The sequence below is a fragment of the Lactobacillus delbrueckii subsp. bulgaricus genome (genome assembly GCF_046938665.1).
In the GTDB taxonomy this organism is placed as follows: Bacteria; Bacillota; Bacilli; order Lactobacillales; family Lactobacillaceae; genus Lactobacillus; species Lactobacillus delbrueckii_C.
Genome location: NZ_JBKZCD010000001.1, coordinates 57,384 through 113,580, shown reverse-complemented (window position 1 = coordinate 113,580; position 56,197 = coordinate 57,384). Strand labels below are relative to the sequence as shown.

Here is a 56,197-nt window from a genome sequence, read left to right as displayed (position 1 = left end):
TGACGATTGAAGACCCGGTGGAAGTGTATGAGGAGAGCTTTTTTCAAGCCCAGGTCAATGCCGGGGCTGGGATCAGCTATGCCAGCCTTTTAAAGGCGGCTCTCCGTCACCGGCCGGATGTCTTGATCATCGGTGAAATCCGTGATGAAGAGACGGCCCATTTAGCGGTTGACGCGGCATTAAGCGGCCACCTGGTTTTAGCCACAGTGCATGCCAAAAGTACCTACCAAACCATTTCCCGCTTGGAGAGCCTGGGAGTTAAAAATAATGAGCTGGTCAACTGCTTGACGGCGGTTTCCTACCAGCGCCTGCTGCCAGGGAAAAAGGGGCCAGCCTGCCTGCTGGACTTGGCCAGCCGGGAGGACTTGCTGGCGGCTCTGGGGCAATCCGTCAGGGGGAATTTCGCGGCTTGGGAGGAAAATTTGAGCAGGCTGGTGGAGAAAGGAGAGATAAGCGCGGATGTGGCAAGGCAATATAAAGGCGGCTAAGCTGAAGCAGAGTGAGCAGGTGGAGCTCTTGGCCTTTTTGGCCAACTGTTTAAAAAACGGCTTTTCCTTGACCAAGAGCTTGCAGCTCTTGCCCCTGCTTTGGCCCAAGCGGAAAAAGCAGCTGGCCCGGCTGGATGAAAAAATGCGGCAGGGAGAAGAACTGGGTCAGCTTTTGGCGGGCCTGGGCTTTAACAAGACAACGGTGACCCAGCTGGACATGGCACTTAGCCAAGGGCGGCTGGATGAATCCCTGGCCCAGCTGGCCCTTTTGGGGCGGATGAAGAATGAGCAGGTCAAGAAGCTGGAGGGAGAACTGGCCTACCCGGTCGTTTTGGCAGGGATGATGACCTTGATTTTAATCTTTATGCAGAACTTTTTGTCGGTAGAGTTTGCTAGCAGTTCCGCTAAGCAGGGGGACCTGCTCTTGCTGATTTTAGTCTTTTTGCTGGTTTTGGTCATCATGTTAGTCGTTATCGCGGCAGCTTACATGAAGAAGCAGGACTATCAGTCTTTTAAAAAGCTTCTGGCCTGGCCGGTTTTCGGGCCAGTGGTGGCCTTGTATGGCCAGTATTTGATCTCTTATGACCTGGGCATGCTCTTGGCCAGTGGCTTTTCCCTGCAGCAGATGTGTGACTTTGCCTGCCGGCAGGCGCCGGGGTCACTGCAAGAAGAAGTGGGCCGGCGGGCAAGAGACGCGATCCTGCGGGGCAAGAAAGTGGAAGAGGTCATCCAGAAGGAGCCATTTTTGAGCCAGGATCTCTTGATGCTGCTGCAGGCGGGCAGTGAACGGGAGGAACTGAGCCGGCAGTGCCTGCTTTTGTCCCGGCTTTTGTTCAACCGCCTGCGCCAGAAGCTGTCCAAGCTAATCGTCAACGTGCAGCCGGTTTGCTTTATCTTGATCGGCTTGTGCATTATTGGGATGTATTTGAAGCTGCTTTTGCCGATATACGACAGCATGCAGCAGCTTTAGTTTTGCGGAGGAAAAAAGGAAATGAAGCATTTAAGACGGTTTTGGCCAAAGCGCCAGCGGGCTTTTACCTTAATTGAAATGGTGATCGTGGTCGCGATTATCGCGACTTTAGTTCTTTTGATCTCGCCAAATTTGCTGGCCCAAAAGGACCAAGCCGACAAGCGGACTAACGATGCTTTTACCACGACCATTCAGACCCAGGTGGAGCTATATGAAGAAAATACGGGCAAGAAGCCGGCCTCTTTCCAGGAAATGGTGGATGCCCACTACTTGACGCAAAAGCAGGAGAAGCAGGCTGAGGATAAGAAGCTGGCGATCGGTGACTTCGCCAAGGGCGGAGAATGAGGCAGAAGGCCTTCAGCCTGCTGGAGACGGTGATTACCTTGGCTGTCGCGGGGATGCTGCTGGGCATCGGGGAGATGAGCTTGCAAGGCTTTGAGGACAAGATCAATTTTGACCGCTTCTGCCGGCAGGCGGCGGGACTTTTTCAAGAGAAAATCAGAAGAGCCGCCATTACGGGAAAAAGGGTGATGATCTACAACCAAAGCAGCCAGGGCAAGCTGGAAGTCATTCAAGACGGCCGGCATGAGAGTCTTAAGATTCCAGATGGAGTTACGGTTTATACCTCTTTTAGCGGTAAAACCGGCCTCAACATCACCAGTGACGGGACCACCAGCCAGCCGTTTACCTTAAGGATTATAAAAAACGATCAGGGGAAAAAAGAGTATGAAAAGGCATATACCTTTTTGCTGCCGTGGGGGAAGATCAATGAAAAGTAAACAGGAAGGCTTTTTGGCCCTGGAGGCGGTAGTGGCTTTGGCGATTGTCTGTATTGCGCTAACTGCCGCGGTGACCTGCCTTAGCGGGCTGAAGAAACTAGAGCAAGAATCAAGCCAAAGGGCCAACCAGGCCCTGGCCTACCGGATGCTGAAGGAGTGTCCGGTCAAGCGGGTCAAGGTCAGGGACCATGAGTATGTCTTGACCGGCAAAGGAGACCTGTATGATGAAACCCAGCAGAAGATTTGCCAGAAGTAAGGCTTTCAGCTTGCTGGAGACCATGGTCGCCCTCTTGGTAACGGTGATTTGCCTGTCTCTTTTGTCCTCTAGCCTTAAGCTTTTTACCCTTTTTGAAAAAGACCGGCACGATCCTAATGAACTGGTCTTCTCTTATGTCCAGTTCGCCAAGTTTTTGAAAAAGGACAGCCAGCGGACCTATATTGATCTGGAGAATTCCAATCCTTTGAAGATCATGTTTATCAAAGAAGAGAAAAAGAAAGACAAGACGGGGGAAGAAAAGATAGATAAAGCTGGCTACGTTTTGGAAATGGATAATAAAGGCAATAATCTTCGGGTCAGAAGATCCGGACCAGACGGCGGCAATATGACCCTGCTGCCAATCTGGGGGGCAACGTTCGCGGCCAAGGACGGCTTGATGGAGGTCCATATCAATGAAAAGGGGAAAAGGTCAATTTTGTATTTTAAAGTCGACAAGGCACCGGAAAAAGAAAAGGAGGCGAAAAAGACTGAAGATCAGAAAACAGATCAAGCTAAACCGGCAAAGGGGGAGCGCCCTGCTGACCAGCGTGCTGCTGCTAGCCACGACAATTCTGTTGATTGACAGTTACCTGGATGCTTATCAGCATGTCATTAAGATCAACCAGCTGCTGGCAAATTACCTCTGGGGCGGGTGAAATTTCTTGCACCCTTCCTTGTAAATCATTAGAATTGGTATGTATTGCAAAGAAGGGTGGACTAAGTCATGAATAGAATTGAAGAACTGTTTGGGCAGACTCTGGAAGCAGTCGAATGCCTGCAAGAAGCCTTGAACGTATCCCTGGCTGATGCCTTGGTGGAAACTTTTGACAACCTGGAAAGCGGGGAAATCCGGGTGGAAATGGGAGCCCCGGACCAAAAGACGGTGGCTGAGCTTGAAGAACGCTACGCGGCTTTGGACTACAAGAACTGGTCCAAGACCCAGAAAGAGCAGGTCTATGGCCTCCTGGTCCTTAAGGCCATCAACGATGACGGCCGGGATGCCAACCAGATGCCGACTCCGCCGCTTTTAGCCACGGTCTTGACCCTGTTTATGGACAAGCTCCTGCCTAAGAAAAAGCAAGTCCTGCTGGACCCGGCAGTGGGCAGCGGCAACCTGCTTTTCTCCGTTGACCAGCAGCTGGCTGCCCAGAATCATTCAGAAGACCGCTTTGACCTGGTTGGCCTGGATAATGATGAAGAAATGCTCAACTTGGCCGACGTGGCCGCCCACTTGGCGGGGTTAAAAGCCAACTTCTACTGCCAGGATGCCTTGACCGGCTGGCCAGTCAAGCCAGACGTAGTGGTTAGCGACCTGCCGATCGGCTTTTACGCTAACGACGACAATGCCAAGAACTTTGACCTCCGGACCAAGGAAGGACACGCCTACGCGCACGTCCTCTTCGTTGAGCAGATCGTCAAGAACCTGGCTGAAGACGGCTTCGCCTTCCTTTTAGTCCCGCAGAACATGCTGACTGGTACGGTTGGGGCTGACTTTATGCCCTGGCTGGCCAGCAAGGTCTACCTGCAGGCGATCGTGCAATTGCCAAGCAGCTTATTCCAAAGCAAGATAAGTCAAAAAAGTATCCTTATCTTCCAAAACCACGGCCAAAGCAAGCCGCCGAAGGAAGTTTTGCTCACAAAGCTTGAAAATCTGAAGAAGGAAGAATCTTTGGTAGCCCTTAATATTAAACTGAACGAGTGGTATACTAAGAAAGATAATTAAGTTTGTGAAGTGAGTAAAAGGAGTTTTTTAATAATGGATAAGATTTTAGCAATCAACTCTGGTTCATCTTCATTTAAGTATAAGCTATTCTCATTAGCTGATGAGAGTGTCTTAGCTTCCGGGCTGGGCGACCGTATTGGTATCGATGGTTCAACCTTTTCAATGAAGTTGGCTGATGGGACCAAGCATGAAGCCAAAGTTGACCTGCCAAACCAGGAAGTAGCCGTACAAACCCTGCTTGACTGGCTGAAAGAATATGGCGTTATTGCAGACGTCAAGGAAATTGTCGGCGTTGGCCACCGGATCGTGAACGGCGGGGAATTGTTCCCAGACTCAGCAATCATCGACAAGGACAACATCCACAAGATTTTTGACTTGACTGACTACGCTCCTCTGCACAACCCTGCAGAAGGCCGCGGCATTCAAGCCTTCATGAACATCCTGCCGGACGTGCCGCAAGTCGGTGTCTTTGACACTTCCTTCCACCAGTCAATGGATGAAGTACACTACATCTACTCCTTGCCATACGAATACTACGAGAAGTACAAGGCCCGCAAGTACGGTGCTCACGGCACTTCCGTCCGCTACGTTTCCGGCAAGGCTGCTGAACTCCTGGGCAAGGACCTCAAGGACCTTAAGCTGGTTGTCTGCCACCTGGGTTCAGGCGCTTCAGTTACTGCAGTTAAGGATGGCAAGTGCTACGACACTTCCATGGGCTTCTCACCTTTGGCTGGGGTAACCATGGGGACCCGGTCAGGTGACGTTGACCCGTCAGTCCTGCAGTACATCATGAAGAAGGAAGGCATCACTGACTTCAATGAAATGATCGATATTTTGAACCACAAGTCAGGCCTGTTGGGCATCTCCGGCGTCTCCAGCGACATGCGGGACATCAGAGAAAGCAAGGACAAGCGGGCCAAGCTGGCTGATGCTGTCTTCGTTAACCGGGTAGTCCGCTACGTTGGCTCTTACATTGCTGAAATGGGCGGGGCAGACGCGGTTGTCTTCACTGCCGGGATCGGTGAACACGACGATGAAGTCCGTGAAGGGGTCATGAAGGCATTGTCCTTCATGGGCGTTGACTTTGACGACGCAGCTAACAAGGCTGCTAATGAAGGCTTCATCACCAAGGAAGATTCCAAGCTGGCTGGTTTGATTATTCCAACTGACGAAGAATTGATGATCGAACGTGACGTTGTCCGTTTGGCCAAGCTTAAGTAAAAGTTTTTAAGCAGAATATTTGAGGGCATGGTCATTTTTTGCTAAAATGATCATGTTCTCTATTTTGGGGATGTTTTGGGATTCGACAGGCGCAGACCCGCGCTGGTTGCGATTCGTAGGTTACGTCTACGTTAAAACGTTAAACAGTTTAAATTAACTGCAAACGAAAACTCATACGCTGTAGCTGCTTAGTTCAGCCCAGCTGCCAATAGACTGCCTGCCCGTGGCGGTCTTGCGGTATCAACCTTACGGGATACGCTTGCTTATCACACCTGAATAAGCGAGAAGAGACTAACAGGTTAGCCGTGGCTGTTTGGCCCTGTCATATGGCGTTTTGCCCCGGTGAAGCTGAAATAATATGACTATGATCGTAGAGATTAGTGACGGGATGCGTTTGGACAGGGGTTCAATTCCCCTCATCTCCATCTGTCTGAAGAAGGCGCGTGTGATTGATACACGTGTCTTTTTTGTTTTTTGGAATAAAATAACAAATGCAATAAATCGCAAAGGAATCAAGAGTATAATTAAAAGAGTAGAAGCTATTGTTTTGACTGTAAATACACTTTTTAGTGCGGGAGGTCAACTATGAAACTCAAAGAATTTTTGCTAGGAGCTTACAGCTGCCAAAAAGTCAATGACAAGGGCAGGACCAAGCTCAAGGTCGACCTTTCCCCAGGCCTGCTGCCAACAGCACTTTTTGCCTGGGCGGTTTACAAATTCTTGACTAGCGGCGATGATTAAAAAACTTTTTCCTTTAGAAATTAAGTGAAAAACTATATAATTTAGTCAATTAGCCCCAAACTTGTGAGTTAAGTTTCGAGTTTTTTTCACAGAATGATTGGCGGCTTTTGATACTTTTTTGCTACGATTATAATATTAAGTGCGGATTGCACAATTTTTCGGTAAGAGGTTAAAACATGAAGATCTTAATGGTAGAAGATGACAAGTCAGTTTCACAAATGATGGAATTGTTCTTCAAGAAGGAAGGCTGGGAACAAGTTTCCGCCTACGACGGTGAAGAAGCAGTCGAAATTTTCCAGACTCACCCGCGGGACTTTGACATCATCACTTTGGACTTGAACCTGCCAAAGAAGGACGGGATTCAAGTGGCCAAGGAAATCCGCCGGATTTCTGAAACTGTGCCGATTATTATGCTGACGGCCCGTGACAGCGAATCTGACCAGGTTCTCGGCCTGGGTGTCGGGGCTGATGACTACGTAACCAAGCCATTCAGCCCGATCGCCTTGATCGCCAGAATCAAGGCCCTGCACCGGCGGGTAATGCTGGAAGGGCAGCCAAGAAACCTGCCGAAGAACATCCCAAGCAACGACTTCGACTTGGAAACCAACCACATCCGGATCTCCAAGAGCCGGCGGGAAGTCTACTTTGATGAAAACCGGGTTGAAGGCTTGACGCCAAAGGAATTCGACCTGCTCTACACCATGGCCCAAAAGCCAAAGCAGGTCTTCTCCCGGGAACAGCTCCTGGAACTTGTCTGGGGCTACGAATACTTCGGTGAAGAAAGAACTGTTGACGCCCACATCAAGAAGCTGCGCCAGAAGCTGGAAAAGTCCGGCCCGCAGATCATTCAAACCGTCTGGGGCGTGGGCTACAAGTTTGACGATTCACAGGTTAACGCATGAAACTGATTTATCAGCATATTCTGAGTTTTTTGGTAGTCATTTTAACCTCGGTCATGATCATTGGCTTTTCAACGATCAACTACCAGAAGGAACAGGCCTATCAAAGCAACTATACGCGCTTGGAAAGTTATGCCGAGAATCTTTCGACCCTGCAGCTGTACTCTAAAAAGACGCAGAGCAAGAATTCACCGCCGTTTTTTTCCGCGGATTTCCTGCAGAAGTTTTCCTTCGTCATGCGGGATGAAAATCTTAAACTGTTTTTGATGGACAAGAACTTTAAGACGACTTATCCCCTTGGCGGCTACGACATCTTGAAGAAGTCAGCCAAATCGATGCTGAAGAAGGGGCAGGTGGTCCGGATCAAGGATGACCACAGCAGCGAGCAGCAGGACCTTGCCCCGAAAATCCAGGGCCGGGTAAAGCGCGATGGCTTAAGAAAGCGGAGCAACCGCCTTTTTGCCGCTGAAAGCTATACCTGGGTCGTGGTTCCCCAGGTCCAAGGATCCGGGTCAAATAAGAAGGTCGTCGGGGCCATCATGATCGGTTCCCGGGTCAAGGATGTCCTGCAGACCGTGAGTCAGGCCAAGGCAAACCTGGCCAGAGCCCTGGTGATCACCTTCGCGGTCAGCTTGATCTTGAGCTTTATTCTGGCCTACTACCAAACTAGCCGGATCAAGAAGCTCTCCCTGGCTGCCCGCAAGGTTGCTGACGGTGACCTGGACGTCCAGGTTGACCACCGCCATGCCGATGAAATCGATGACCTGGCCGAAAACTTTAATGAAATGGTCCGGTCTCTGAAAGCCTCAAATGAAGAAGTCAAGGCCCAGGAAGAGCGGCGGGACCAGTTCATGCAGGATGTGGCCCACGAAATGCGGACGCCTCTGACGACGATTAATGGCCTTTTGGAAGGGATGAAGTATGATGCCATCCCAGAAGAATCAATTCCAGAGTCCATTGACCTCATGAGCCGGGAAACCAAGCGCTTGATCCGCCTGGTCAACGAAAACCTGGACTACGAAAAGATCAGAAGCGGGAAGATCCAGATGCTGAAGTCCCAGTTCAATGCCCGGACGATCATGAACGACGTTCAGCAGCAGCTGACCCAGAACGCGGCCAAGAACGGGGACAAGATTATCCTTGACGCTCCGGAAGATTTGCCGGTTTATGCTGACCAGGACCGCTTCAAGCAGATGCTGGTCAACTTGACCCAGAACGCCATCCAGTTTACCAATAACGGGACGATCACGCTTAGGGGCCGGCGCTTCCAGCATGGGGCGAACTTCAGCGTCCAGGATACCGGAATCGGGATGACCCAGGAGCAGAGCAAGTATATCTTCGAACGCTTCTACAAGGCTGACCCGGCCCGGGCCCGCTACGGCGGCACCGGTGAATCCGGCCTGGGCCTGTCGATTGTCCTCTCTTTGGTTCGCCAGCACGGCGGGGAAATCAAGGTTACTTCCAAGCCGCATGAAGGCTCAACCTTCATGATCACCCTCTTTGACCAGGGGCATGAGAAGCACTATGACAAGAAGGACAAGAAAGAGTCCAAAGATAAAGAATAGCGACTAAAAAAGCTTACCGGCTGCTGCCGGTAAGCTTTTTGCTTCTTCTATTCAGTTTTCTTGCTGCTGACTTTACTTGAGCTGGAACTGCTACTAGAGCTGGAGGAACTTGCAGTCGTGCTCTCATTCATGGAGCTGGATGAGGACAGGACGCTTTCCGGGATCTGGGTGATCTCGCTTTGCCGCTTGGCCAGCTGGCTGGCATCGGTCTTGTAAAGCTTGCTGGTGTCGCCCTTTTGGCTGATGAGGGCGGTTGACTGCTTGCCTAATTGCTCAATCAAGTCCATCATCTGCTGGTAGTTGGTGCTGTAGTTGTAATCGCTCGGGATGACCGGATTGAAGCCCTTTGGCGTGTAATAGCGGAGCAGGTTCTTGTTGTTGAGGGTGTCTGAGTAGGCCAGGGAGTTTTTGCTATAAGCAGCCAGCTTCTTGACTTCGGCTTTCTGCTTTTTGGTCAGCTTGGTCAAAAGTTTGCCGCTGGCGTCATAGACATTGCCCTTGCTGGTCTTGCCCCCGATCAAGACGTATTTCGGACTGATGACCGTCCCATTTCTGAAGACGACAATTTGCTTGTGCTCAGCGGACAGCATGTCCGTGCCGAACTGGACGTATTGCTTGCTGGAGATGCCTAGCAGGTGGAGGATGGTCGGCAGGACGTCGATTTCACCAGCCAGGGTTGACTTGATTCCGCCCTTTAAATTGGAAGCGTGGATCATGAAAGGTACCTTTTGCATCTGGGCGGTGTTGTAGCTGGACCAGTCATTCGGGTCCTTGCCGATCAAAGGCGCCAGGGTAGTGTATTCTTCATTGCTCAAGCCGTAGTGGTCCCCGTAGATGACGATCAGCGACTTCTCATAGAGACCGGTTTTTTTCAAGTAAGTGAAAAATTCCTTCAAGGCCTGGTCCAGGTAGTGGGCAGTCAAAAAGTAATTATTGATCGTCGCGTCACTGGTTGAGCTGGTCTTGAAGTTTGGATCCTGGTCAGCCGTGGCCAGTTCAAAAGGCGTGTGGTTGGTGACCGTGATGAACTTGGCATAGAAGGGCTGCTGCATTCTTTCCAGGTACTTGACGCTTTCGGCAAAAAAGAGCTTGTCCTTAAGCCCGTAGCCGGAGCTGTCCCCGCTTTCCTGACTGAAGTAGTTCTTGTCAAAGAAGTAGTTGTAGCCCATATTCTTGTAAACGTCATTCCGGTTCCAGAAGCTGCCGACATTGCCGTGGAAGACGGCAGAGGTGTAGTTGTTGTTTACCCGCAAGATTTGCGGGGCAGCCTGGAAGGTGTTGCTGGAGCCTAATGAGGTGAAGAGTGACCCGTCAGAGATCCCGTAGGTGCTGGTTTCCAGCATATTTTCCGCGTCACTGGTTCTGCCCAGGCCAACCTGGTGGTAGAAGTTGCTGTAAGACAGGGTGTGCTTGTTTTTGTAGAGGGAGTTAAGGAAGGGAGTAACCTCCTTGCCGTTGACCTTCATCCCGATCAAAAACTGCTGGAAGCTCTCCAGGTGGATGATGATCACGTTCTTCCCTTTTTCCGCCCCGAAGTATTCGGAATTAGCCGGAGCGTAATTCTGCTGGGTAAAGTTGATGATCTTGTTCAATTCACTGGTCGAAGCATTCTTGGTTACGGTCGAGCTGGATTCGTTCTTAATAGCGTCATAAACCGTGAAGGTGTCGATGCCCAGGTACTTGACCACGTAAGTCCGGTCAAAAGTGTTCTTGAGCAGGCGGGGCCGGTTGCATTCAGCCACCATCATGTTGAGGCCCAAAACGAAGAAGCCGAAGGACGTAATGGCAAAAGTTCTGGAAAAGCCGTATGACCGCTGGTCGATCTTGATTACTTTTACCGCCAGCAGGATGACGATGACGATTAGGTCCAGCCAGATTAAAATGTCGCTAGGCGCCAAAAGGGCCGCGCTGGACTTGCCCAGACCCTGGGAAACCTTGCTGAAGTTGGCCATGGTCTTGACGGTAATGAAGTCGGTGAACTGCCGGTAGTAAAGGACGTTGGCAAATAAAAGCGCCGTGTTGGCGAAATCGAGGGCCAGCATGGCGATATAGGAGGCCAGAGGCTTGGAAAAGTAAAAGCCCAAGCTGATCAAAATGATGCTCATGCCCAGGGGGCTGAACCACATGATGATGTGCTGGAGGGGATTGGCCAGGCCTAGATTGAAGTCGCAGTAGGCGACAAAGAGGTATTTCAGCCAGTAGCAGATGACCAGGAGGGCCAAAAAGCCAGTCCGGCTTTGAAATTTGCCGAGAAATTTGCTGTGTTTCAATGTCTTTCTCCTTTTATTACTGTCTTAATTTTAAAGGTTGTGGCAAAAATAGACAAATATTTCCCCAGAGTTATTGCTTTCTTAAAATTCTTCCCCCAAAAAAGCTTGTATAATGTAAGCAGACCTTAGTAGATTGGACCCAGCGAGCATGTTGTTTTTAGCACCTCTATACAATTATTTAGCCAGCCAGTACGCCACCCGGATCAATCACTTTGCCTTGATCAAGTTGACCTTGCAGGGCCTGGACAAGACAATTTTTTACTTCCTGCTCTTTGCCCTGGTCCGGGTCATCTGGCTTTTGGCTGTCCGTAAAAGGCGCGGGCTCTGGTCAGAATTCGGCCTCTGGCTCTTCGTCTTTTACTTTCTCCTGGTGCTGATGCTGACGACCTTCAGGTCATCCTACTTCCCTTGGGAACTGAATTTCCATTGGACGCGGCCGCTCAGCAATATCAACCTGGTCTTCATGAAGAATACCTGGAAACTAGTCTATGCCCAGAGCAAGGTCGACTTTTACTATAACTCTATGGGCAATATCTTAGCCTTCGTACCCTTCGGGGCCCTGCTGCCCAATCTGCTGCAAGTCAAGCGTTGCTTTGGCCGGGTCTTTTTCCTGGGGGTCTTGTCATCGGTGACGATCGAGATCCTGCAGTTTTTGCTCATGACAGGGGTCAGCGACATTGACGACGTCTTCTTCAATGCCTGCGGGGTCCTGCTGGGCTACGGGCTCTACTTTTTGCTAGGTCAAATTTGTGTAAAAAATCCCAATAAAGACTAGCAATGAAAGGGCAACAATGATATTATTATCTTGTGAATGATTTATTTAACATTTTCTAGTGAGGAAGCATAAATCAATGAATAGTGTAGTAAGTTTTGACAGTAGTAAATTGACTCCTTTTGTTCACGAAAACGAACTGAAGGAAATGCAAGCAATGGTTAACGCCGCTGACAAGGAATTGCGTGAAGGCACTGGTGCCGGCAACGACTTCCGCGGCTGGCTGGACCTGCCAGTTGACTATGACAAGGACGAATTCGCCCGCATCAAGAAGGCAGCCAAGAAGATCCAAAGCGACTCCGACGTTTTGATCGGGATCGGGATCGGCGGCTCATACTTGGGTGCCCAAGCAGCCATTGAATTCTTGAACTCATCATTCTACATGGCTGAAAAGAGCGATTATCCTAAGGTTGTCTTCTGCGGTAACAGTCTGTCAGGCACTTACTTGTCAGACTTGATCAACTGGCTGGGCGACAAGGACTTCTCCTTGAACATCATCTCCAAGTCCGGTACCACCACTGAACCTTCAGTTGCCTTCCGGGTTTTGAAGGCCAAGTTGATTGAAAAGTACGGCAAGGAAGAAGCAGCCAAGCGTATTTACGCAACCACTGACCGCCAAAAGGGTGCCTTGAAGACCGAAGCTGACGCTGAAGGCTACGAAGAATTCGTAGTTCCAGATGACGTCGGCGGCCGTTTCAGCGTTTTGTCAGCTGTTGGCCTTTTGCCAATCGCTGCTGCCGGCTGCGACATCGACGCCTTGATGCAAGGTGCCGCTGATGCCCGGGCTGCTTTCACTGACCCTGACCTAAGCAAGGACTCACCTTACCAATACGCTGCCTTGAGAAACATCCTTTACCGCAAGGGCTACACCACTGAACTTTTGGAAAACTACGAACCAAGCATCAGAATGTTTGGCGAATGGTGGAAGCAATTGATGGGTGAATCAGAAGGCAAGGACCAAAAGGGCATCTACCCGTCAAGTGCTAACTTCACCACTGACCTGCACTCACTTGGCCAATACATCCAAGAAGGCCGCCGGAACTTGATGGAAACTGTTGTCCGCGTTGCTGGCCCACGGGCTGACGTGGAAATTCCAAACGACGAAAGCAACCTGGACCAACTGAACTTCCTGGCCGGCAAGACCATGAACTATGTCAACGACCGGGCTTACGAAGGCGTTGTTTTGGCCCACACTGACGGCGGGGTTCCAGTTATGACTGTCAACATCGCTGACCAAAGCGAGCACACTTTGGGCTACTTGATCTACTGGTTCGAACTGTCAGTTGCTATCTCCGGCTACTTGAACGGGATCAACCCATTCAACCAGCCAGGGGTTGAAGCTTACAAGCGCAACATGTTCGGCCTTTTGAACAAGCCAGGCTACGAAGACTTGCACGACGAACTGGCAAGCCGCCTGTAATCTTTCGTAAATGAAACTAAGAAGAGCAAGATCCGCGGATCTTGTTCTTTTTTTGTTCAATTTGACATTTTTTGGTCAAAGATGATAAAAGAATTAGATTAAGTGCTACAATTTAAGGGGAGCAAACAGAGTATTGCTTATGTTACCGTTTTAGTAAGAGGGGGTAAAGGAAGATGTCATCAAGAAAAATTGCCTTGACTGGACTTGCTTTAGCTGCTTTAACGTTAACAGCCTGCAGCAAGCAGGAGAGCAGTCAAAAGGAGCAGGATTTGAACTGGTCAGTCGGCGGGGAAATCACCACGATGGACCCGTCCAAGGCCACGGACGTGGTCAGCTTCAGCCAGATGATCAATTCAATGGAAGGGCTCTACAGAAACAGCAAGGACGGGCAAAGTCCGGGCCTGGCCACTAGCGCCCAGGTTTCCAAGGACGGGCTGACTTACACTTTTAACCTGCGCAAGTCCAAGTGGAATGACGGCACGCCAGTAACTGCCCAGGACTTTGTCTACTCCTGGCGGCGGACCGTCAATCCCAAGACTGAGGCCGAGTACTCATATCTTTTTTCCGGGATCAAGAACGCCGATGCCATCCAAAACGGCAAAAAGCCGGTTTCCAGCCTGGGGATCAAGGCTGAGGGCAAGTATCAGCTGGTCGTCACTTTAGAGAAGCGGATGGCCTATTTTAAGGACCTCATGGCCTTCCCAGTCTTTTTCCCGCAGGAGGAAAAAGCCGTCAAGAAATACGGGGACAAGTACGGGACGGCTTCCAAGTACATGGCTTATAACGGGCCTTTTGTTCAAAAGGGCTGGACGGGATCCAACCTGTCCTGGAAACTGGTCAAGAACCCGGATTATTGGGACAAGCAGAGCGTCAAGCTTGACCAGATCAGCTTCACGGTCAACAAGACGGCGACTACCGCCTACAACCTCTACCAGTCAAATAAGATTGACGCCCTGGGCCTGGACTCCAATTTGACCAAGCAGTTCAAGGGCAAGAAGAACTACTACAGCCTCTCCAACGGGGGGACCTACTACCTGGAACTTAACGAAAAGAACCCGAACCTGGCCAACAGCAACATCCGCAAGGCCATCTCCCTGGCCATCAACCGGGAGAACCTGATCCGGATTTTAGGCGGCAACAACCAGGTGGCCAATACTTACACAGCCAAGGGCTTGACTGAATATGACGGGGAAGACTACACCAGCATGATTTCTTCCTCGGCCAAAGACCTCTACAAGTACCAGCCAAGCAAGGCCAAGGAGTACTGGCAAAAGGGCCTGAGTGAACTCGGCAAGTCCAGCTTGACCTTGAACCTGCTGACCAGTGACAGCGACGGGGGCAAGAAGACCGGCGAAGCCCTGCAGAGCATGCTGGAAACCCAGCTGCCAGGGCTGAAATTGACGGTCACCAGTGTTCCCTTCAAGACCCGCCTGGCCCGGCGGGAAAACGGCCAGTTCCAGATCTGCGGGTCAGACTGGATCGCTGACTTCGGTGACCCGATTTCCTTCCTGGAACTTCTGACCAGCAAGAACAGCTCCAACTATGGCTCCTGGAAGAACAGCCAGTATGACAAGCTGATTGCTGCTTCCAAGAACACCAATGACCAGGAAAAGCGGCTCAAGGAGATGAGTGAGGCGGAAAGCATCCTGCTTGACGATGCCGGGGTCATCCCGCTTTACTATGAGGACGATGCCTGGCTGATCCGGTCAAATGCCAAGGGCTGGATCTGCAAGCGGAGCGAGTGGAACTTTAAGGAAGCCTATGTGACTAAGTAGATTTGAAAAGAAGAAAAAAGTGCTAGACCAGAGCTAGCACTTTTTCATTTGCTTTGAAAAGGACAAGAAAAAAGGCAAGCTCCAGAGGAACTTGCCTTTCGGTATTATTGCGATGTCCGGGCTCGAACCGGAACATTATGGATTCAGAGTCCACTGCCTTACCAATTTGGCTACATCGCAGTAAATCACCCGTACGAGAATTGAACTCATGACTCCACCTTGAGAGGGTAGCGTCTTAACCACTTGACCAACGGGCGAAGTTTGTGTTCGAATTACCGACATTCATTATTATGCTTTCTTTGCAAGAAAAAGTCAAGGCTCCTGGCAAAAAAAGTCTAAAATTTTTTCAGGCTGGCTTGGAAAGGCTGAAAACTGCCGTATAATAGAGCTAATTGCCCGCACGGGCCTTTTAGAAAGGAGTCACCGCTTGCTTAATTTTCCTAAAACCCAGCTGCTGATTGAAAGCCTGGTTTCTGAAAGAATTGTTCCCGGAGTCAACTACGCCCTCTTGAAAGGGGACCAGGTCTTTGCCTCGACTTTGGGCTTTGCCAGCATCTATCCGGCTAAAAGCCAGCTGAGCCCTTTTGCCTACTATGACTTAGCCAGCTGCAGCAAGGTTTTGGCCACGACGGCTGCTTTCTTGCAGCTGAGGGAAGAGGGAAAGGTTGACTTTGCTGACCCCTTGCAAAAATACGTGCCGGAATTTAAGGACGGCCGGGTCCGCCTCAGCCATCTTTTGACCCACACATCTGGCATCCGGGGCTGGATTGAAAACCGGAATGCCTTGTCCGGCCCGGAATTAATGAGGGCGATCGTGGGCTTGCCAGTGACCAGCGAGTTTAACCGGGTGGTCCGCTATGCAGACACCAACTTCGTTCTTTTAGGCCTGGTTTTAGAGCGGATTACGGGCAAAGCAGTCCAGGACCTGGCCAGCGAGCGGATCTTCCAGCCAGCTGGCTTGACTGAAACGACTTTTGCCCCGCCAAAAGAGGAGTGCGTGCCAACGGAACTAGTTGACGGCCAGGTCATTCAAGGCTTTGTCCATGATCCTAAGGGCCAGCAATTAGGCCGGCGGTGCGGGTCAGCTGGCCTGTTTAGTACTGTCAGCGACCTGGTCAAAATGGGGCAGGGCTATATGGGGGTCAGTGACCTTTTACCATTAAAGAAAGAAACAATCCAAGACCTCTACCAGGTCAAGACGCCGGCGGGGTTAAAAGCCCGGTCCTGGGGCTGGAACCTGGTCTTTGACCCTAAGGAAAACTATCCCATTATCTATCACACCGGTTTTACCGGCACTTTGGTCTTGTTTGACCAGGTCAAGCAGTCCGGCTTGATTCTTTTGACCAACCGAGTTCACCCTTCCCGGCACAATCAGATCTTTTTGACCATGCGCAGCCGGATCATCAACGCTTTTTTGCAGGAAAACCGCTAGCTAGAAAGAGGAGCAAAATCACATGAAATTAAGCAATAAGCAAAAGGGCTGGCTGCTTTTAGCCGTCTATGGCCTGGTCATCATCATCCTGGGCCGTTTTAACAGCCGGATGTCGCCTTATTATGCCATCACCGCTATCGCGGCATTTGCCGTGGCCCTAATCGAGGGCCTGCTTTTTGCCTTTAGCAAGAACGCGACCTACAAGGCGGTTGCCTTTTTTGCCGGCTTGGTTGCCTTGATCAACGTAGTCGCCGTCTTAACCACGGCAATTTAAAAAATCCCGCGGCTGACCGCGGGATTTTTATTTACTCTTTTACTTACTTGCTTTGCGTATGCTAGTTGATCCTTCTCTTCAAGACGCCCTTGTCGGCAAAGACCTGCCGCAGGTGCAGCATGGCCGTGTAGGTTGAGAGAATGTAGATCTTGTCAGTCGGCGCCTTTGCAAAAGCGGCCAGCAGCTGGTCAAAGTCGCTTTCAATGATCATCTTGTCCGGGTCAAAACCGGCAACTTCCAGGCGGAAGGCCATGTCCTTGTGCCGCTCGCCGCCGACGATGACCTGGTCGATCTTGTCCCGGTCCAGGCTTTCAAAGTTCCCGTCCCAGATCCAGCTGGTGTCGATGCCGTCAGCGTGGTGGGCGTTTAAGAGGGCAGCCAGGCTGTAGTGGTCTTTTTCCGTGTCCAGGAGGCTGAGGACTTCGTTTAAGCCAACCGGGTTCTTGACCAAGATGATGTTGATCTGCTTGCCCTGGTAGTGAATCAGTTCCTGGCGGCCGAAGATCCGCTTGTTTTTGGCAAAAGCCGCCGCGATTTCATTGGCGGAAACGCCGAATTCTCTGGCGCAGGCAAAGGCGGCCAGGGCATTGTAAATATTGTAGGTGCCGCCGATGTTGATGGCGAATTCCTTGCCTTCAATGGTAAACTTGATCCGGCTCGGGGTCTGCTCGCTGATTTTTTCCAGCTTGTAGGTCAAATCCGGCCGCTTGTAGCCGCAGTTCGGGCAGAAGAAGTCACCCAGGTTGGCATAGGAAATTGCGTGGTAGTGCAGGATATGCTCGCACTTAGGGCAGAGGACCCCGTCAGTGTTGACGGCAGCCTTGAGGTCGTTTTGCGGTTTGTCCTGGTCAGTTTCAAAGCCAAAGAAGACTTTTGGATTCGGCAGGTCGACTGAAGAGAAGATGCTGGCGTCCCCGTTAGCGATGATGGTTGCCTCTGGCGCCAGCTTGATGCCGTCGACGATCTTTTCATAGGTCGTGTAGATTTCCCCGTAGCGGTCCATCTGGTCTCTGAAAATGTTGGTCAGGACAAAGGCCTTGGGGTGGACCAACTGGGTTACGGCCTTGACGTTGGCTTCATCGACTTCCAAAACGGCCAGTTTCCGGCTGCTTTTTTTCTGGCCATGAGCCAAAAAGGCGGTTACGATCCCCTGGGCCATGTTGGACCCGGACGGGTTGGTCAAAATATCGCCGTATTTTTCTTTCAAGGTCTGGGTGATGAGGGCCGTGGTCATGGTCTTGCCGTTGGTCCCGGTAACGATAATGGTCTCGTAGTCCTTGCCCAGCTGCTCAAGGACATCTGGGTCAAGCTTCATGGCCAGCTTGCCGGGAAAGCTGGTCCCGCCCTTTAAGACATTGTGCAGGAACCAGTAAGAGGATTTGCCGGCAAAAGTTGCGATGTTGGATTTAAAACTCATGATTAACTTCCTATTCTGCATTAAAACTATGATAAATCTTACCATAAGACGGAAAGTTTAGCGGCTAAAATGCGGAGCTTTTAAACTTTTGCAAAATACACTATACTTATTTGAGCGAGATTAATACAAAGGTGGAGAATATGGCACAGTTTTTTTTCGAATACGGAGCGATGGGCAGCGGCAAGACGATTGAAATCTTGAAGGTTGCCCACAACTACGAGATTCAAGGACGCAAGGTGGCTTTATTGACCAGCAGCGTTGACACCCGGTCCGGCCGCGGCGTGGTGGCTTCCCGGATCGGGCTCAGCCGCAGCGCCCAGCCGATTGAGCCGGACCTGGACCTCTTTGACTACATCGCGGCTTTGAACCAGCAAGAGCAGGAGTCTGACGGCCACCCCTTAGCGGCGGTCTTGATCGATGAGGCCCAGTTCTTAAAAAAGGACCAGGTCATCCAGTGTGCCCGGGTCGTGGACGACTTGCACATTCCGGTGATGGCCTTTGGCTTGAAGAATGATTTTCAGAACCATCTTTTTGAAGGCAGTGAGTATCTTTTGCTTTATGCTGATAAAATAGAAGAGATGAAGACAATTTGCCACTTTTGCGGGCACAAGGCAACCATGGCCCTGCGCTACAAGGACGGTTTGCCCGTCTATGAGGGCGAGCAGGTGCAGATTGGCGGCGACGAGGCCTACTACCCGGTCTGCCGCTTCCACTATTTCCACCCCGATCAGGCAAGAGACTAGTTTTTATTTGGAAGGATTGATTAAATGGATAATGTAATGGCACAGCTGGAAAGCTTGGAAGTGCGCTATGAAGAAATTCAGGAAATGATGGCCGACCCGGAAGTCATCGCTGATACCAAGCGCTACATGGAAATTACCAAGGAAGAAGCTGACATGCGGGAAGTCGTGCAGAAGTTCCGCAAGTTCAAGGCCGACAAGGAAGAAATTGCCGGCAACAAGGAAATCATCGCTGACGGTTCAGATGCCGAGCTGGTTGAAATGGCCAAAATGGAAAACTCTGAGCTGGAAGATGAAATCAGCCAGCTGGAAGATGAAATCAAGATCTTGATGCTGCCAAAGGATCCTAACGATGACAAGGACATCATCATGGAAATCCGGGGGGCAGCCGGCGGGGATGAAGCTTCCCTGTTCGCGGGCGACCTGCTGCGGATGTATGAAAAGTACGCGGAAAACCAGGGCTGGAACGTCTCGATCGTCGACAGCGAACAAACTGAAGTTGGCGGCTACAAGCGGGTGGCTATCATGATTACTGGCAACAAGGTCTACTCCAAGCTGAAATATGAAAACGGGGCCCACCGGGTGCAGCGGATCCCAGTAACTGAATCAGCCGGCCGGGTGCACACTTCAACTGCTACCGTTGCCGTCATGCCAGAATATGAACAGGTTGACATTGACCTTGATCCAAAGGACATCCGGGTGGACGTCTACCGGTCATCCGGTGCGGGCGGTCAGCACATCAACAAGACTTCCAGTGCCGTCAGAATGACCCACTTGCCAACCGGTATTGTGGTTGCCATGCAGGACCAGCGGTCCCAGCAGCAAAACCGGGCCAAGGCCATGGAAATTTTGAAGTCCCGGGTTTACGACTACTACGAAAGCCAGAACCGGGACAAGTACGACGCCAAGCGGAAGAACGCGGTCGGCACTGGTGACCGGTCAGAAAGAATCAGAACCTACAACTACCCGCAAAACCGGGTGACTGACCACCGGATCGGCCTCACTTTGAACAAATTGGACCGGATCATGAACGGGGAACTGGACGAAGTCATCGATGCTTTGACGGTTTACTACCAAACCAAGCAATTAGAGGAGCTGGCAGAAAATGCCTAAGAGTTTACGAGAAATGCGGATTGAGGCCAGTGAACTGGCTGAAAGCGCCCGGAACGAGGAAATCGACTTTCTTTTGGCTGAGCGGCTGGGCCTGACGCCAAGCCAGTTTCAGCTTAAGCAGGACATGGAATTGTCTGACGCTGAAGTCAAGCAAGCCAGAAAGGACATGAAGCGCCTGGCTAAAGGGGACTCACCCCAGTATATCCTGGGCTATGCCTGGTTTTTAGGCTACCGCTTGCGGGTGGCCAAAGGCGTGCTTATTCCCCGCTTTGAAACTGAGGAACTGGTTGAATGGGCCCTGGCGCATTTAAAAGACGGCGACACTGTCCTTGACCTGGGGACCGGGTCAGGCAATATTACGGTGGCCCTGGCCAAGGAAGCTGAAAGCAAGGGGATCAAGGATCTGCATTTTTACGCCAGTGACGTTAAGGATACCCCGCTCAGAATCAGTGAAGAGAACTTTTTGGACTACGGCCTGGACGTAACCACCCGCAAGGCCAATGTTTTGCTGGGCCTGGGCAAGTTTGACCTGATCATTTCCAACCCGCCTTATATCAAGCCCAGCGAGAAGAACGTGATGGACAAGAGCGTTCTGGCCAATGAGCCGGAAGAAGCCCTGTTTGGCGGCCAGGATGGCCTGGCCTTTTACCGGAAGTTCGCTGAAGAAGTCAGAGACCACTTAAATCCGGGCGGCCGCTTCTTCATGGAATTCGGCTTTAGCGAGGAAGATGAGCTGAAGGCCCTGTTTGCCGAAAAATTGCCGGACTTTAAGGTGGAATTCCGCCGGGACATGGCCGGCAAGCCGCGGATGCTGTTTGGGGAGTGGCAGAAATAATGGAAACCAAGATTTTTAAACGGGAACAATTAGATGAAGCAGCCCGCCTGCTTGGGGAAGGGGAATTAGTTGCCTTTCCGACTGAAACGGTCTATGGCCTGGGGGCTTTGGCCACCCGGGATGATTCAGTCAAAAAGGTCTACGCGGCCAAAGGCCGGCCTAGCGACAACCCCTTGATCGTGACCGTGGCTGACGAAGCCATGATGCGGCCTTACGCTAAGGAAGTGCCGGAGCGGGCAGAGAAGTTGATCAAGCACTTTTGGCCTGGTCCTTTGACCATCCTGCTTTTGGCCAAAGAAGGGGCCCTGCCGGAATCAGTAACCGGGGGCCTGCCAACTGTTGCCTTCCGCTGCCCGGATGACCAGCTGACTCATGACTTGATTGCCAAGCTTGGCTACCCAATCGTCGGGCCTTCAGCCAACACTTCAACCAAGCCGAGCCCAACCACGGCCCAGCATGTCTATCATGACCTAAAGGGCAAGATTGCAGGGATTGTTGATGGCGGTGAAACTGAAGTGGGCCTGGAATCAACCATCGTCGACTTGTCAGTTAACCCAGCGGTCGTTTTGCGGCCAGGCAAGATCACCCCAGAAGAAATCAGTCAGGTTTTAGGCGAAGAAGTTTTGATCAACCGGGGCCAGGTAAGTGACAAAGACGTGCCGAAGGCGCCGGGGATGAAGTACCGCCACTACGCGCCAAGCGCCCAGGTTTACGTGGTCGACCAGGTGGAAACTTTTGCCAAGCTGGACCTGGATGCTTCCTGCGGGGTTATGGCAACTAGTGACCTTTTGGAAAACTTGCTTGTACCTGAGGAAAATAAGTTCAATTTAGGCAAAAATCTGACGGAGGCTGACCACAACCTGTTTGCCGGCCTGCGCTATTTTGACGACCGGCCAGAAATTGAAAAAATTTATGTAGAGGGCTTTAATCAGGGCGAGGAAAGCCTGGCCTACATGAACCGTTTAAACAAGGCTGCCGGCAGGCATCATGTCTAATCTGGACGATTTAACGTTTTTAAAAAAGAAATGGCTTTAAACCATTTCTTTTTTTATTTATAATAGAGATGACATGGTATTTTTGAATGGAGGAACTATATGGGAAAGTTCACTGTGTTAAACCATCCGTTGATTCAGCACAAGCTGACGATCATTCGCCGCAAGGAAACTGGATCAAATGAATTTCGGAGAATCGTTGGCGAAATCGCCGGTCTGATGACCTACGAAATCACCCGCGACCTGCCTTTGCAAGACGTTGAAATCGAAACGCCAATGGGCAAGACGGTGCAAAAGGAACTGGCCGGCAAGAAATTGACTATCGTGCCGATCCTGCGTGCCGGCATGGGCATGGTCAACGGGGTTTTGGAAATGATTCCGTCAGCCAAGGTCGGTGTCGTTGGCATGTACCGTGACGAAGAAACCTTGAAGCCGGTAGAATACTTCTTCAAGGTTCCTAAGGACGTTACGGAACGTGAATGCCTGGTCGTTGACCCGATGCTGGCTACTGGCGGTTCCGCCAACCTGGCCATTGAAGCTTTGAAGAAGCGGGGCGTGACTGACATCAAGCTGGCTGTCCTGGTTGCAGCTCCAGAAGGCGTTAAGGCTGTGCAAGACGAACACCCGGACGTTGATATCTACGCGGCTGCCCTTGACGACAAGCTGCTGCCAAACGGCTACATCTTCCCAGGTTTAGGGGATGCAGGTGACCGGATCTTTGGGACTAAATAATTAAAAAAGTCGCTATAAAAGCGATTGCAAAAGTTCCAATTAATTTTTATTGGTGTACAATAAATGACGTGTTCGAAGAATTCAACACAAGAAGGGAGGTCACGAAGAATTGGAGAAATCACTTGTCTTCAATATTAACGGTACCGGACTGAATGTCGACTTGGTCGGCATTATCGGTTCGACCTTGATGGCAATTGTGGTTTTTGCCATTTGTTACGCTCTTTCACGTAAAGTTGAAATGAAACCGAACAAGAAACAAAATGTTCTGGAATACCTGATCGATTTCACCGACGGGATTGTCAAGGACAACGTCGAAGACCCGGCTGCGCAAAAACATCTGTCTCTTTACGCCTTTGTTTTGTTCCTTTTCATCTTCTGCATGAATCAACTAGGGTTGTTCTTGGAAGTGAAAGTCGGTGACTATATGGTCATCAAATCACCAACTGCTGATCCAGTGACGACGATGTCGTTCGCGATGATGACCTTGCTTCTGTCATTTACCTTCGGGATTCAGAAATTTGGCACGAAGGGCTACCTGCAGAACTATGCACGTCCTGTCGGTTTTCTTTTGCCGATTAACATCATTGAAGAATTTACCAACTTCTTGACGTTATCGCTGCGTCTCTACGGTAATATCTTTGCGGGTGAAGTCCTGCTGACCCTGATCGGGAACCAGCTGGGGCCAAGCATGGGGATTGTAACCAGAATCCTGGCTGCGCCGCTCGCAATGATCTGGCAAGGTTTCTCTGTCTTCATTGGCTCTATCCAGGCGTATGTTTTTGTAACCCTTTCTATGGTTTATATTGGCAAGAAGGTTACACAAGAATAATTTTTCGGAGGTTTTATTATGACTACAGGTTTAAAGGATTTAGCTGCTGCACTTGTTGCTGGTATTGCTGCTTTGGCTGCTTCATGGGGGAACGGTAAGGTTATCTCAAAGACGATCGAAAGCATCGCCCGCCAACCAGAAAGTGCTGGTAACTTGAGATCAACTATGTTCATCGGTGTTGGTTTGATCGAAGCCGTTCCAATCCTGGCTATCGTTATCGCTTTCTTGATTTTGTTCCTGAATTAACCAGTCGTTAAATTACATTAGTTACTAAATTGAGAGAGAAGGATTGTCGATGGAATTGCAACCAGTATTCGCCGGCGCTGAAATCTCAATCATTAATACCCTTTGGTATTTAATCGTATTCAGTATCCTTTTGCTGGCCGTCAAGCATTATGCCTGGGGCCCGGTAAAGGACATGATGGAGAAGCGCCGTCAGAAAGTCATTGATGACTTGGATCAAGCTGCTAGCGACCGCAAGAAGGCTGAAACTTTGGCCAATGAACGGGAAGCAGCCTTGAAGAATTCAAGACAAGAAGCAACCCAGATTCTCTCCGATGCCAAGAGTAATGCGCAAAAGACCGGCAAGCAAATCGTCAGCGAAGCTAACGATGAAGCTTCCGCTATCCGGGAAAAGGCCAAGGCAGATGCAGCCCAAGCTAAGACTGATGCCTTGAACGAAGCCCGCGACGAAGTTGCTGATCTTTCTGTGACGATTGCGGAAAAGGTAATTGCTAAGAACTTATCTGCTGCTGATCAAAAAGATTTAGTTGATCAGTTCATTAAGGGGTTGAACGATTAATGGCCTTAAGTAGAGAAGAAACGGCAAGACGCTACGGAACAGCGATCTTTGACTTTGCCAAAGACAGCGGCAAGACTGAGCTCATGTACAGCGAACTGACTGAATTGAAGCAGGCAGTTCAAGCAGAGCCCCGTTTTGTCCAGGTTCTGAGCAATCCTGTTTTGGACGCCAAGCAAAAGGAAAGTCTTTTGACGGCGGTTGAACAGGGCTTTTCTGCAGAGCTGCAAGAAGTTTTAAACTTCTTGCTTAGCTATGATCGTTTTGACAACTTGGTTGACATCATTGACTACTACATTCACCTGTACAATGCTGCCAACCACATCGGAACGGGTGTCGCTAAGACTGCATTGAAGCTAGATAAAGATCAGCTGCAGCGCCTTGCGGACAGCTATGCCAAGAAATATGGCTTGCAGGTACTTAATCTTGAAAATGAAGTTGATCCAGAAATTATCGGCGGCGTGGTCCTTGAGGTTGAAGGCCGCGTGATCGATGGCTCAGTAAAGCATCGATTGGAGAAAATCCGCGCCGTGTTAACAAAGTAAGTATTATAAAGAGGTGAAACCATTGAGCATTAAAGCGGAAGAAATCAGCTCTTTAATCAAGCAGCAACTTGAACACTACGACGATAAGCTGGACATCGAGGAAGTCGGTGTCGTAACTTACGTCGGCGATGGTATCGCCCGCGCTCACGGCTTGAACAATGTCTTGTCAAGTGAGCTTTTGCAGTTCGACAATGGCGCCTACGGTATCGCCCAAAACTTGGAAAGCAATGATGTCGGTATCATCATTCTGGGCAAGTTTGACGACATCCGTGAAGGCGACCGCGTGAAGCGAACTGGCCGGATTATGGAAGTTCCAGTTGGGGATGCTTTGATTGGCCGGGTTGTGAATCCACTGGGCCAGCCAGTTGACGGCTTAGGCGAAATCAAGACTGACAAGACTCGGCCAATCGAGTCAAAGGCGCCAGGCGTTATGCAGCGTCAGTCAGTTAACCAGCCTTTGCAAACTGGTATTAAGGCCATTGATGCGCTGGTGCCAATTGGCCGTGGTCAGCGTGAGCTGGTTATCGGTGACCGTAAGACTGGTAAGACCAGTTTAGCGATCGACACCATTTTGAACCAAAAAGGGCAGGACGTAATTTGTATTTACGTCTCAATCGGTCAAAAGGAATCAACTGTCAGAGCACAAGTTGAAACCTTGAAGAAGCTGGGGGCGATGGACTACACCATCGTGGTTGAAGCTGGTCCTTCAGAACCGGCACCAATGCTTTACATCGCGCCATATTCCGGGACCGCGATGGGGGAAGAATTCATGTACGCCGGCAAGGACGTCCTGGTTGTCTTCGACGACTTGTCCAAGCAGGCGGTTGCCTACCGTGAACTTTCCCTGCTGCTTCGCCGGCCACCTGGCCGTGAAGCCTACCCAGGTGACGTCTTCTACCTGCACTCACGTTTGTTGGAACGGAGTGCCAAGCTGAGCAAGGAACTGGGCGGCGGCTCATTGACTGCCCTGCCATTCATTCAGACTGAAGCCGGGGACATCTCCGCCTACATTCCAACCAACGTTATTTCCATCACTGACGGACAGATCTTCTTGCAAAGTGACCTGTTCTTCTCCGGTACGCGTCCAGCCATCGACGCCGGGGCTTCTGTTTCCCGTGTCGGCGGGGCCGCGCAGATCCCAGCCATGAAGAAGGTTGCCGGTACTTTGCGGACCGACCTGGCTTCATACCGGGAACTGGAAAGCTTTGCCCAGTTTGGCAGTGACCTGGACCAGGCAACGCAAGCCAAGCTGGCCCGCGGCCGGCGGACCGTCGAAGTATTGAAGCAGCCGCTGCACAAGCCGGTTGCCGTTGAAAAGCAGGTTGTCCTGCTTTACGCTTTGACCCATGGCTTTATGGACGCGGTGCCAGTCGATGATATTGCTCGCTTTGAACAAGAACTTTACACCGACTTTGACGCCAACCATGCTGATCTGTTAGCTGAAATCAAGTCAACTGGCAAATTGCCAGATGAAAACAAGCTTCAAGAAGCTCTTCAACAATTTGCATCCAGCTTTTCATCAAGTAACAACTAGGAGGTAGAATATGCCTGCATCTTTACTTGAATTGAAGAAGAGAATTGCTTCTGTCAAGCAAACGAGTAAGATTACTGAAGCCATGCACATGGTTTCAGCAGCTAAACTGAATCAGACTGAAAAAAGAGACAAGGGCTACCAGGAATACAACCAGCTGCTGCACCAAACCGTGTCCCGGCTGATGAGTGCCAGCGTGATCAACCACTTGAACAAGGCTAATTACCGCCTGACGCAAGACAACATTGACTCCATCGACTATGATGACGTCTTTGGGATGGGGATCATTTCTGACATGATCAAGCCCCGTGAGGAAGTTCACTCCGTGGGCTACCTGGTAGTAACTGGTGACCGTGGTCTGGTCGGCTCCTACAATAGCTCAGTCATCAAGCAGATGATGAGCCTGGTAGCTGACGACAAGCTGCAGGGCAGAGAGTCCAAGATCCTGTCAGTCGGCAGCGTTGGCTCCCAGTTCTTCAAGAAGAACAACCTGAACGTTGTCTACGAAAAAGACGGTGTTTCAGACGTGCCAACCTTCAAGGAAACCCTGCCAATCGTTTCAACGGCGATCAAGATGTACTTGAACGGCGTTTATGACGAACTGTATGTTTGCTACACCCACCACGTGAATTCTTTGTCTTCAGCCTTCCGGGCCGAAAAGATGCTGCCGATCGTCGACCTTGACATCGGGACCATGGAAGCCAAGGAAAGCAAGAAGATTGAATTCGAAGTTGCCCCTGACATTGACAGCGTTTTGGCAACCTTGCTGCCGCAATTCGCGCGGGCGGAAATCTATGGCGCTATTTTGGACGCCAAGACCGCCGAACACGCAAGTTCAATGACGGCCATGAAGAGTGCCACGGACAATGCCAAGGACCTTGTTTCTAGTCTTAGTTTGCAAATGAACCGTGCAAGACAAGCACAAATCACTACTGAATTGACTGAAATCGTCAGTGGTGCGAATGCACTTGAATAAGAGAAAAGGAGGTAGAAGTTTGAGTCAAGGTGAAATCGTTCAAGTAATCGGCCCTGTTGTCGACGTCAAGTTTCCAATTGGCAAAGACCTGCCAGACATCAACAATGCCTTGAAGGTCATCAAGTCAGACGACGACTCGATTATCCTTGAAGTTACTCTTGAACAAGGCGATGGCGTTTTGCGCTGCATCGCGATGGAATCTACCGATGGCCTTCGTCGTGGGATGAAGGTTGAAGATACTGGGAGCTCAATTTCCGTGCCAGTTGGTCCGGATACCTTGGGCCGGGTCTTCAACGTTTTAGGTCAACCGATTGATGGTGGTCCAGAATTTCCAGCTGACCACCCTCGCTCCGGGATCCACAAAGAAGCACCTAAGTATGATGAATTAACTACTAGCCGTGAAATCCTGGAAACCGGGATCAAAGTTATCGACTTGCTGGAACCATATCTTCGTGGTGGTAAGGTCGGTCTGTTCGGTGGTGCCGGGGTCGGCAAGACCACGATCATCCAGGAATTGATTCACAACATTGCCCAGGAACACAACGGTATTTCCGTCTTCACCGGTGTCGGGGAAAGAACCCGTGAAGGTAATGACCTTTACTTCGAAATGAAGGCATCCGGCGTTTTAGACAAGACCGCCATGGTCTTCGGGCAGATGAACGAGCCGCCTGGTGCCAGAATGCGGGTCGCTTTGACCGGTTTGACGATCGCTGAATACTTCAGAGACGTTGAAGGCCAGGACGTGCTGCTCTTCATCGACAACATCTTCCGGTTTACTCAGGCCGGTTCTGAAGTTTCCGCCTTGCTGGGCCGGATTCCTAGTGCCGTTGGTTACCAGCCAACTTTGGCAACGGAAATGGGTCAATTGCAAGAAAGAATCACTTCCACTAAGAAGGGGTCAATCACCTCTATCCAAGCCGTTTACGTTCCAGCCGACGACTACACTGACCCTGCGCCAGCGACTACTTTCGCCCACCTGGACGCGACGACCAACTTGGAACGTAGCCTGGTAGAACAAGGTATCTACCCGGCCGTTGACCCACTTGAATCAACTTCCAGTGCCCTGGACCCTGAAATTGTCGGCCAGGAACACTACGACGTTGCGACCCGGGTTCAGCACATCCTGCAACGTTACCGCGAACTGCAAGACATCATCTCCGTTTTGGGTATGGATGAATTGTCAGATGAAGAAAAGCTGATCGTTGCCCGGGCACGTAAGATTCAGTTCTTCCTGTCACAAAACTTCTTCGTTGCCGAAGTCTTTACCGGTGTTCCAGGCTCATACGTTCCAATCAAGGAAACGATCAAGGGCTTCAAGATGATCCTCGACGGCCATCTTGACGACTTGCCTGAAGATGCCTTCAGAGGCGTTGGCCCGATCGAAGACGTTTTGAAGAAGGCGCAAAAGATGGGGGTTACCCCAAGCGATCCGGAAGCAAAAGCCTTATTAGAAAAGTAGGTTGATGCATCATGGCAGAAGCAGAGAAACTGTTTAAGATCAATATCGTTACGCCAAACGGGTTAATCTATTCTCACCGTGGCAGCTCCGTCTCAATGCGGGCTATTGACGGCGACCGGCAGATTTTGTACAACCACCTGCCGATTTTAACTCCGCTGACAATTGGTGAAGTCCGGGTTCAACGCGGCGCCGATGTCGACCACAAGGTTGATCACATCGCCGTCAGCGGGGGGATCATCGAATTCGCCAACAATGTGGCAACGATTATTGCCGACAACGCAGAACGCGCGCGCAACATTGACCTCAGTCGGGCTGAAGCTGCCAAGCAGCGGGCCGAGGCGCACATCAAGGAAGCCAAGGAAAAGCACGACGAGCAGTCATTGGAACGGGCTCAAATTGCTTTGCGGCGGGCTGTAAACCGGATTCACGTTTACGACGCGCTGCACAAATAAGGGAAAAGAGCGGATTTATTCCGCTCTTTTTTTATGGTAGATTTTATTATGAGACAACTTGGAATTCACGCAATCATCAGCTTGGTGATCTACTTTGTTTGCATTGCCTTAGCCTTTCAGGCGATCAAAGCCGTCAGAATTGAGAAAATCATTCGGACCAGCCGGGTATTTGAAGCCCAGGTCTTCCTGATTTTTACGGCGATTGCCCTGGGCTATACGGTCGGCCAATTTTTGATCGCCTTGATAGATACTTCATTACAATTGTCTAACCTGTTTTAAAGAATCGGTTAAAGCTAAGCGGAAGCCGCTATACAGAGCGCTTTTATGGTACAATTAAAATTAATATGTTATGGAGGAAATAGACGTGTCAAAAGATATTGGTATTGATTTGGGAACCGCGAACGTTTTGATCAACGTTTCCGGCAAGGGCATTGTGATCGACGAGCCATCTGTAGTTGCCGTGGATACGAACACCAACAAGGTGGTCGCTGTCGGCACTGAAGCTTATGAAATGGTTGGCCGTACTCCTGGCAACATCCGCGTTATCCGGCCTTTAAAGGACGGGGTAATCGCTGATTTTGACATTACTGAAGCCATGCTTTCATACTTTATTGAGAAGCTGAACGTCAAGGGCTTCATGAGCAAGCCGAACATTCTGGTCTGCACCCCGACTGGCGTAACTTCAATTGAGCAAAAGGCCATCATCCAAGCCGCGGAAAAGTCAGGCGGCGGCAAGGTCTACCTGGACTATGAGCCAAAGGTAGCTGCTGTTGGTGCCGGCCTGGACATTTTCAAGCCGCAAGGCAACATGGTCATCGACATCGGCGGGGGGACGACGGACATCGCCATCCTGTCCATGGGTGAAATCGTGACTTCCAAGTCCCTGCGCTATGCCGGGGACCGGATGAACCAGGCCATCGTCAACTACATCAAGGCTAACCACCAGCTCTTGATCGGGATGCGGACGGCGGAAGCCATCAAGATTGAAATTGGTGCGGCTACTGATCCAGACCCGGACGCAAGCATGAATGTCCGCGGCCGGGACACGATTGACGGCCTGCCAAAGCAGATCAAGGTAAACAGCTCTGAAGTAACTGAGGCCCTGCAAGAAGGCCTGCAAAGCATCATTGACACTACCAAGCAGGTTCTGCAGGAAACGCCGCCGGAATTGTCCGCTGACATCATCGACCGCGGGATTATGATCACTGGTGGTGGCGCCTTGCTGAAGAATATCGACAAGCTGATTGCCGACAGCCTGCAGGTTCCGGTTTTGATCGCTGAATCACCGCTTGAATCAGTTGCTTTGGGCACTGGCATCCTGCTGCAGCATATTGAAAAGCACGAACGTCACTAATAATGCGTCAAATAATGATTCTTCTAGTCCGCTTTTACCAGCGGGCAATCTCACCAATTTTGCCGGACAGCTGCCGTTTCTACCCGACCTGCTCCAGCTATATGATCACTGCTTTGGAAAAGCATGGTCCGCTTTTGGGACTGCTGATGGGCCTGGCAAGGATCCTGCGCTGCAATCCTTTTAACCGCGGCGGGGTGGATCCAGTACCGGACAAGTTTACCCTTTTGCGCAATCCCCACCCAGAAGAATATGAGGACGAAATTATTGCCAGAAAATTCCACAGTCACTAACGAGGAGGGAATATGTCAAGAAATCAAGAAAACATCGGGATCGAGGTCAACGAACTGTCTGGCCGCCGGGTACCGACTTGGGAAGTAGTCATTCCAAAGAAGCGCCAGATCGGCTTGATCGAGCAGGTTGACGGCAAGTTCCGGGTAACCAGCAGCAAGTCCAAGAACGTGATGTTTGCCAAGAGCCTTGATGCCGGCATCAACGATCTGCTGGCCTACTTCACCTTGCACGAAAAATAATTTTTACGAATAAAGTGATAGTTAATGGCAAAAGTTCAAGAAGAAAGTAAATGGTATGACCGCATCGCCTGGGGAGTTATCATTCCCGTGGTCTTGTTGTCATTCGTCAGTTTCTATTCAATTTACAACGCGTCAGTCAATGACTCGACCTATGGGACGCCAACCAGAACAGTGGCCATGCAGATTGTCTGGTACACGGTTTCCTGGCTAATGGTGGCCTTCATCGTTCGCTTTGACGCCGAGCAGATCTTTAAGCTGGCCCCCTACCTGTATGGCTTGGGGATCCTCATGCTGGTCGCGGTCCTCTTCCTGTATGACCGGACAACGGCTGCCAGCAGCGGGGCCAAGAGCTGGTTTGTCGTCGGACCTGTCAGCTTCCAGCCTTCGGAAGTCATGAAGCCGGCCTTTATCTTGCAGCTGGCCCGGGTCGTCAGAGAGCACAATGCGCGCTATGCCCACAACCTCAGAAATGACTGGCTCTTGATCGGCAAGGTCATGGCCTGGTTCCTGCCGGTAGCCATGCTGCTTATGCTGCAGCCTGACTTTGGGACCACCCTGGTCTTTGTCGCGATTACCGCGGGGATTCTCCTGGTTTCAGGGATTTCCTGGAAGATCATCATCCCGGTCTTTCTGCTCATGGTGGTCGTGGGCGTCGCTGTCATCCTCCTGGTCTTTACCAGTGAAGGGCAGACAATTCTGCGCCACTACTTCAAGACTTACCAGCTGGAAAGAATCAAGTCCTGGAGTGACCCGTCGGGTGACAACTCCAACAGCGCCTACCAGCTCTGGCAGAGCATGAAGGCGATTGGGTCCGGGCAGATTTTTGGCAATGGCTTTAACAATATCAAAGTCTACGTGCCAGTCCGGAACTCAGACATGATCTTCTCCGTGGTCGGCGAAAGCTTCGGCTTTGTCGGCGGGGTGGCTTTGATCGGGATTTACTTCGTCTTGATCGTGCAGATGGTCAAGATCACTTTCTCGACCAAGAACGCCTTCTATTCATATGTGTCCACAGGGATTATTATGATGATTTTGTTCCACGTCTTTGAAAATATCGGCATGAGCATTGATTTACTGCCCCTTACCGGGGTACCCCTGCCATTTGTTTCACAGGGTGGGTCAGCCTTGATCGGGAACATGATCGGGATTGGCTTGATCCTCTCGATGAAGTGGCACAATAAGGACTACATGTTCAGCACGGCTGGCGACTTTTAACTGAATTTTTGAGAGCAAACGAAAACCGCCTCGGTCAATCGACCGGGGCGGTTTTATTTATTTTACTGGACTTAGTCCAAGCCAGCCTTGTTGTGCCGAACGACCAGGATGTCGCAGTCAGCAGTTCTGGTGACGTATTCAGTCACGCTGCCGATGAGCAGGCGTTCAACGGCGTTCAAGCCGGTCGCGCCGACGACGATCAGGTCGATGTCATGCTTCTTCGGGAATTCCCGGCTGATGATGGCCTTTGGTGAGCCGAATTCGATGGAGTAGTGGACTTCCTTGACGCCGCTGTCTTGGGCAGACTGGTAGTACTTTTCCATCTTCTTCTTGGCGTCGTTAGAAACCTGCTCAACCATGGCAGAGTCAAAGCTGGAAACGTTCTGGAAGGACCGCGTGTCGATAACGTGGAGAATTTCCAGGCTGGCGTTCATGTGCTTGGCAACCGTTACGGCCTTCTTGAAAGCCAGGTCAGCTTCCTTGGAACCGTCAACGGCAACTTGGATATGTTTGTATTGGTATTGTTTAGTCATTTTTGCCACCTCTTCCTGTCTCTATTTTACCAAAAAAATGAAAGCATTTTAATAAATTTACTGATTGTTTTGCGAAAGCAGGAGGGCGAAGATAAAAATCGTCGCTGAGCCTAAAAAGAGGGTGATCAAGTTGAGATACTTGTTGTCAAAGAAGAGCAGGACGATTCCCAAGACGCTGATCGCTAGAAGCGTCCAAGCGCAGATGGTCATCAAGCTGTGGAGCTCCGGGGAGCTGGAGACGTCAAAGACCAGGAAGGCGCCATTTCTCCGGTGCCAGAGGTACCAGGCAGTCAGCAGCAGGCAGGCGATAAAAATAATCATGAAAATACGGATGTAGAGCATCGGTTAAACTTTCTAGTTTTCAGAAGAAGTGAAAACACACTGAGTAAGCTAGCAGCAGGAATAAACAAAAAAGCGGCCCGAAGGACCGCTATTATTGTCTAAGAAAATCCGAGTTGACCAAAGCATAAATGGCGCTGTTGATCCCGTAAAAAATTCACAAAATCCGGCCCGTCGCGCAGTGAATATGGATTCTGCGTGAGCAGCATTCCGATTCAGTAGTTACTGACAGGCCACCACGTCCTTAAGTTTGATCGGTCAACTAATTACAAATAAGCTTTCTGACGATCAACTCAGATCACTTATTATAATATAGAACCCAGCAGCCTTTGTCAAGTAAAAATGTAGCGCTTTCATTTTCTCTTAAGGCCCGCTTTCTGCAGGTCATGCAGGCGCTGGTACTGGCTCTTAAAAGCCGCTTCAAATTTGCTCTCGCCCTTAGGGGCAAAATACTGCTTGCCCTGCAGGCGGTCAGGCAGATAAGCCTGGGCCACCCAGTCGCCCGGATAGTCGTGAGGGTAGAGGTAGCCAGTCCCGTGGCCCAGCTTGCTGGCCCCCTTGTAGTGGGCGTCTTTCAACTGGTCGGGAATCTGACCGACATTGCTTTGGCGGATGTCGGCTAAAGCCGTGTCAATGGCTGTCATCGCAGAATTGCTCTTAGGAGACAAGCAGAGCTCGATAACGGCGTTGGCCAGGGGGATCCGGGCTTCCGGTAGGCCCAGCTGCTGGGCCGTCTGTACGGCCAAAATAGCCCGCTCACAGGCCGGGGGATTGGCCAGGCCGATGTCCTCGTAGGCAATCACGCTAAGGCGGCGGCAGATTGAGACCAGGTCACCTGATTCCAGCAGCCGGCCCAGGTAGTGCAGGCCCGCGTCAGTATCTGAGCCCCGGATGGACTTTTGAAAGGCGGATAAGAGGTCGTAGTGGCCGTCCCCGTCAGCGTCAAAGTTCTGGATCTTCATTTGCAAGGAATCCGCCATGTCATCCAGGGTGACCGTGAAGGAGGAGGCATCTTTGCCCTCAGCTTCCAGTTCCTGCTTGGTCGACAAAACTGCCAGCTCCAGGCTGTTTAAAGTGGCCCGCAGGTCTCCGTTGCCCTTTTGCGCCAAAAATTCTCCCGCTTCTTTCGTCAGCTGGGCATGGTACTTGCCCAGACCTCTTTCTTCATCGGTCAGGGCCCGGTCAACAGCCGTCAAGATCTCTTCCTCAGTCAATGGCTTCAGTTCAAAAATCTGGCAGCGGGACCGGATGGCCGGGGAGATGGCCAGGTAGGGATTTTCCGTGGTTGCCCCGATCATGATCACCTGGCCGGATTCAAGCAGCGGCAAAAGAAAGTCCTGCTTGACCTTGTTGAGCCGGTGAATTTCATCCAGCAGCAGAACGACCGTCCCGCTCATCTTGCCTTCAGCGGCGACCTGGGAGAGTTCCTTTTGCCCGTCAGTTGCCGCGTTGAGCTGGCGGAAGGCATACTTGCTGCTGCCAGCGATCGCGCTGGCGATGCTGGTCTTGCCAATGCCGGGCGGACCGTACAGGATCATGGACGAGAGCTGCCGGGCCTCAACCATCCGGCGGATGATCTTTTTAGGACCGACCAGGTGCTGCTGGCCGACGACCTGGTCGATGGACTGGGGCCGCATCCGGTAGGCTAAGGGCTTCATTTATTGCCCCCGAAGAATCTGGCCAAAAAGCCCTTTTTCTTTGGAGCAGGCAATTTCTCAGCCGGCAGGGGCGGGGCGTAGACCTGGGTCAATTCGATCCGCATCCGGTTGATGGCCTCCTTGCTGACGACCAGGATGGCGGAATCATCATCGCCTTTTCTGGCACTTTCGTCATTGACCAGGCAGAAGGGAACCTGCTCCTTGCTGGCCCGGCTTTCAATCTGGCCGACAAAGGCCGGGTTGGGGGTGTTGGCGTTGATCAAAATGGTGTAGCCTTTGTAGTCGGCGAAGTGGTCCATGAAGAGTTTGGTCAACTTGGCGTCTTCACAGTCCTTGATAGTCATACGCACGAAAACCCGCTCCCTTAAAGAACCCAAAAAGCGCCGCCGCTCGTCAGGCTTGGTCTGCGGAGTAATGCCATTCGCGGCGTTTTCGACTCTTTTGGCTAAATCTTCAGTCATGGCTTGGTCCTTTCTAAAAATTAAAACTGTCTTTTTCTGGCTCTAAAGCATATTATAACTGAACTTTTTGGGCAAGAAAAAAGCCTTTCCCAAAACTGGGAAAGACTTTGAAGCCGAATTGAGATTACAGCAACTTGTTGTAGTATTCAACAACCAGGGCTTCGTCAATTTCTGGTTCCATTTCGTCACGTTCTGGGAAACGAACCAATTGACCTTCCATCTTGTCTTCGTCAAATGAAACAAATGATGGACGTGAAGCAACAGCTTCCAAAGCGTCCTTAACTTGTTGCAGGTTCTTTGACTTTTCCTTCAAGCTAATGGTTTGACCAACCTTAACTTCGTATGAAGGAATGTCAACGCGCTTGCCATCAACAGTGATGTGGCCGTGGTTTACCAATTGACGGGCTTGTTCACGGGTAGTAGCCAAGCCGAGACGGTAAACAACGTTGTCCAAACGACGTTCAAGCAAGATCATGAAGTTGGTACCGTGTTGGCCTTCACGGATCTTACCAGCGCGGGCAAACAAAGTACGGAATTGGCGTTCGTTCAAACCGAACATCCAGCGCAGCTTTTGCTTTTCGTGCAATTGCATGCCGTATTCTGAAAGACGGCCGCGTTGGTTAGGACCGTGTTGACCTGGAGCGTATGAACGACGAGCAAGTTCCTTGCCAGTGCCTGACAAAGAAATACCCAATCTTCTTGACCGCTTCCAACTTGGACCAGTGTATCTTGACATATTAAAATTCCTCCAATAAAAATAATAAAAATTGTTGGAGTAAAATAATCACAATATAAGCTCAACATTCGTGCATCCCGAGTTTACATTTTCGCCCGTGCAGCGTGGGTTACTCGTTCACTAAACGTCCCGGGATGTTGACGTTCTTGTCGCTTATGGCTGCAAATATTTTACACGTTGACCATTATAAGGGCTTTAGGCCCGGAAAGCAAGAAAAAAACGCAGAAAGTCTGGCAAAGTAGAAATATTTCGGGAGCTAGTTTGGTATAATTAACTTTAGTTCGGAGGAGAAAGATATGTCATCAACACAATCTCTACTACTCATCACTTTAATTATCACGATCATCGTAGTGGTCATGGCCATGCTTTTGATCAACCGCCGGCAATTGCGCGATATTGAAGAGCTCGACAATGAGCTGGGTAATATGGAAGACCTGCACTTGGAGCGGGCGATTGGCAAGCTGGACCAAATGGAACTGGCTGGGGAAAGCCTGGCTACCCTCAATACCTGGAAGAAGAGCTACCAGAAGGCGGCTGAGCTTTTTCCGGAAATCCAGCGCTTGATTGAAGACGGGGCGGACGAAAATGCCCGCTACCGCCTGGTCAAGTCCCACCAAAGCATTAAGCAGGCCAGAGAACTGGTTGACTCTGTTTCTGAAGATGTCAAGAATTCATCTGACGTCTTCACCCAGCTTTTGGAATCGAACCGGGAAAACAAGGTCCAATATGACGAATTGATGCAGAGCTACCGGGAAATCCGCAAGGAAATTCTGGCCGATTCCTTTGACTACAGCATGGCCCTGGAAGAAATCGAAAACCGCCTGTCAGCCATGGAGGAAGACTTTGCCCAGGCCAAGAACCTGTCAGCCCAGGGCGACCATGTCGAGGCCAAGCGGGTCTTGTCAAAGATCCGGGCGGATCTCACGGCCTTAAAGACCAAGCTGCCAGAAGTTAAAGAGGACCAGCACGACCTGCAGACCGTTTTTGCCGACCAGCTGGATGAAATCGCGGCTGGCTATAAGGAAATGCGGGATGCCAAGTACGGCTTCGGCAGCCTGGACGTTCTGCTGGAAATCAAGCAAAGCAACGACCAGATCGACCGGTCCCTGGCGGCTTTGGCCCAGCTGGACTTAGAAGAGACTAGCAAGGGGATGAAGAAGGTCGAAAAGGAAATCAAGACCCTCTACGGAATCCTGGAGAAGGAATACAAGGCCCGGCCTTTTGTGGAAAAGAACCAGGACAAGCTGCAGCGGCTCTTGACCCACCAGCAGACCGTCAGCCAGCAGCTGATCAAGAAACTGCGCCATATCGACGAAAGCTATGAACTGACCCACGGGGAACTGGACGAAAGCCGGGAGCTTGAAAGAGAAGTCCACAAGATGGATTCTGACTACATCCGGGCCAGCCAGCGGATCGCTGACGGCCGGGCCGTCTACTCTGAAGTCCAGGACGACTGGATCAAGATCCTGGGCCGCCTGCAGGAGATTGGCAAGCGCCAGCAGGAATTGTCGGAAGCAGTTGACGGCCTCTATGAAGCGGAAGAAGTGGCCCAGCGGTCAATCAAGGAATTCAAGCAGCAGGTCTCTTTGGTTTACCGCCACCTCAGCCGGCAGAATTTGCCGGGGATCCCGGAAGGCTTTTTGCAAATGTACACCCTGGTCATTAATGAAATCAGCAAGACCAGTGGGGAGCTCAACCAGGTCCGGATCAACATGGAGAAGATTTCTGAAGAACTGGTGCAGATCTCAGATGACGTTGACCGCCTGCAAAGAGAAGCGGAAGACATCATCAGCTCAGCCAATCTTTTTGAACTGACCATGCAGTATTCTAACAAGTTCCTGGACAATGAAACTGTCGTCCGGGCCCGCAGAAATGCCATGAAGCTGTATGACCGGGACTACAACTACAAGGATGCCCTGGACACGATTGCCACGGCGGTGGAGCGGGCTGAGCCAGGCAGCTACCAGCGGATTGAAAATTCCTATTATCAAGAGCAAAAAGAACTTATTGATTGAAGCCAAGCGGCTTTTGGACTAAAATAGAATATCATTTGTAATTAAGCGGTCATTAAAATGGCCGCTTTTTTAAGGAGCAAGAAGCGTGATTTATTTTGACAACAGTGCCACGACCAAGATGGCACCTGAAGCATTAGCGACCTACAGCCAGGTGGTGACCAAGATCTGGGGCAACCCTTCCAGCCTGCACAAGCTGGGCGACCGGGCCCATGGTCTGCTGGAAGCTTCCCGCAAGCAGGTTGCAGACTTACTGGGAGTAAATACCGACGAAATCTTCTTTACTTCCGGCGGGACGGAATCCAACAACACGGCCATCAAGGGGACGGCCTGGGCCAAGCGGGAATTTGGCAAGCACATCATTACCTCATCCGTTGAGCATGCCTCAGTAGCTAATACCTTTACCGAACTGGAAAACCTGGGCTTCCGGGTTACCCGCCTGCCAGTCGACAAGGAAGGCCGGGTCAATCCGGAAGATTTGAAGGCGGCCCTGGACAAGGATACGACCTTGGTCTCCATCATGGGCGTCAACAACGAAATCGGGACCATCCAGCCGATCAAGGAAATTTCTGAAATCCTGGCAGACTACCCGAACGTCCACTTCCATGTTGACAATGTCCAGGCCCTGGGCAAGGGGATCTGGGACCAGGTCTTCACCTCCCGGGTCGACATGATGAGCTTTTCTTCCCACAAGTTCCATGGCCCGCGCGGTATCGGCATTTTGTACAAAAAGCGCGGCCGGATGCTGATGCCTTTGTGTGAAGGCGGCGGCCAGGAAAAGGGCTTAAGAAGCGGGACGGAAAACCTGGCAGCCATCGCGGCCATGGCCAAGGCAGCCCGCCTGCTTTTGACGGACGAAAAGGAAAAGGCGGACAGAGAATACGCCATTAAGGAAAAGATCAGCAAATACCTGGCTGATAAGCCGGGCATCCATATCTTCTCTCCACTGAAGGCGGACTTTGCTCCCCACATCCTCTGTTTTGCCTTGGAGGGGATCCGGGGTGAAACCCTGGTTCACACCTTGGAAGACCAGGACATCTTTATTTCCACCACTTCTGCCTGCGCCTCAAAGAAGGCGGATGAAGCCAGCACTTTGGTGGCGATGAAGACGCCGGATTCAATCGCGACCAGTGCCGTCCGGCTCAGCTTTGACGAAAGCAATACTTTAGAAGAAGCAGACGAATTCATCGCGGCTTTTGCCAAGATTTACCAGCACTTTGCCAAGATCAACCACTTAGGAGAATAAATTTGCAATACACAGAAATCATGATTCGCTACGGCGAACTGTCCACCAAGGGCAAGAACCGGAAAGACTTCATTAACCGCCTGGCTGGCAATGTCCAGAAGGTTTTGCACGACTTTCCGGATCTGAAGATCCAGACCCACCACGACCGGATGCACATCCTCTTGAACGGGACCCCTTTTGAGCCGGTCAATGACCGCTTAAAGGTCGTTTTCGGGATCCAGACCTATTCCCCAGTCATCAAGACTGAAAAGAGCCTGGAAGCCATTGAAAAAACTGCCCTGGAACTGATGCAGGCAACTTACAAGACCGGCATGACCTTCAAGGTCAATACCAGAAGAAGCGACCACAAGTTTATCTACGACACTAACCAATTGAACCAAATGGTGGCTGACTACCTTTATAACCACATGGAAGGCCTGCAGGCGGAAATGAAGCATCCGGACATGGTCCTGCTTTTGGAAATCCGCCAGGACGGAGCCTACATTTCCAACCAGCTCCTGCATGGGGCAGGCGGGATGCCAGTTGGCACGGCCGGCAAGGCAGTAATGATGCTGTCCGGCGGGATTGACTCTCCGGTAGCTTCCTACCTGGCCATGAAGCGGGGCGTGAACATCGAAATGGTCCACTTCTTCTCACCGCCATACACTTCTGAAAAGGCCCTGGCCAAGGCCAAGGAACTGACCAGCATTCTGGCCAAGTACAGCGGCCGGATCAACTTCATCGAAGTGCCTTTTGCTGAAATCCAGGAAACGATCAAGGAAAAGCTGCCTGAAGGCTACTTGATGACTGTTCAGCGCCGCTTCATGCTGCGTCTGGCCGACATTATTCGGGAAAAGCGGCACGCTTTGGCCATCTTCAACGGGGAATCAGTCGGCCAGGTGGCTTCCCAAACCTTGGAATCCATGGCCGCCATCAATGACGTGACGACCACGCCAGTATTGCGGCCAGTTGCCACCATGGACAAGACTGAAATCATCGCCAAGGCTGAAGAAATCGGGACCTTTGACTTGTCCATCCAGCCATTTGAAGACTGCTGTACCATCTTTGCCCCGCCGCGGCCAAAGACCAAGCCAAAGATCGACAAGGCCCGGGAATATGAAAGCCGCCTGGACGTTGACGGCTTGCTTGAGCGGGCCTTAGCTGGGGTCAAGGTTACTCCGATCTACCCGGGCCAAAGCTTCCTTGACGACCTGGCTGAAGAAGACGCGGACCTGCTTTAATGCTGCGCCTGGACAAATTTTTGGCCAACATGAAGGTGGGCTCCAGGTCCCAGGTTCATGAGATCATTAAAGCCGGCCAGGTGATGGTCAACGGGAAGATCTGCCGGTCAGCCAAGCAGAAGGTAAAAGAGGATGCGGAAGTTCTGGTCAATGGCCAGGCGGTTGTCTACCAGCAGTACCACTACTTTTTGCTCAATAAGCCAGCTGGCGTCTTGTCGGCAACGGAAGACTCCCGGCAAAAGACTGTCTTGGACCTGCTAAAAGACCAGGACCGCTATCAAAAGATCGCTCCAGTGGGCCGCCTGGACAAGGACACGACCGGCCTCTTGCTTTTGACCAATGACGGCCAATTGGCCCACCGGCTGCTGGCTCCGGAATACCATGTGCCTAAGACCTATTACGCGCTTTTGGCCGGAGTAGCCGACAAAGAAACGGCCAAGGCAATTGCGGCCGGCCTCACTTTAAAAGATGGAACGGAATTAAAGCCGGGCCAGCTGAAGATCTTGCGGCAAGACCAGGACCAGGAGCAGTCAGAAATCGAGATCACCATTACCGAAGGCAAATACCACCAAGTCAAGCGGATGTTTGCCTCCCAGGGGATGCAGGTCTTAAAGCTTAAGCGGCTGAGCATGGGGCCTTTGACTTTGCCGGCTGATTTAGCTCCTGGCTCTTACCGGCCTTTGACAGCAGAAGAGCTGGCGGCCTTAAAGCAAGTTGCCCTTTAATGGCTGAAAAAATTATGCTATACTTTGTGACAAAGCCAAGATCAAGAGGTGGCGCTTCATGACAGAGAAAGGTCATTTAAGCTGAGAGACCGGAAGGCGCCTGGTAGCTTGATTCGCTGGCCGGCTGAACCAGGAGTAAGCCGGTCCGGTACCCGCGCCGTTACCGCGTTTAAGCGGAGCATTATGCTCAATTTAGGTGGTACCGCGGTTATATATCGTCCTAGACATTTACTTGTCTGGGACTTTTTTATTGGAGGAAATTTATGACAGAATTAGCACCAAAATACAACCCGCAAGAGGTTGAAGCTGGCCGCTATCAAGAATGGCTGGACGAAGACTTGTTCAAGCCATCCGGCGACAAGAAGGCCAAGCCCTACTCAATCGTTATCCCGCCGCCAAACGTTACTGGTAAGCTGCACCTGGGCCACGCCTGGGACACGGCAATTCAAGACACCTTGATCCGCTACAAGCGGATGCAGGGTTACGACACCCTTTACCTGCCAGGCATGGACCACGCCGGCATCGCCACCCAGGCTAAGGTTGAAGCCCGTCTGCGTGAACAAGGGGTTAGCCGCTATGACCTGGGCCGGGAAAAGTTCGTGGAAAAGGTCTGGGAATGGAAGGACGAATACGCCAACATCATCAAGAGCCAGTGGCAAAAGCTGGGTCTGTCCCTGGACTACAGCCGGGAACGCTTTACTCTTGACAAGGGCCTGTCCAAGGCTGTCCGCCGGGTTTTCGTTCAGCTCTATAATGAAGGCTTGATCTACCGGGGCGAATACATCATCAACTGGGACCCGAAGCTGCGGACGGCTTTGTCTGACATCGAAGTTGTCCACCAGGATGACCAAGGGGCCTTCTACCACATCAACTACCCGCTGGCTGACGGCTCTGGCAGCGTCGAAATCGCTACTACCCGGCCGGAAACCATGTTTGGTGACACGGCCGTGGCTGTTGCCCCAGGGGATGAGCGCTACAAGGACCTGGTAGGCAAGAAGCTGATTCTGCCACTGGTTGGCCGTGAAATCCCGATCATTGAAGACCAGCACGTCGACCCGGAATTCGGGACTGGTCTGGTTAAGATCACTCCCGCCCACGACCCGAACGACTTTGAAGTCGGCAACCGGCACGACCTGCCGCGGATTAACGTGATGAACGATGACGGGACCATGAACGACAAGGCGGGCAAGTACGCCGGCATGGACCGCTTTGACTGCCGCAAGCAGCTGGTTGAAGACCTTAAGGCTGAAGGCTACTTGATCAAGGTTGAACCAATCGTTCACTCAGTTGGCCACTCTGAACGCTCCGGCGTGCAAGTTGAACCCCGCCTGTCCACCCAATGGTTCGTCAAGATGAAGCCACTGGCTGACAAGGTTTTGGAAAACCAAAAGGGTGAAGGCAGAGTCAACTTCGTGCCTGACCGCTTTGAAGGCACTTTGGAGCGGTGGATGGAAAACGTCCACGACTGGGTCATCTCCCGCCAGCTCTGGTGGGGCCACCGGATTCCTGCCTGGTACAACAAGCAGACCGGGGAAATGTACGTCGGTGAAGAAGCGCCAGCAGACATTGAAAACTGGGACCAGGACCAGGACGTTTTGGACACCTGGTTCTCCAGTGCCCTCTGGCCATTCTCAACTTTGGGCTGGCCGGATGAAGACTCAGCTGACTTCAAGCGCTACTTCCCAACCAACGCCCTGGTAACTGGCTACGACATCATCTTCTTCTGGGTTTCCCGGATGATCTTCCAAAGCTTGCACTTCACCGGCGAGCGGCCATTTGACAATGTCGTTTTGCACGGCTTGATCAGAGACGAGCAGGGGCGGAAGATGTCCAAGTCCCTGGGCAACGGGATCGACCCAATGGACGTCATCGACAAGTACGGCGCTGACGCTTTGCGCTGGTTCCTGCTCAACGGGACCGCGCCTGGCCAGGACACCCGCTTCAGCTACACCAAGATGGACGCTGCCTGGAACTTCATCAACAAGCTCTGGAATGCCAGCCGTTTCGTCATCATGAACCTGCCGGAAGATGCCAAGCCAGCCCAAAAGCCGGACACCAGCAAGTTTGACCTGGCTGACGCCTGGATTTTTGACCGCTTGAACCACACCGTTAAGGAAACTAACCGCCTCTTTGACGAATTCCAATTCGGGGAAGCCGGCCGGGAAATGTACAACTTCATCTGGAACGACTTCTGTGACTGGTACATCGAAATCTCCAAGGTTGCCCTCTACGGCGACGACGCAGAACTGAAGGCCAGAAAGCAGGCCAACTTGACCTGGATTCTGGACCAGATCCTTCGCCTGATCCACCCAATCATGCCATTCGTGACGGAAAAGCTCTGGCTGTCCATGCCGCATGAAGGCAAGTCCATCATGACCGCTGCTTACCCGGAAGCCCACGCTGAATTTGACAATGCCAAGGCTGATGAAGACATGGCCTTCTTGATTGAAATCATCAAGGCTGTTCGGACCATCCGGATGGAAGTGAACGCTCCAATGTCCAGCGCCATCGACATCTTGATCCAGCTGGATGACGAAAAGAATGAAGCAATTCTGCGGGACAACATGGAATACGTGGAAAACTTCCTGCACCCGAAGAAGCTGGAAATCTCCGGCAAGATCAAGGCGCCGAAGTTAGCCAAGACGGCTGTGATCGCCGGGGCCCAGATCTTCGTGCCGCTGTCAGAACTGGTTGACCTGGACGAAGAAATCGCCAAGATGGGCAAGGAAGAAGCCCGCCTGGAAGCTGAAGTCGACCGGGCAAGCAAGAAGCTGGCCAACAAGGGCTTTGTTGACCACGCGCCAGCTGCCGTGGTTGAAAAGGAAAAGGGCAAGCTGGCCGAATACGAAAGCCAGCTGGCCGGCGTGCGCGACCGCATCAAGGAATTGAAAGAAAGTCGTTAAAGACGTGAAATTTAAGACAGTTAATGAACTTACCGCTTACCTCTATCATTTGCCGCGCTTGCACGAAAAGAGCGACCTAACCTATGTCAAAAGGGTGCTCAAGGCTCTGGGGGGTCCCCAGGACAAGGTCAAGTGCTGCCACATTACTGGAACCAACGGCAAGGGCTCAACTGCATATTACCTGAGCAATCTGCTCCAAAAGGCCGGTCAGCAGACTGGCCTTTTTGTTTCGCCCTTTATCATCCGCTTTAACGAGCGGATCCAGCTGAACGGGCAGGCAATCGCGGATGAGGACCTGCTGGAAGTAGCAAATGAAGTTGAAGCCGCGGTCGGCCGCTTGCGGGAAGAAGAGGCAGATTTTGCCCTGGTGACCTTTGAATATGAAGTTGCCATGGCCTTCCTCTTTTTTGCCAAGCAAAAATGTGATTATGCGGTTATTGAAGTCGGCATCGGGGCCGAGCATGACAAGACCAATGTGATGACGCCAGTGGTCAGCTTGATTACCACTATCGGCCTTGACCATGAGCAGATCATCGGACCGACTTTGGCTGATATTGCCAAAGAAAAGAGCGGGATCATCAAGCCGGCTGTCCCGGTCATCCTCGGTGACATCCCGGCCAGCGTAAAGGAGATCATTGAAGAAAAAATAACTAAATCAGCTAGTCCTGCTTACTGGCTGGGCCGGGACTTCCAGGTCAAGGAAGAAAAAGCCGGCTATGAGCTGGCAGTTGCCGGGCAAAATTACCAGTTGCCGGCCTGGCCCCGGCCAGAAGCTAAAGACGCGGCCATGGCCTTGGCAGCTTTTGCCCTTTTGCCGCTTGCTTTAAGTGAAAAGGCAGCTGAAGCCGCCTTGACCCAGACCACGGTTCCTGGCCGCTACCAACGCCTGGAAAAGGCGGGATGCAGCTTTTTATTGGACGGGGCCCACAATGTCCAGGCTGGAAGCGAACTTTTGCCATATGCCCGCCGCCTGGCCAAGGAAAAAGGCGGCCGGCTTTTGGTTTTAGCCGGCATGATGAAGGACAAGGACTTAAGCGACTTTTTGACTTTGCTGAAGGACGAAAAAGTCACCTTGACCAGCCTGGCTTACCCGCGGGCAGCTAAAAAAGCTGACTTCCCGGCCTGGGCCCAGGAAAAATTTGCCTATGAGGGTGATTTGGGCCAGGCATTAAAGCAAGTGATGGCGGAAGCTGGAGACCGGGACTTGATCTTGGTTACGGGTTCATTTTACTTGGTCAGCGCGGTCTTGCAGCTTCTGCAGAGCGCTTGAGCATGAAGGGGGAAAATATGCGTGTTGCAGGTTTGAAGACGGACAAGCAGGGAGTAATTTTTGACATGGACGGCCTCCTGGTCAACTCCGAAGAGCTCTACTGGCAGGCCAATATCCAGGCCGCCCGGGAATACAAGCTGGGCATCAGCGATGATGCTTACCTGGACCTGGTTGGAGCCAGCGTCAAGGCCATGGATGCCTTTTATCAAAAATACTTTCCAAGCGATGAGATCCGCCAGGCTTTTGTCAAGCGGACCGACGACCTGGTCTGGGAGTGGACCGACCAGGGCAAGCTGAAGCTGAAGGCCGGGGTCAAGGAGGCCCTGGACCGTTTCAATGACCTGGGCTTAACCATCGGGATCGCCAGCAACAACTATAAGAGCGTGGTTGACCACAATCTCTGGGTGACCGGCTGCCGGAACAGCTTTGACTTTATCGTCACCCATGACGAAGTTGCTGAGAAAAAGCTCCGGTCCAAGCCTTTCCCGGACCTCTACCTGGCTGCCCAAGAGCGCAGCGGCTTGGGTAAAGACCAGCTTTTGATCTTTGAAGACTCCAGCATGGGGGTCGAAGCGGCGGAAAATGCCGGGATCGACTGCGTCATGATTCCCGACATCAAGCCCGCTTCAGCCGAAGACCGGGCCAGAGCCCAGCTGATTTGTCCGGACTTTTTTGACTTTTTGAAAAAAATTTCCTAGTTTTTGGCGTAATTAGTAGTAGAGCGTAAAAATAAGGAGGAAATACAAATGACCGAAACTACGCAAAACTACTATTATGTTGAAAGTGACCGTGACCTGCTCAAGCTGCTCTTTGACCAGCTGCCCTGCCAGAGTCTGGAAGACCTGTTGCAGCTGCTGGATCAAAAGCACATTGCCAGCTTTAAGGACATCTTGGACTACGCGTCAGGACCGGACTGCCCCAATGACCTGGCCTTGACCATCGAGGTGGCCATGGACCGGTTGCGGCGGACTGACATGCGGCGCAGCTCTGACTGGGCCAGCAGCTCTAAGATTGGCAACTACCTGGCTAATAAACTGCTGGGGCAAAAGCAGGAGCAGTTCTGGGTCCTCTATTTTGACCAGCAGCAGAATCTCCTGGGGGAAAAAATGCTTTTCCAAGGCACCCTGGACCGGTCCTGGGTCCATCCCAGAGAAATCTTCCGCTGGGCGGTGGTCTACGGCTGCGCCAGCATCATCGTGGCCCACAACCATCCCAGCGGGGCGCTGACCCCGTCAGACAATGACCTGGAATTGACCAAGGGCTTGAAAAAAGCCAGCAAGATCATGAAGATCACCTTCCTGGATCACTTCATCATCGGCGGGGGTGAATATTTGAGCCTGCGGGAGCGGGAATTGTTTTAAAATTAGCTAAAATTTGTACCAATCCATGACTTTCACGGGCATTATGCTATAATTAAGCAAGATTAAGCGAGTAAATAAGGAGAGATATCCGTGTTTGGATTAGGTTCAAAGAATATCGGTATTGACCTGGGTACCGCCAACACCCTGGTCTACGTTGAAGGCAAAGGCATCGTTTTGCGTGAACCTTCAGTCGTTGCCAAGAATACCAAGACTGGCGAAGTTATTGCAGTTGGTTCAGAAGCCAAGGAAATGATCGGCAGAACTCCAGGCTCAATCGTGGCTATCCGCCCGATGAAGGATGGGGTTATCGCTGACTACGACACAACCGCGGCCATGCTTAAGTACTTTATGGGCAAGACGGTCGGCAATTCCAAGCCTTCAGTCATGATCTGCGTGCCTTCAGGCGTTACTGAAGTTGAAAAGCGCGCTGTTATCGACGCTGCCCGGGTGGCCGGGGCCAGAGAAGCTTACGTGATTGAAGAACCATTCGCCGCAGCTATTGGTGCCGGTTTGCCGGTTATGGAACCAACTGGTTCCATGGTCGTTGACATCGGTGGTGGTACGACTGACGTAGCCACTATTTCCCTGGGCGGGATCGTTTCTTCAACTTCCATTCGCCAGGCTGGTGACAAGTTCAACCAAGCAATCACCAACTTTGTGCACGGCAAGTACAACCTGCTGATCGGTGAAAGAACCGCTGAAGACATCAAGATCCAAATCGGTTCAGCTTCTGTTGAAGCAGCCAAGGAAATCGAATCAATGACCATCCGCGGCCGGGACCTGGTGTCAGGCTTGCCAAAGTCATTGGAAATCAGTGCCGTTGACGTTGCAACTGCTATTCAAGACGTTGTTCAAGACATCATTGTTGCGATCAAGGAAACCTTGGAATTGACTTCTCCTGAAATTGCCGCAGACGTAATTGACCATGGTATCGTCCTGACCGGTGGTGGTGCCCTGCTCAAGAACTTGCCAGAAGTCATCTCTGACGCGACCAAGGTGCCTGTCTTCATCGCTCAAGATCCGCTTGACTGTGTAGCAATCGGTACCGGTGAATCTTTGAAGCACCTGGACGTAATGCGGAAGACTAGCAGATAAGAAATAAGAAAACCGGCCTCCGGGCCGGTTTTTATATTGGATGGGTGTTTATGAAGAATTTTTTTCAAAACAGAAAAATGCTGGCGGCTTTCGGGACCGTGGCGGTTTTGGCAGCCCTGCTGGGCTCAACGGTGATGCTGAGAAACAACCTGAGCGCGCCGCTTTTGATCCAGCGCCTGGGCAATGACATCGTCTCCGTGGGCTCAAGAATCGTGAGCGTGCCGGTCTCCTGGTTTACTGACGGAATCGACAGCGTCAAGGACTTGCAGAACGCGGCTGATGAAAACAGTCACTTGAAAAATAAGGTGGCTGAGCTGGCCCAGGTCGAAGCCAGAAATGCTGCCCTGGAAAAGGAAAACAAGCAGCTGAAAGCTGCCGCGGGAATTAAAAAGACCTTGACCGGCTACACGACCACGACTGCTTCAGTAATTTCCCGCGCTAGCGACAGCTGGTCAGAAGTCTTGACCATTGACAAGGGCAAGACTTCGGGCCTGAAGAAGGACATGGCGGTCATGTCCGGCGGCGGCGTGATTGGCCGGATCCTGGAAGTCGACGCGGCCACCAGCAAGGTAGAACTGATCACCACGACTGACAGCTCAGCCAACCGTTTTGCCGTGCAAGCCACGACAGACACGGGCAAGGTTTTGCACGGGATCATCAGCGTCCAGTCAAACGGCACTTTGACCTTTACCCAGGCCTCCAGCTCAAGCAAGCTGAAGAAGGGAACCAAGGTCTACACCAGCGGCCTAGGCGGGACTTCACCGAAGGGGCTTTTGATCGGGACGGTGGCGGAAACCACCAAGGACAGCTTTGGCCTGTCTGACTTGATCAAGATCAAGCCAGCCGGCAATTTGAGCGACGCCTCCGTGGTAACGGTCGTCAAAAGGAGCGTGGCTGGCTAATGCGGATTTTCAAGCAATGGGTTTTGGCCATCGCCCTTTACCTGGCCCTGGTTGTGGAGGGGACCCTGTCCGTTTACCTGCAGCCGGCCTTGACTTACCAGCACGGCCGGGCGGGACTCTTGCTCCTGCCAATCGCCGTTTTGATCATCGCCTATGAAGACGAAAGAAACGCGAAGGAAATCTGGCTGGCCCTGGCGGCCGGGGTAGTTGCCGACCTCTACTTCTGGGGGATCATCGGGATCTACACCTTTATCCTGCCGGCCCTGTCGGCTTTTGGCCGCTGGTATGCCCGGGTCTTTCCTGAACTCTTCGTTTTCCGCCTGCTGGGCAACATCGTGGCTATTACCGTCAGCTGCCTTTATACCTGGCTGGTTTTCCGTTTGATCGGCTGGACTGACTTGACCTTGAAGGACATCGGCTTCAGCCTCTTGTACACGGCCGGCTGGACGACCGGGATCAGCCTGGCAACTTACTGGCTTTGGGCCAAGCTGGCCAGATCTTATCCCTTCCTGGTTGACCTGGACAATTACCGGTATTAATGAGCAATAAAAAAAGCGGCCAGCGTGAAGCTGACCGCTTTTGAGCGTATTGCCGGTTTATTGGGCAGTTAAGTAGTAAAGAACAGAGGCTGCCACGCCAAAGAGCGTGATCAAAGCCATCAAGACTACCATGAAATTCTCAATCTTTTGAAATGTTGACTTTTTCTTTTTACGTGCCATAGAAGCCTCCTATATGAGAGTGATTATAACCTTTTTGGCGGCGATTTGCAATTTCCTTGCTGCACTTTAAGAGAAAAAATAAAAATGTGCTAAACTAGCTAGCAGATGGAGGAAAATTATGCTGATGATATTCTTATTGCCGGTCTTTGGCCTGGCTTGCGCCTACCTGGTCAACCTGATCTGGCCTAAAGCTGCCTTTAAAGGCTATGACGTCATGCCTTTCTTTTTGATCTACGCCTGCCAGCTGATAACCAATTTAAAGGGCGTGCCATCCTTTTTACCGGCCGGCTTTTTGCTTTACTTCATATTGATATTGCTGGCCGCCATCAGATGGGCCATGATCAACAAGAACATTTCCTTGGGGAAAATGTTCCGCCAGTTCTGGTCCTACCTGGATGCCTGCAGTTTCTTTTGGTATTGCGGATTGCTTTTGGTCGTTATGATCTGACAAATTACTGTCAGCCGCTTCGGGCGGCTGGCAGTTTTTTAATTTTTTCGGAAATCTGCTTGTGTTTTTCAGATATTGTGGTTTAAAGTGGGGATTTGTGGTAAATTGTTAACAGAAGGGAGGAGCCTGCCATGTTCATGGGCGAATACCAGCACAATTTGGACGCCAAAGGCCGTTTGATTATCCCGGCCAAGCTGCGTGAACAGATTGGGCCAGCCATGGTTTTTACCCGGGGCATGGAAGGCTGCATTTTTGGCTATCCTTTGACGGAATGGGCCAAGATCGAGGCCAAACTGGCCAAGCTTCCCTTGACGAAGAAGAACGCGCGGAGTTTTACCCGGATGTTTTATTCCGGTGCTATGGAAGGCGAATTCGACAAGCAGGGGAGAATCAACTTGTCCCCCACCTTGAAGAAGCACGCCGGCCTGGCCAAGGAATGCGTCATTGTCGGCGTCTCCAACCGGATTGAAATCTGGGCTAAGGAGCGCTGGGAAGAGTATTCTGACGAAGCCAACGAAAGTTATGATGAAATTGCGGAAGATTTGGACGATATCGAGTTATAAAGATGGAATTTAAGCATACTAGCGTGTTATTGCACGAAACAATCGACAACCTGGCCCCACAAAGCGGCGGCACATACGTGGATGCCACCTTCGGCGGGGGCGGGCATGCAAGATACCTGCTTAGTAAGCTGGATAAAGGAAATCTGATTGGTTTCGACCAGGACCAGTACGCGATTGACACCGCCCAGAGCAATTTTGCTGCCTTTTTAAAAGAAGACAGCCAGCCCCGCCTGCAGCTGGTCCACAACAACTTCAGCCACTTAAAAGAGGAGCTGGACAAGCTGGGGATTAGCGGCATTGACGGTATCTACTACGATTTGGGTGTTTCATCTCCGCAATTGGACCAGGCTGAACGTGGTTTTTCCTACCGTTTTGACGCAAGGCTGGACATGCGGATGGACCAGAGCCAGGACTTTGATGCTTACCAGCTGGTCAACCAGTATGACCAAAAGCAGCTGGCTGACGTCCTTTACCGCTACGGTGATGAGAAGTTTTCCCGGCAGATCGCCAGAAAGATCGTTGAAAGAAGACGGGTCAAGCCGATTGAAACTACTTTTGAGTTAGTGGAGATCATTAAGGAAGCAATTCCGGCAGCAGCCCGCCGCAGCGGCGGCCACCCGGCCAAGAAGAGCTTCCAGGCCATCCGGGTGGAAGTCAACCACGAGCTGGACGTTTTGCGGGCATCTTTGGAAGAAGCCATCAGCCTGCTCAATCCCGGCGGCCGGATCTCAGTCATCACCTTCCAGTCTTTGGAAGACAAGATCGTCAAGCAGACTTTCAAGAAGTATTCAGAAGTTGAAATTCCCCGCGGGATGCCGGTTGTGCCCGAGGGGATCAAGCCAACTTTACGCCTGGTCAACCGCAAGCCGATTACGGCCAGCGAGGAAGAACTGGCGGAAAACAACCGATCACACAGTGCAAAGTTAAGAGTAGCAGAGAAGTTATAAAGAGGACCACAATGGCTGGAAACACAGTTAGAAAATACAATTACGAACCAGAAGAGGAAGCCCGGAAAAGTCCTCGTTTGGTGGTTGACCCGCAGAAGGTGCCATACTCAGCTTTTGAGAAGCTGCTGGCAGTCTTGGGCCTGCTTGGGGCAGTTGTCTTGATTACCTTGAACGTGTCGGCTAGCGTTTCGGCGACTTACGCCCAGCGGCAGCTGACCAACGTCAAGGAATCAATTACCAAGCAAAAGAACGCAACAGCTGACTTGCAGCAGGAAATCGGTGAGCTGTCATCAAATACCCGCTTGAACAAGATCGCCCAAAGTCAAGGACTGAAGTTGCGTGAAAATAACATTAGGACAATTCGCTAATGAAGAAGACCACTAATTTAAGAAAAATAAAATCCAGAGCACACGGCTATCGCTTTACAGTTGGGAGAATTCTAGAGCTAGTCGTTGCTTTGGTTTTTCTTTTTTTTGCCGGCCGCATGCTTTATTTGTCGATTTCAAAAACGATTGATGGCCAGGACATCAGCAAGCGAACTGCCGCGATCTACCGCCGCAACACCGTATTGACCGCTAACCGGGGCACGATTTATGACAAGAACGGCTTGATCATTGCCCAGGACTCCCACACTTACACGGTCTACGCGATTTTGGACAAGACTTATGTCGACTCCAATAAGAAACCGCTCTATGTTCAGGACAAGGAGAAAACGGCTGAGAAGCTGGCCACGGTTTTGCCCCTTTCCAAGGCAAAGATCCTCAAGTACTTGAAGCCGAAGAATAAAAACACCTTCCAGGTTCAGTTCGGGACAGCCGGATCCGGTTTAACCTTGACTGAGAAAAAGAAAATCCAGGCCATGCACCTGACCGGGATCAAGTTCATGGAAACGCCGTCGCGCTTGTATCCAAACGGGGTTTTCGCCTCTAACGTGGTCGGCTATACGGTTTCTGAGACCAATTCCAAGACGCAGACGACGGAACTGGAAGGGGTGACCGGGCTTGAAGCCTACTTCAACAAGATCCTCAAGGGGACCAACGGCTACGAGACCAGTATGGTCGACTCTTCAGAAAACCAGCTGCCAAGCGGGTCCCACTCCTATAAGGCGGCTAAAGACGGGGACAATCTTTATTTGACGATTGACTCCCAGCTGCAGAGCGCCCTGGAGTCTTATATGAGCAAGGTACAGAAGAACTACAAGCCGAAAGCCATGACTGCTGTTATTGAAGACTTGAAGACAGGGAAGATCATGGCAGCCTCCCAGCGGCCAACCTTCAACTCCCAGACCAAGGCCGGAATCAGCAAGGCAGGCAGCAACCTCCTGGTCCAGTCCAGCTATGAGCCGGGTTCTGTTTTCAAGATCCTGTCTCTGGCCGCCGCGGTCAACAGCGGCAACTACAACCCTAAGGCCTATTACCGGTCAGGGTCAATCACCGTTTCCGGCTCCACTATCTACGACTGGCAGAAGTCCGGCTGGGGGACGATTCCGTTCTCCCAGGCCTTCCCGCGCTCCAGCAATGTCGGGATGGTTTACCTGGAAAAGAAGATGGGGGCCAAGCTCTGGCGCAAGTACCTCAAGATGTTCCGGATCACCCACAAGACCGGGATTACCCTGCCAGGTGAAGTTTCCGGCAGCCTGTCCTTCTCCAGCCCGGTCGACCAGGCGGTAACTTCCTTTGGCCAAGGGGTCACGGTCAATGTCATGCAGATGATGCAGGTTTACAGTGCCCTGGCTAACAACGGGCAGATGGTTAAGCCGCAGCTGGTGGAAAAAATCACCGATTCTTCCGGCAAGACGATCAAGAGCTACAAGGTCCAGAAGGTTGGCAAGAAGATTTTTACGGCCCAGACCAGAAAAGTAGTCATGCAGAATATGAAGAAGGTTTTGGACCAGGAAATCGGGACCGGCCACACCTACTACATGAAGGGCAAGGACTTCGGGATCAAGACCGGGACGGCCCAGATTGCCAAGTCAACTGGCGGCTACATGACCGGGGACCGGAATTATGTCTTCTCAGTCGTGGGGATTACCCCAACTGACAATCCCCGCTACTGCATCTATTTGACCATGAAGCAGCCAAGCAAGCTGGGCAGCGGGGCCGAAACCATCCTGGCCCAGATCTTTAAGCCGATGATGAGCCGGCTGGTTCTTTTGAACAAGGGGGACAAGTCAGCTTCGGCCGTGGTCAAGGTGCCGAAGTTTACTGGCATGACTTATGCCAAGGCGAAAAAGACCGCGACCGCAAATGGTCTTTCCCTGGTCCGCCTGGGGACTGCTTCCAAGGTCCTCAGCCAAAAGGCAGGGGCCGGTGAAACGGTATCCGTTGGCAGCACCGTCTTTGTCTTGACTAGCGGCAAGATCAGCCTGCCGGATTTGACCGGCTGGAGTGAAAGCCAGCTTGAGGCCTACGCCTCCCTGGCCGGCATCAAGCTGCAGCTGTCAGGCAGCGGCAAGGTCAAGTCACAGAGCCTGGCCCAGGGGACGGTAGTTAAATCAGGGACGAAATTGAAAGTAGAGTTAAAGGAGTAATAGATCGATGCAAGCAAGTTTGATTGCTTTTATGATTTCACTGGTACTAAGCGCCTTGCTTTTGCCATGGTTGATTATCTGGATGAGAAGCCACGACGAAGGCCAGCAGATCCGCGGTGAAGGGCCTAAGTGGCATGAAAAGAAGTCGGGGACGCCGACCATGGGGGGAACGGTCTTCGTGCTTTCAGCCGCGGTCGCAACGGTTGCCATCTGTGCCTACAAGGGCCAGCTGTCTAAGACAGTCTGGATTTTGTTAGTTGCGCTGTTGGGCTACGGGGTTATCGGCTTTTTGGATGACGGCTTGAAGCTCTTTTTCAAGCGGAACCTGGGCTTGAGAGCCTGGCAAAAAATGGCCCTGCAGCTGCTCGTGGCTGCGGGAATCGTTTTGCTGGCGGCCAGTGACAACTTTGACTTCGCCCTTTACCTGCCTTTTGCCGGGCTGGTCAAGAACATGGCCCTCTTTACCTTGTTTGAAGTCTTCTGGCTGGTTGGCTTTTCAAATGCCGTCAACCTGTCTGACGGTCTGGACGGCCTGGCAACCGGTCTGTCCTTTATCGCTTACGGCACTTACGCCTGGCTGGCCTTCAAGAGCCAGAACTTCGGCGTTCTGGTCTTCTGTATGGCGGTAATGGGGGGGCTGGCAGCCTTCTTCATGTTCAACCACAAGCCGGCCAAGATTTTCATGGGGGATGCCGGTTCCCTGGCCCTTGGGGGCGGTTTGGCGGCAGTCAGCATCTTCTTGGGCCGGCCATGGTCCCTGCTTTTGGTCGGGATCGTCTTTGTCTGTGAAACGGCCAGCGTTATCTTGCAGGTTGCCTCATTTAAGACGACTGGCAAGCGGATTTTTAAGATGACGCCAATCCACCACCACTTTGAAATGCTGGGCTGGTCTGAATGGAAGGTCGACCTGGTCTTCTGGCTGGTCGGGCTGGTTGGCAGCGGAATTTACTTGATGATTTGGGGATAATTAACGATGAAAGAAATCGATAAATATGCTGGTAAAAACATTCTTGTTTTAGGTCTGGGCCGGAGCGGCTTCGCGGTCAGCAAGCTGCTCCTTAAGCTGGGCGCGCGTTTGACTTTAAATGACAAAGCCGACCTGGCTGCTGACCCGAAGGCTAAGCAGTTAGCTGACCTGGGCGTCAGAGTCATTGGCGGCAGCCACCCGGTTGACCTGTTTGACCAGGAAAAGTTTGACTACCTGGTTAAAAACCCCGGCATCCCTTACGAGAACCCGATGGTGGCCAAGGCCAGCGAAAAAGGGGTTCCCATCATCACTGAACCTGAAGTTGCTTTAAGCGCCAGTGAGTCGCCTTATGTCTGCGTCACTGGTTCAAACGGCAAGACAACCACGGTCATGCTGACCCAGCAGATCATGGACCATTACCTGCAAAAGCAGGGCCACCACGCTTACGCGGTCGGCAACATTGGCTGGCCGATTTCTGAAGTAGTTTTAAACCAGGCCGGCCCAGACGACCTGCTGGTCGTGGAAATGTCCAGCTTCCAGCTGATGGGGGTAACTGACATTGAACCAAGGGTAGCGGCCATCGTTGACATCTATAACAATGTCCACCTGGACTACCACAAGACTTTTGATAACTATGTTGACGCCAAGCTGAACGTTGGCCGCTTCCAAAAGGATAGCGACTACTTCCTGGCCAACTTTGACCAAAAGGATATCCTGGCTAAAGAAGAAAAGGCAACTAAGGCCAAGATTCTGACCTTCAGTGAAAATGATCCAGCTGCAGACTTCTACATCGGCCAGGACTACTTGCTGCATGGCGAAGAAAAGATGATGAAGATTGCCGACATCAAGCTGCCGGGGATCCACAATTTGCAAAACTCCCTGGTTGCCATCGGCATCAGCAGCTTGATGGGGGCGGGCAAGGACGACATCGCAGCCGTTTTGTCCACCTTCACCGGGGCTGAACACCGCCTGCAGTATGTGACCACCCTTGACGGGGTCAAGGTCTACAATGACTCCAAGTCAACCAACATTGAAGCAGCCACCGTGGCCATCCAGTCCTTCAAGCAGCCGGAAGTCCTTTTGGCCGGGGGCCTGGACCGGGGCTTTGTCTTTGACTCCCTGGTTGATCTGTTTAAAAAGCACGTCAAGGCCATCGTAACTTACGGGGAAACCCGCTACTTGCTGGCGGACGCGGCCAGAAAGGCCGGGATCAAGACCATCGTGGTCGTTGACAACCTGCATGAAGGGGTTAAGGCAGCATCCAAGCTGGCTGAAGCCGGCGACGTCCTGCTCTTTTCACCGGCCTGCGCTTCTTGGGACCAGTTCAAGACCTTTGAAGAACGCGGCGAATATTTTGTCAAGTATGTAAAAGAATTGGAAGAGAAATAAAATGAGAGTTATTTTTTCTGGTGGCGGCACTGGCGGCCACATTTATCCCATCATGGCCTTGATTGAACG

General features: G+C 51.5%; 61 protein-coding genes, 2 tRNA genes and 1 other RNA gene (2 of these 64 only partly in view). 54 read left to right on the top strand and 10 right to left on the bottom strand.

From position 1 onward, the window contains the following. From comGA to ACLUXO_RS00525, 12 genes are all read left to right on the top strand, one after another. On the top strand, positions 1–488 hold the 3' portion of the coding sequence (gene comGA, locus ACLUXO_RS00580; RefSeq protein WP_412135895.1) for a competence type IV pilus ATPase ComGA. 484 nt of this gene lie to the left of the window's left edge; only the last 488 of its 972 coding nucleotides appear in the window; the start codon falls outside the window, past its left edge; its stop codon occupies positions 486–488. Then, a complete protein-coding gene (locus tag ACLUXO_RS00575) occupies positions 460–1,458 on the top strand; it encodes a type II secretion system F family protein (RefSeq protein WP_412135894.1) in 999 nt (332 codons plus the stop codon). The genes comGA and ACLUXO_RS00575 overlap by 29 nt, the downstream gene beginning before the upstream one ends. 21 nt (positions 1,459–1,479) lie before the next feature. Next, positions 1,480–1,803, top strand: a complete 324-nt coding sequence (gene comGC / locus ACLUXO_RS00570) for a competence type IV pilus major pilin ComGC (protein ID WP_412135893.1) — start codon at positions 1,480–1,482, stop codon at positions 1,801–1,803. Beyond that, positions 1,800–2,237 (top strand): pilus assembly FimT family protein, encoded by a 438-nt coding sequence (locus ACLUXO_RS00565; protein WP_412135892.1) that lies wholly within the window; start codon positions 1,800–1,802, stop codon positions 2,235–2,237. Before comGC ends, ACLUXO_RS00565 begins: the two co-directional genes overlap by 4 nt. Continuing rightward, the gene (locus tag ACLUXO_RS00560; protein WP_300615617.1) at positions 2,227–2,493 is read left to right on the top strand and encodes a type IV pilus modification PilV family protein; all 267 of its coding nucleotides are present in this window, start codon (positions 2,227–2,229) and stop codon (positions 2,491–2,493) included. The genes ACLUXO_RS00565 and ACLUXO_RS00560 overlap by 11 nt, the downstream gene beginning before the upstream one ends. After that, complete coding sequence (locus tag ACLUXO_RS00555; protein ID WP_412136029.1) at positions 2,462–3,076, top strand: hypothetical protein; 615 nt, start codon at positions 2,462–2,464, stop codon at positions 3,074–3,076. The genes ACLUXO_RS00560 and ACLUXO_RS00555 overlap by 32 nt, the downstream gene beginning before the upstream one ends. A 141-nt stretch (positions 3,077–3,217) precedes the next feature. After that, positions 3,218–4,216, top strand: coding sequence for a class I SAM-dependent methyltransferase (locus tag ACLUXO_RS00550; protein ID WP_412135891.1), 999 nt, complete (start codon positions 3,218–3,220; stop codon positions 4,214–4,216). Positions 4,217–4,249: 33 nt separating this feature from the next. Beyond that, a complete protein-coding gene (locus ACLUXO_RS00545) occupies positions 4,250–5,437 on the top strand; it encodes an acetate/propionate family kinase (protein ID WP_412135890.1) in 1,188 nt (395 codons plus the stop codon). Positions 5,438–5,503: 66 nt separating this feature from the next. Continuing rightward, positions 5,504–5,865: a transfer-messenger RNA gene (gene ssrA / locus ACLUXO_RS00540) on the top strand. Between the two features lie 157 nt (positions 5,866–6,022). Continuing rightward, entirely contained in the window at positions 6,023–6,178 is a 156-nt protein-coding gene (locus tag ACLUXO_RS00535) for a hypothetical protein (protein WP_003619066.1), read from the top strand. Between the two features lie 176 nt (positions 6,179–6,354). Further along, on the top strand, positions 6,355–7,080 hold the full coding sequence (locus ACLUXO_RS00530; RefSeq protein WP_003613569.1) for a response regulator transcription factor: 726 nt from the start codon (positions 6,355–6,357) through the stop codon (positions 7,078–7,080). Next, positions 7,077–8,642, top strand: a complete 1,566-nt coding sequence (locus ACLUXO_RS00525) for a sensor histidine kinase (protein ID WP_412135889.1) — start codon at positions 7,077–7,079, stop codon at positions 8,640–8,642. Before ACLUXO_RS00530 ends, ACLUXO_RS00525 begins: the two co-directional genes overlap by 4 nt. A 47-nt stretch (positions 8,643–8,689) precedes the next feature. On the opposite strand, the gene ACLUXO_RS00520 is transcribed toward ACLUXO_RS00525, so the two are convergent. Then, positions 8,690–10,912: an LTA synthase family protein gene (locus tag ACLUXO_RS00520; protein WP_412135888.1), complete on the bottom strand. Its 2,223-nt coding sequence runs from the start codon at positions 10,910–10,912 to the stop codon at positions 8,690–8,692. A gap of 148 nt (positions 10,913–11,060) precedes the next feature. Here ACLUXO_RS00520 and ACLUXO_RS00515 point away from each other — a divergent pair, with 148 nt between their 5' ends. From ACLUXO_RS00515 to ACLUXO_RS00505, 3 genes are all read left to right on the top strand, one after another. After that, on the top strand, positions 11,061–11,687 hold the full coding sequence (locus tag ACLUXO_RS00515; RefSeq protein WP_003619073.1) for a VanZ family protein: 627 nt from the start codon (positions 11,061–11,063) through the stop codon (positions 11,685–11,687). Between the two features lie 76 nt (positions 11,688–11,763). Continuing rightward, on the top strand, positions 11,764–13,104 hold the full coding sequence (locus ACLUXO_RS00510; protein ID WP_412135887.1) for a glucose-6-phosphate isomerase: 1,341 nt from the start codon (positions 11,764–11,766) through the stop codon (positions 13,102–13,104). 173 nt (positions 13,105–13,277) lie between these two features. After that, a complete protein-coding gene (locus ACLUXO_RS00505) occupies positions 13,278–14,879 on the top strand; it encodes a peptide ABC transporter substrate-binding protein (protein WP_412135886.1) in 1,602 nt (533 codons plus the stop codon). 107 nt (positions 14,880–14,986) lie between these two features. On the opposite strand, the gene ACLUXO_RS00500 is transcribed toward ACLUXO_RS00505, so the two are convergent. After that, a tRNA-Gln gene (locus ACLUXO_RS00500) sits at positions 14,987–15,059 on the bottom strand. A gap of 5 nt (positions 15,060–15,064) precedes the next feature. Beyond that, positions 15,065–15,136 (bottom strand) — tRNA-Glu (locus ACLUXO_RS00495). A 170-nt stretch (positions 15,137–15,306) separates the two neighbouring features. On the opposite strand from ACLUXO_RS00495, the gene ACLUXO_RS00490 reads away from it, so the two are divergent. Both ACLUXO_RS00490 and ACLUXO_RS00485 read left to right on the top strand, forming a co-directional pair. Further along, entirely contained in the window at positions 15,307–16,311 is a 1,005-nt protein-coding gene (locus ACLUXO_RS00490) for a serine hydrolase domain-containing protein (protein ID WP_003613583.1), read from the top strand. A gap of 22 nt (positions 16,312–16,333) precedes the next feature. Further along, the gene (locus ACLUXO_RS00485; protein WP_003619086.1) at positions 16,334–16,585 is read left to right on the top strand and encodes a hypothetical protein; all 252 of its coding nucleotides are present in this window, start codon (positions 16,334–16,336) and stop codon (positions 16,583–16,585) included. Positions 16,586–16,646: 61 nt separating this feature from the next. Here the strand turns inward: ACLUXO_RS00485 and ACLUXO_RS00480 are convergent, their stop codons facing one another. Next, a complete protein-coding gene (locus tag ACLUXO_RS00480) occupies positions 16,647–18,002 on the bottom strand; it encodes a MurT ligase domain-containing protein (RefSeq protein WP_412135885.1) in 1,356 nt (451 codons plus the stop codon). 140 nt (positions 18,003–18,142) lie between these two features. Between ACLUXO_RS00480 and ACLUXO_RS00475 the strand changes: the two genes are divergently transcribed. The 18 genes from ACLUXO_RS00475 to ACLUXO_RS00390 all read left to right on the top strand — a co-directional run bounded on the left by ACLUXO_RS00475 (position 18,143) and on the right by ACLUXO_RS00390 (position 32,104). Further along, complete coding sequence (locus ACLUXO_RS00475) at positions 18,143–18,745, top strand: thymidine kinase (protein ID WP_300616854.1); 603 nt, start codon at positions 18,143–18,145, stop codon at positions 18,743–18,745. 24 nt (positions 18,746–18,769) lie between these two features. After that, complete coding sequence (gene prfA / locus ACLUXO_RS00470; RefSeq protein WP_412135884.1) at positions 18,770–19,855, top strand: peptide chain release factor 1; 1,086 nt, start codon at positions 18,770–18,772, stop codon at positions 19,853–19,855. Next, complete coding sequence (gene prmC, locus ACLUXO_RS00465) at positions 19,848–20,690, top strand: peptide chain release factor N(5)-glutamine methyltransferase (RefSeq protein WP_412135883.1); 843 nt, start codon at positions 19,848–19,850, stop codon at positions 20,688–20,690. The genes prfA and prmC overlap by 8 nt, the downstream gene beginning before the upstream one ends. Continuing rightward, positions 20,690–21,685: an L-threonylcarbamoyladenylate synthase gene (locus ACLUXO_RS00460; RefSeq protein WP_412135882.1), complete on the top strand. Its 996-nt coding sequence runs from the start codon at positions 20,690–20,692 to the stop codon at positions 21,683–21,685. Before prmC ends, ACLUXO_RS00460 begins: the two co-directional genes overlap by 1 nt. Positions 21,686–21,784: 99 nt before the next feature. After that, entirely contained in the window at positions 21,785–22,414 is a 630-nt protein-coding gene (upp, locus tag ACLUXO_RS00455; protein ID WP_002880062.1) for a uracil phosphoribosyltransferase, read from the top strand. A 109-nt stretch (positions 22,415–22,523) separates the two neighbouring features. Next, positions 22,524–23,243 (top strand): F0F1 ATP synthase subunit A, encoded by a 720-nt coding sequence (atpB, locus tag ACLUXO_RS00450; protein WP_003613585.1) that lies wholly within the window; start codon positions 22,524–22,526, stop codon positions 23,241–23,243. A gap of 18 nt (positions 23,244–23,261) precedes the next feature. After that, positions 23,262–23,489 (top strand): F0F1 ATP synthase subunit C, encoded by a 228-nt coding sequence (atpE, locus tag ACLUXO_RS00445; protein WP_412135881.1) that lies wholly within the window; start codon positions 23,262–23,264, stop codon positions 23,487–23,489. Between the two features lie 49 nt (positions 23,490–23,538). After that, positions 23,539–24,045, top strand: coding sequence for a F0F1 ATP synthase subunit B (atpF, locus tag ACLUXO_RS00440; RefSeq protein WP_412135880.1), 507 nt, complete (start codon positions 23,539–23,541; stop codon positions 24,043–24,045). Then, positions 24,045–24,587 carry an ATP synthase F1 subunit delta gene (atpH, locus tag ACLUXO_RS00435; RefSeq protein WP_412135879.1) on the top strand — a complete coding sequence of 181 codons (543 nt, stop codon included), beginning with the start codon at positions 24,045–24,047 and terminating at the stop codon, positions 24,585–24,587. Before atpF ends, atpH begins: the two co-directional genes overlap by 1 nt. 22 nt (positions 24,588–24,609) lie before the next feature. Beyond that, on the top strand, positions 24,610–26,121 hold the full coding sequence (gene atpA / locus ACLUXO_RS00430) for a F0F1 ATP synthase subunit alpha (protein ID WP_412135878.1): 1,512 nt from the start codon (positions 24,610–24,612) through the stop codon (positions 26,119–26,121). A gap of 10 nt (positions 26,122–26,131) precedes the next feature. Then, positions 26,132–27,094, top strand: coding sequence for a F0F1 ATP synthase subunit gamma (locus ACLUXO_RS00425; RefSeq protein WP_412135877.1), 963 nt, complete (start codon positions 26,132–26,134; stop codon positions 27,092–27,094). A 19-nt stretch (positions 27,095–27,113) separates the two neighbouring features. Beyond that, positions 27,114–28,553, top strand: coding sequence for a F0F1 ATP synthase subunit beta (gene atpD, locus ACLUXO_RS00420; RefSeq protein WP_412135876.1), 1,440 nt, complete (start codon positions 27,114–27,116; stop codon positions 28,551–28,553). Between the two features lie 11 nt (positions 28,554–28,564). Next, positions 28,565–29,005 (top strand): F0F1 ATP synthase subunit epsilon, encoded by a 441-nt coding sequence (locus tag ACLUXO_RS00415; protein ID WP_270448241.1) that lies wholly within the window; start codon positions 28,565–28,567, stop codon positions 29,003–29,005. Between the two features lie 48 nt (positions 29,006–29,053). Continuing rightward, complete coding sequence (locus ACLUXO_RS00410) at positions 29,054–29,284, top strand: DUF1146 family protein (RefSeq protein ID WP_004560494.1); 231 nt, start codon at positions 29,054–29,056, stop codon at positions 29,282–29,284. An 85-nt stretch (positions 29,285–29,369) separates the two neighbouring features. After that, the gene (gene mreB, locus ACLUXO_RS00405) at positions 29,370–30,359 is read left to right on the top strand and encodes a rod shape-determining protein (protein ID WP_003611418.1); all 990 of its coding nucleotides are present in this window, start codon (positions 29,370–29,372) and stop codon (positions 30,357–30,359) included. A gap of 2 nt (positions 30,360–30,361) precedes the next feature. Then, on the top strand, positions 30,362–30,649 hold the full coding sequence (gene yidD, locus ACLUXO_RS00400; protein ID WP_003617406.1) for a membrane protein insertion efficiency factor YidD: 288 nt from the start codon (positions 30,362–30,364) through the stop codon (positions 30,647–30,649). A gap of 12 nt (positions 30,650–30,661) precedes the next feature. Continuing rightward, positions 30,662–30,889, top strand: coding sequence for a DUF2969 domain-containing protein (locus ACLUXO_RS00395; protein ID WP_002880076.1), 228 nt, complete (start codon positions 30,662–30,664; stop codon positions 30,887–30,889). Between the two features lie 24 nt (positions 30,890–30,913). Continuing rightward, complete coding sequence (locus tag ACLUXO_RS00390; protein ID WP_013439315.1) at positions 30,914–32,104, top strand: FtsW/RodA/SpoVE family cell cycle protein; 1,191 nt, start codon at positions 30,914–30,916, stop codon at positions 32,102–32,104. 71 nt (positions 32,105–32,175) lie between these two features. Here the strand turns inward: ACLUXO_RS00390 and ACLUXO_RS00385 are convergent, their stop codons facing one another. From ACLUXO_RS00385 to rpsD, 5 genes are all read right to left on the bottom strand, one after another. Continuing rightward, positions 32,176–32,637 (bottom strand): universal stress protein, encoded by a 462-nt coding sequence (locus ACLUXO_RS00385; protein ID WP_014564759.1) that lies wholly within the window; start codon positions 32,635–32,637, stop codon positions 32,176–32,178. A 57-nt stretch (positions 32,638–32,694) separates the two neighbouring features. After that, complete coding sequence (locus ACLUXO_RS00380) at positions 32,695–32,979, bottom strand: hypothetical protein (RefSeq protein ID WP_412135875.1); 285 nt, start codon at positions 32,977–32,979, stop codon at positions 32,695–32,697. 350 nt (positions 32,980–33,329) lie between these two features. Beyond that, entirely contained in the window at positions 33,330–34,634 is a 1,305-nt protein-coding gene (locus tag ACLUXO_RS00375; protein WP_412135874.1) for a replication-associated recombination protein A, read from the bottom strand. Then, the gene (locus tag ACLUXO_RS00370) at positions 34,631–35,095 is read right to left on the bottom strand and encodes a YueI family protein (protein ID WP_412135873.1); all 465 of its coding nucleotides are present in this window, start codon (positions 35,093–35,095) and stop codon (positions 34,631–34,633) included. Before ACLUXO_RS00370 ends, ACLUXO_RS00375 begins: the two co-directional genes overlap by 4 nt. Before the next feature lie 124 nt (positions 35,096–35,219). After that, entirely contained in the window at positions 35,220–35,831 is a 612-nt protein-coding gene (gene rpsD / locus ACLUXO_RS00365; RefSeq protein WP_201331551.1) for a 30S ribosomal protein S4, read from the bottom strand. A 296-nt stretch (positions 35,832–36,127) separates the two neighbouring features. On the opposite strand from rpsD, the gene ezrA reads away from it, so the two are divergent. From ezrA to mreD, 11 genes are all read left to right on the top strand, one after another. Beyond that, complete coding sequence (gene ezrA / locus ACLUXO_RS00360; RefSeq protein WP_412135872.1) at positions 36,128–37,846, top strand: septation ring formation regulator EzrA; 1,719 nt, start codon at positions 36,128–36,130, stop codon at positions 37,844–37,846. Positions 37,847–37,931: 85 nt separating this feature from the next. Further along, positions 37,932–39,089 carry a cysteine desulfurase family protein gene (locus ACLUXO_RS00355; protein ID WP_412135871.1) on the top strand — a complete coding sequence of 386 codons (1,158 nt, stop codon included), beginning with the start codon at positions 37,932–37,934 and terminating at the stop codon, positions 39,087–39,089. A gap of 2 nt (positions 39,090–39,091) precedes the next feature. Beyond that, positions 39,092–40,309, top strand: coding sequence for a tRNA uracil 4-sulfurtransferase ThiI (thiI, locus tag ACLUXO_RS00350; RefSeq protein ID WP_412135870.1), 1,218 nt, complete (start codon positions 39,092–39,094; stop codon positions 40,307–40,309). After that, a complete protein-coding gene (locus ACLUXO_RS00345) occupies positions 40,309–41,034 on the top strand; it encodes a pseudouridine synthase (RefSeq protein ID WP_412135869.1) in 726 nt (241 codons plus the stop codon). Before thiI ends, ACLUXO_RS00345 begins: the two co-directional genes overlap by 1 nt. Before the next feature lie 263 nt (positions 41,035–41,297). Beyond that, the gene (locus ACLUXO_RS00340) at positions 41,298–43,937 is read left to right on the top strand and encodes a valine--tRNA ligase (RefSeq protein ID WP_086356252.1); all 2,640 of its coding nucleotides are present in this window, start codon (positions 41,298–41,300) and stop codon (positions 43,935–43,937) included. A 4-nt stretch (positions 43,938–43,941) separates the two neighbouring features. Next, the gene (locus ACLUXO_RS00335) at positions 43,942–45,207 is read left to right on the top strand and encodes a bifunctional folylpolyglutamate synthase/dihydrofolate synthase (protein WP_412135868.1); all 1,266 of its coding nucleotides are present in this window, start codon (positions 43,942–43,944) and stop codon (positions 45,205–45,207) included. A 2-nt stretch (positions 45,208–45,209) separates the two neighbouring features. Continuing rightward, entirely contained in the window at positions 45,210–45,905 is a 696-nt protein-coding gene (locus tag ACLUXO_RS00330; protein ID WP_412135867.1) for an HAD family hydrolase, read from the top strand. A 48-nt stretch (positions 45,906–45,953) separates the two neighbouring features. Continuing rightward, positions 45,954–46,568: a JAB domain-containing protein gene (locus ACLUXO_RS00325; protein ID WP_013439330.1), complete on the top strand. Its 615-nt coding sequence runs from the start codon at positions 45,954–45,956 to the stop codon at positions 46,566–46,568. A 90-nt stretch (positions 46,569–46,658) separates the two neighbouring features. Beyond that, positions 46,659–47,663 (top strand): rod shape-determining protein, encoded by a 1,005-nt coding sequence (locus ACLUXO_RS00320; RefSeq protein WP_004560533.1) that lies wholly within the window; start codon positions 46,659–46,661, stop codon positions 47,661–47,663. A 50-nt stretch (positions 47,664–47,713) separates the two neighbouring features. Next, positions 47,714–48,565 carry a rod shape-determining protein MreC gene (mreC, locus tag ACLUXO_RS00315; protein WP_412135866.1) on the top strand — a complete coding sequence of 284 codons (852 nt, stop codon included), beginning with the start codon at positions 47,714–47,716 and terminating at the stop codon, positions 48,563–48,565. Beyond that, a complete protein-coding gene (gene mreD, locus ACLUXO_RS00310) occupies positions 48,565–49,104 on the top strand; it encodes a rod shape-determining protein MreD (RefSeq protein ID WP_412135865.1) in 540 nt (179 codons plus the stop codon). Before mreC ends, mreD begins: the two co-directional genes overlap by 1 nt. Positions 49,105–49,161: 57 nt before the next feature. Here mreD and ACLUXO_RS00305 read toward each other — a convergent pair whose 3' ends face one another. After that, the gene (locus tag ACLUXO_RS00305; protein ID WP_004560516.1) at positions 49,162–49,284 is read right to left on the bottom strand and encodes a DUF4044 domain-containing protein; all 123 of its coding nucleotides are present in this window, start codon (positions 49,282–49,284) and stop codon (positions 49,162–49,164) included. A gap of 118 nt (positions 49,285–49,402) precedes the next feature. Here ACLUXO_RS00305 and ACLUXO_RS00300 point away from each other — a divergent pair, with 118 nt between their 5' ends. From ACLUXO_RS00300 to murG, 8 genes are all read left to right on the top strand, one after another. Continuing rightward, a complete protein-coding gene (locus ACLUXO_RS00300; RefSeq protein WP_035169559.1) occupies positions 49,403–49,732 on the top strand; it encodes a DUF3397 domain-containing protein in 330 nt (109 codons plus the stop codon). Between the two features lie 131 nt (positions 49,733–49,863). Then, positions 49,864–50,295 carry a division/cell wall cluster transcriptional repressor MraZ gene (gene mraZ / locus ACLUXO_RS00295; RefSeq protein ID WP_412135864.1) on the top strand — a complete coding sequence of 144 codons (432 nt, stop codon included), beginning with the start codon at positions 49,864–49,866 and terminating at the stop codon, positions 50,293–50,295. A 2-nt stretch (positions 50,296–50,297) separates the two neighbouring features. Next, a complete protein-coding gene (gene rsmH / locus ACLUXO_RS00290; RefSeq protein WP_412135863.1) occupies positions 50,298–51,242 on the top strand; it encodes a 16S rRNA (cytosine(1402)-N(4))-methyltransferase RsmH in 945 nt (314 codons plus the stop codon). Between the two features lie 11 nt (positions 51,243–51,253). Continuing rightward, complete coding sequence (ftsL, locus tag ACLUXO_RS00285; RefSeq protein WP_412135862.1) at positions 51,254–51,610, top strand: cell division protein FtsL; 357 nt, start codon at positions 51,254–51,256, stop codon at positions 51,608–51,610. After that, positions 51,610–53,772, top strand: coding sequence for a penicillin-binding transpeptidase domain-containing protein (locus tag ACLUXO_RS00280; protein ID WP_412135861.1), 2,163 nt, complete (start codon positions 51,610–51,612; stop codon positions 53,770–53,772). Before ftsL ends, ACLUXO_RS00280 begins: the two co-directional genes overlap by 1 nt. A gap of 7 nt (positions 53,773–53,779) precedes the next feature. Continuing rightward, positions 53,780–54,739 (top strand): phospho-N-acetylmuramoyl-pentapeptide-transferase, encoded by a 960-nt coding sequence (gene mraY / locus ACLUXO_RS00275; RefSeq protein ID WP_412135860.1) that lies wholly within the window; start codon positions 53,780–53,782, stop codon positions 54,737–54,739. A 6-nt stretch (positions 54,740–54,745) separates the two neighbouring features. Continuing rightward, positions 54,746–56,128: a UDP-N-acetylmuramoyl-L-alanine--D-glutamate ligase gene (gene murD, locus ACLUXO_RS00270; RefSeq protein WP_412135859.1), complete on the top strand. Its 1,383-nt coding sequence runs from the start codon at positions 54,746–54,748 to the stop codon at positions 56,126–56,128. Position 56,129: 1 nt separating this feature from the next. Next, a protein-coding gene (gene murG, locus ACLUXO_RS00265; protein ID WP_412135858.1) for an undecaprenyldiphospho-muramoylpentapeptide beta-N-acetylglucosaminyltransferase crosses the window boundary here: on the top strand, positions 56,130–56,197 show its beginning. The gene runs 1,045 nt beyond the window's last position; the window shows 68 of its 1,113 coding nt (coding positions 1–68); its start codon is at positions 56,130–56,132; its stop codon lies beyond the right edge, outside the window.

Coding starts and splice junctions, on each gene's coding strand:
- ACLUXO_RS00575 (WP_412135894.1), top strand. CDS start 460: ATGTGGCAAGGCAATATAAAGGCGGCTAAGCTGAAGCAGAGTGAGCAG.
- comGC (WP_412135893.1), top strand. CDS start 1,480: ATGAAGCATTTAAGACGGTTTTGGCCAAAGCGCCAGCGGGCTTTTACC.
- ACLUXO_RS00565 (WP_412135892.1), top strand. CDS start 1,800: ATGAGGCAGAAGGCCTTCAGCCTGCTGGAGACGGTGATTACCTTGGCT.
- ACLUXO_RS00560 (WP_300615617.1), top strand. CDS start 2,227: ATGAAAAGTAAACAGGAAGGCTTTTTGGCCCTGGAGGCGGTAGTGGCT.
- ACLUXO_RS00555 (WP_412136029.1), top strand. CDS start 2,462: ATGAAACCCAGCAGAAGATTTGCCAGAAGTAAGGCTTTCAGCTTGCTG.
- ACLUXO_RS00550 (WP_412135891.1), top strand. CDS start 3,218: ATGAATAGAATTGAAGAACTGTTTGGGCAGACTCTGGAAGCAGTCGAA.
- ACLUXO_RS00545 (WP_412135890.1), top strand. CDS start 4,250: ATGGATAAGATTTTAGCAATCAACTCTGGTTCATCTTCATTTAAGTAT.
- ACLUXO_RS00535 (WP_003619066.1), top strand. CDS start 6,023: ATGAAACTCAAAGAATTTTTGCTAGGAGCTTACAGCTGCCAAAAAGTC.
- ACLUXO_RS00530 (WP_003613569.1), top strand. CDS start 6,355: ATGAAGATCTTAATGGTAGAAGATGACAAGTCAGTTTCACAAATGATG.
- ACLUXO_RS00525 (WP_412135889.1), top strand. CDS start 7,077: ATGAAACTGATTTATCAGCATATTCTGAGTTTTTTGGTAGTCATTTTA.
- ACLUXO_RS00515 (WP_003619073.1), top strand. CDS start 11,061: ATGTTGTTTTTAGCACCTCTATACAATTATTTAGCCAGCCAGTACGCC.
- ACLUXO_RS00510 (WP_412135887.1), top strand. CDS start 11,764: ATGAATAGTGTAGTAAGTTTTGACAGTAGTAAATTGACTCCTTTTGTT.
- ACLUXO_RS00505 (WP_412135886.1), top strand. CDS start 13,278: ATGTCATCAAGAAAAATTGCCTTGACTGGACTTGCTTTAGCTGCTTTA.
- ACLUXO_RS00485 (WP_003619086.1), top strand. CDS start 16,334: ATGAAATTAAGCAATAAGCAAAAGGGCTGGCTGCTTTTAGCCGTCTAT.
- ACLUXO_RS00480 (WP_412135885.1), bottom strand. CDS start 18,002: ATGAGTTTTAAATCCAACATCGCAACTTTTGCCGGCAAATCCTCTTAC.
- ACLUXO_RS00475 (WP_300616854.1), top strand. CDS start 18,143: ATGGCACAGTTTTTTTTCGAATACGGAGCGATGGGCAGCGGCAAGACG.
- prfA (WP_412135884.1), top strand. CDS start 18,770: ATGGATAATGTAATGGCACAGCTGGAAAGCTTGGAAGTGCGCTATGAA.
- prmC (WP_412135883.1), top strand. CDS start 19,848: ATGCCTAAGAGTTTACGAGAAATGCGGATTGAGGCCAGTGAACTGGCT.
- ACLUXO_RS00460 (WP_412135882.1), top strand. CDS start 20,690: ATGGAAACCAAGATTTTTAAACGGGAACAATTAGATGAAGCAGCCCGC.
- upp (WP_002880062.1), top strand. CDS start 21,785: ATGGGAAAGTTCACTGTGTTAAACCATCCGTTGATTCAGCACAAGCTG.
- atpE (WP_412135881.1), top strand. CDS start 23,262: ATGACTACAGGTTTAAAGGATTTAGCTGCTGCACTTGTTGCTGGTATT.
- atpF (WP_412135880.1), top strand. CDS start 23,539: ATGGAATTGCAACCAGTATTCGCCGGCGCTGAAATCTCAATCATTAAT.
- atpH (WP_412135879.1), top strand. CDS start 24,045: ATGGCCTTAAGTAGAGAAGAAACGGCAAGACGCTACGGAACAGCGATC.
- ACLUXO_RS00425 (WP_412135877.1), top strand. CDS start 26,132: ATGCCTGCATCTTTACTTGAATTGAAGAAGAGAATTGCTTCTGTCAAG.
- ACLUXO_RS00415 (WP_270448241.1), top strand. CDS start 28,565: ATGGCAGAAGCAGAGAAACTGTTTAAGATCAATATCGTTACGCCAAAC.
- ACLUXO_RS00410 (WP_004560494.1), top strand. CDS start 29,054: ATGAGACAACTTGGAATTCACGCAATCATCAGCTTGGTGATCTACTTT.
- yidD (WP_003617406.1), top strand. CDS start 30,362: ATGCGTCAAATAATGATTCTTCTAGTCCGCTTTTACCAGCGGGCAATC.
- ACLUXO_RS00395 (WP_002880076.1), top strand. CDS start 30,662: ATGTCAAGAAATCAAGAAAACATCGGGATCGAGGTCAACGAACTGTCT.
- ACLUXO_RS00390 (WP_013439315.1), top strand. CDS start 30,914: ATGGCAAAAGTTCAAGAAGAAAGTAAATGGTATGACCGCATCGCCTGG.
- ACLUXO_RS00385 (WP_014564759.1), bottom strand. CDS start 32,637: ATGACTAAACAATACCAATACAAACATATCCAAGTTGCCGTTGACGGT.
- ACLUXO_RS00380 (WP_412135875.1), bottom strand. CDS start 32,979: ATGCTCTACATCCGTATTTTCATGATTATTTTTATCGCCTGCCTGCTG.
- ACLUXO_RS00375 (WP_412135874.1), bottom strand. CDS start 34,634: ATGAAGCCCTTAGCCTACCGGATGCGGCCCCAGTCCATCGACCAGGTC.
- ACLUXO_RS00370 (WP_412135873.1), bottom strand. CDS start 35,095: ATGACTGAAGATTTAGCCAAAAGAGTCGAAAACGCCGCGAATGGCATT.
- rpsD (WP_201331551.1), bottom strand. CDS start 35,831: ATGTCAAGATACACTGGTCCAAGTTGGAAGCGGTCAAGAAGATTGGGT.
- ezrA (WP_412135872.1), top strand. CDS start 36,128: ATGTCATCAACACAATCTCTACTACTCATCACTTTAATTATCACGATC.
- ACLUXO_RS00345 (WP_412135869.1), top strand. CDS start 40,309: ATGCTGCGCCTGGACAAATTTTTGGCCAACATGAAGGTGGGCTCCAGG.
- ACLUXO_RS00340 (WP_086356252.1), top strand. CDS start 41,298: ATGACAGAATTAGCACCAAAATACAACCCGCAAGAGGTTGAAGCTGGC.
- ACLUXO_RS00330 (WP_412135867.1), top strand. CDS start 45,210: ATGAAGGGGGAAAATATGCGTGTTGCAGGTTTGAAGACGGACAAGCAG.
- ACLUXO_RS00325 (WP_013439330.1), top strand. CDS start 45,954: ATGACCGAAACTACGCAAAACTACTATTATGTTGAAAGTGACCGTGAC.
- mreC (WP_412135866.1), top strand. CDS start 47,714: ATGAAGAATTTTTTTCAAAACAGAAAAATGCTGGCGGCTTTCGGGACC.
- mreD (WP_412135865.1), top strand. CDS start 48,565: ATGCGGATTTTCAAGCAATGGGTTTTGGCCATCGCCCTTTACCTGGCC.
- ACLUXO_RS00305 (WP_004560516.1), bottom strand. CDS start 49,284: ATGGCACGTAAAAAGAAAAAGTCAACATTTCAAAAGATTGAGAATTTC.
- ACLUXO_RS00300 (WP_035169559.1), top strand. CDS start 49,403: ATGCTGATGATATTCTTATTGCCGGTCTTTGGCCTGGCTTGCGCCTAC.
- mraZ (WP_412135864.1), top strand. CDS start 49,864: ATGTTCATGGGCGAATACCAGCACAATTTGGACGCCAAAGGCCGTTTG.
- rsmH (WP_412135863.1), top strand. CDS start 50,298: ATGGAATTTAAGCATACTAGCGTGTTATTGCACGAAACAATCGACAAC.
- ftsL (WP_412135862.1), top strand. CDS start 51,254: ATGGCTGGAAACACAGTTAGAAAATACAATTACGAACCAGAAGAGGAA.
- ACLUXO_RS00280 (WP_412135861.1), top strand. CDS start 51,610: ATGAAGAAGACCACTAATTTAAGAAAAATAAAATCCAGAGCACACGGC.
- mraY (WP_412135860.1), top strand. CDS start 53,780: ATGCAAGCAAGTTTGATTGCTTTTATGATTTCACTGGTACTAAGCGCC.
- murD (WP_412135859.1), top strand. CDS start 54,746: ATGAAAGAAATCGATAAATATGCTGGTAAAAACATTCTTGTTTTAGGT.